Origin of the sequence: Brevibacillus choshinensis (genome assembly GCF_001420695.1) — a bacterium.
GTDB lineage: Bacteria > Bacillota > Bacilli > Brevibacillales > Brevibacillaceae > Brevibacillus > Brevibacillus choshinensis.
In genome coordinates this window covers 1,013,831-1,071,501 of record NZ_LJJB01000010.1, presented here as the reverse complement: position 1 = coordinate 1,071,501, position 57,671 = coordinate 1,013,831, and the positions used below count along the sequence as shown (strand labels likewise).

The window sequence follows — 57,671 nt, the reverse complement described above, 5'->3', positions numbered from 1 at the left end:
CGCATCGAGATGGGGAAGGAAAAAACGAAAGAGCTGCCGGAACTGTTGAACTCACTAGAAATGGGGACTTCGATCCTGCTGGTCAGTGACCCTGGCGTTATTCGTGCGGGATTGGTGACTCCCATTCAATCTGCGTTAGAAGAAGCGGGCTTTCGCGTGACGTTGTTTGATGGACTCAGCCAAAATCCCCGGGATACGGAATGTCTGGAGGGAGCTGCACTGTTTCGCGAGGTTGCCGCAGATGTCGTGGTAGCCATCGGGGGAGGGAGTGCGATGGATACAGGCAAAACGATCGCGCTGTGCGGACCGAATGGTGGGACACCTGCTGATTATGCAGACGGTCGCCTCTCGTATTCGAACATCGCTCCGATTGTATGCGTACCGACTACGGCGGGTACAGGCTCCGAAGTGACTCGATCAGCGGTTATCACAGAAGAGACCACCCATCGGAAAATGACGTTGAAGCACGCAGCCCTGCGCCCTACGCTGGCTGTGCTCGATCCGGTACTGACCTATAGCGTACCACCGGCTGTTACAGCGGCTACAGGGGTGGATGCTTTGGTGCACGCAATCGAAGGCTACACCTGCAAGGTGACCAACCCGATCTCCCAAGCACTCGGAGCAAAAGCGATGCAAACGATCGCGGCCGCACTTCCAGCCGTGTATGCCAATGGACAAGACGAAGAGGCGCGTCATGCCATGCTGGAGGGTAGTCTGATGGCAGGGCTATGCTTTGGTTCTGCCGACGTGGCAGCTGTTCATTGCCTGGCGGAAGCACTGGGAGGACTGTACGATACCCCGCATGGCGTAGCCAACTCGGTGTTCTTGCCCTATGTACTCAAGTTCAACGCGACAGAAAACAAGCCGATGCATGCCCGTTTAGCCCGTTATATGGGATTTGCCGTCGATGCAGATTCAGACGATCAGGCCATCGACAAGCTGATCGGAGGAATTGCCGCATTAACCGAGAGTCTGAATATTCCCAAGCTAAAAGACTTGCCTGGCATCAAGAAAGAGGATTTCCCACGGATTGTGGAGCTGTCAATGAAAAACGGCTCTACCCCGAGCAACGTCCGCACCATTACGGCTGAAGATTACTTGGCTATCTTGGAGGAAGCGTACCGTTCATAGGTTTACCTACAAAGAAAAACAGTCAGCAAAAATGGGTCGCGTGAAATTCCACGAGACCTGTGTCGTAAGCAACTCATTCCGGTTGAACGTGCGTCCCCTGCAGCAGCTATCTGTCCTGCAAGGGACTTTCACTTTTATGCTTTCATTTCATGAATGCAGGAAATTTTTTCGAATGTTCGCGTAAACGATTCCAATTCGCTCGTCTCCAAGGAACCGATGAATTGCTGCAATACCTTGCCGTAATTTTCTACATCTCTCTTGAGTACTTCTTTCCCGCGCTCAGTAATCGATACCAACACATTCCGGCGATCGTTATGGCCGTACTCTCGGGACACGTAGCCATCTTCGACCAGTCGATTAATCATGGTGGAAATCGTGCTCGGTCGCACTCCCAGTTTTTGAGCCAGACTCGTAATTTTGCACGGCTCTTCATTGGAGATGAGTGAGAGCAGGTAACATTGGGGCCTAGTCAGATCTACACCGTATTGTTTTTGCATTTCTATAGAAATATCTCGTTGCATTTTATTCATGGCAGTGCGAATCCGAAAAGCATATTTAAGCAAATCGTTCATAGCATATATCACCCTTTTTCATTATAACAAATGACTGTACAAAAAAGCATTCTGACCACGCCTTTGTGCGATCAGAATGCTTTTGTTTGTGAAGAACAATCAGTGACTGACTTTCTTCATTGAGCAGAGCCATAGCTCTCGCCGCTGCCGAAATCATTCCGGGTCTTCCCGAAACGTGGTTTATCTAGAATGAATGATTACGAAAGTGCATACTGGAAAAAAACAATTCATTTACATCGCGAACATCCATTCGTAAAATTGAATCAAAGAAGGTGACGTCGATGAAAATGAAAAAAAGCATGACCGAGATCCTCGAAAGCTTTAGACAGGACGAGCGATTCTTGTCCAATATTGCGCACTGGAGAACGATACCTGCGCGAGAAGCCAAAACAGTTTCGTTCCCGAGCCAGCTGGATGTACGAATCCGGGAAGCCCTCGAAAAGAGAGGAATTACTTCTTTATATACGCATCAAGAAACATCCTTTCGCCATGTGCGCGAAGGGAAAAACATCGTAGCCGTGACTCCGACGGCTTCGGGAAAAAGCATGTGCTACCACCTGCCGATCATCCAGACCTTGTCGGAAGATTCACAGGCGCGTGCGCTCTATTTGTTCCCGACCAAAGCACTGGCACAGGACCAAAAAAGCGAGCTCCACGAGCTGATTACGGAGATGGGGTTGTCCATCAAATCAGAGACGTACGATGGGGACACACCCGCCAACATCCGGCAAATGGTGCGTAAGGCAGGCAACATCGTCATTACCAACCCGGACATGCTGCACTCCGCCATTTTGCCTCACCACACCAAGTGGGTATCCTTTTTCGAGCATCTTAAATACGTCGTCATTGACGAGCTACATACATATCGCGGCGTGTTCGGCAGCCACGTCGCAAATGTCATTCGCAGGTTAAAACGGATTTGCGCTTTTTACGGAAGTCATCCGCAATTTATTTGCACGTCAGCTACGATCGCCAATCCAAAAGAACTCGCTGAGCTTTTGACAGAAGAACAGATGGAGCTTGTGGACAACAACGGCGCGCCTGCGGGGATCAAGCATTTTCTGTTCTACAATCCTCCGGTGGTCAACCTGCAGTTGAACATCAGACGAAGTGCTACCTTGGAGGCGCGCGACATCACGGAGCAATTTCTCGTCAATGGCATTCAGACCATTCTGTTTGCTCGCAGCCGTGTCCGCGTCGAAATTTTGCTCACGTACCTACAGGAGCTGATCAAGCGCAAGCTCGGACCCAAGACGATCCAAGGCTATCGTGGAGGTTATTTGCCCAGCCAGCGGAGGGAAATCGAGCGGGGCTTGCGCAACGGTGACATCATGGGTGTCGTCAGCACGAATGCGCTGGAGCTGGGAGTAGATATCGGACAACTGCAAGCGTGTGTCATTACTGGGTATCCAGGCTCGGTTGCCAGTACATGGCAGCAGGCGGGACGGGCAGGTAGACGTCAAGGAGAGTCAGTCGTCGTCATGGTCGGCAGCTCCACACCACTCGATCAGTACGTCATTTCGCACCCGGAGTACTTTTTTGACCGTAGTCCGGAGACAGCACGCATCAATCCGGACAATCTGATCATTCTCGTCGATCATCTGAAGTGTGCGGCCTACGAACTGCCGTTTCGCGAGGGGGATCTGTTTGGGCGTGCGGAGATCGTGGAGATTCTGGAGTTTTTGACGGAGGAGCAAGTGCTGCATCATTCCAAAGGCAAATGGTTTTGGATGAACGACTCGTTCCCGGCACACAACATCAGTCTGCGGTCAGCCTCACAGGAAAACGTAGTGATCATCGACATTAGCGAACGGGGAAATGAGCGAGTCATCGGGGAAATGGACCGATTCAGTTCGATGACGCTGTTGCACGACGAAGCCATCTACTTGCATCAAGGGACGCAGTATCAAGTCGAAAAGCTCGATTACGAGGAAAAGAAGGCGTACGTCCGGGAAGTCGCTGTCGACTACTACACCGATGCCAATCTGGCCGTTCAGCTGAAAGTATTGGAGCAGGACCAGTACCGCCGCGAAGGACAGAGCGCTTTTGCCTACGGGGAAGTGTCGGTCCATGCGATGGCGACCATTTTTAAGAAAATCAAATTTGAGACGCATGAAAATATCGGATCGGGCCCGATTCATTTGCCAGAGGAAGAGCTGCATACAAATGCCGCGTGGATTGGCTTTTCGGATACGCTGCTAGAGGAAATCGGCACGGAGGATGTGGAGCGTGGGCTGGTTGGTCTGGCTCATGTGCTCCAGCACGTGGCGCCGCTGTTCGTCATGTGCGACCCGATGGATTTGCACGTCATTCCGCAGCGCAAGGCCGTTCATTCCCAAGAACCTACGATTTTTTTGTACGACCGCTATCCAGGTGGTATCGGCCTTTCCGAGCAGGTGTACAAAGACATGGAGACAATTCTCACTCAGGCCGAGCGGATGATTACTTCATGTCCATGCGAATCAGGCTGTCCATCTTGTGTGGGAGCAACGGATGACGGTACCAAGGAGCTAGCTATGACGCTGCTTCGGGTCGCCCAAGGAGGAAGTGCGTATGTCTCTTAAATCCAAGCTGCAACGGATGAAGGGACATCTCGTCAAGGAAACGGACAAGAGCCAAGAACTGGCACAGGAATCAGCGGAGTTATCGGAAGCGACGACTGTAACGGCACATGTAGCGACCAGCGCAAATGGAGCCACCGATGAAGTCGTGCAGCCTGACATTCCTTTTGCAGACAGGTGGCAGAGCATGCAGGCCACTCCATTCATTTGGGAAGATGAGCACGTGATGATCCGCGAAGTCCGCTACCCGCTCCGTCAGCAGCATGGAGCGTACGCCTTTGCCCAGCTGCACGACACGATCGCTGCTTGGGAGGCGTCCGGCAGGCAGCATCCGTTGTCAGCTGCAGGGAGGCGGGCGGAAGACCTGCTGTTTTTTGACACGGAGACGACCGGCTTGTCTGGGGGAGCAGGCAACACCGTCTTTCTTTTGGGTTACAGTCGTGTCGAGGGAGAGGAAGTAGTGGTTCGCCAGCATTTTTTGCCGGCTCCTCACGCGGAAGTGACGCTGTACCATTCCTTTTTGGAGCAAGCGAAGCAGTCGTCCCACCTGGTTACTTTTAACGGCAAGTCGTTTGACTGGCCACAGGTGCGGACCCGGCATACGTTGATCCGGGATCAGGTGCAGGCGTTGCCGACGTTTGGTCATCTGGATTTGCTTCACGGCGCGAGAAGATTGTGGAAAGACGAGCTGGAGTCGTGCCGTCTGGCAATTATCGAGCAGGAAAAGCTGGATGTCTATCGGCAAGATGATTTGCCAGGGTATTTGGCTCCTGTCCGCTATTTCGATTTCCTCCATTCCAAGGACCCGGACGTGATCGAGGGTGTGCTGCGGCACAATGAAATCGACGTGCTGTCACTGATCACCCTTTACATTCATGTGTCCCGCCTGTTGCTTGCGTATGAGCGCGAAGAGGTGTCGCAGGCAGAACGCTATGAAATCGCACGGTGGTACGAAGCGCTCGGGGATGGAGAAACGGCGATGCAGGCGTATCAGACGGTTGCCCGCAGTGACCAACCGTGGAGCGCCCGGGCCAAGCTAGCGGTCGGACATCTGTACAAAAAGAAGAAAGACTGGCAGCGTGCTCTGCAGGTATGGGAATCGTGCATGAAGTCACCTGGTTACGTGCCGGAAGAAGTCTATATCGAGGCGGCAAAGCTATGTGAGCACCAACTCAAGGACTGGGAAAAGGCGTTGCACTACACTCGTCATGCTTATGAGCAGTGGAAGAAGCGGGGGAGCTTGCTGCGCAATCGCTCAAAGGCAGAAGCACTTGCCTATCAAAAACGGATAGAGCGCCTCGAAGCAAAGGAAGATAGGCGTGGAATGATCTGAAAAAAGGAGCTGAAATCGATCAGCTCCTTTTTGCTGTGGCAGAAAGCGTAAGTCTATATACCTTTCCATACTCGTCTGTGAAGGTAAGCTTGCGAATGCTTTGATCTGCTTGGAGGTGCACCTTGAAGGTTTCGTACACAATACCCGTGATCCATTCGATTGATTCCTCAGACTGAGCGACGAGATGCAACCGGAATTTGTAAGGGACTCCGTACATTTTGGGATGAGTAACAAAGATACCGTGGGGCTCTTCTGTGATTTCCACCTTCATCCTCTCATCTTTGCTGTCTACATAAGTACCGACGCTGCGATTGATCGCCTCAGGAGTTTCTTTCATGAAGCTGCTGATCAATGAAAGGGGTTGATGAAGCTCTTCCCCAGCTGTGATTTTGACCAAATCCCTCGTCAATTTCGTAACGGGCGTTAGGTTTACGTTGCTTAACGCGATGACGACCAGCTGATCATCCACTATGCGGTACATGTCACTATGAAATCCGTTTATGTCTCCAAAATGGCTGATAACCTTTTTTCCAGCCTGTTGGTCGACGGCCCATCCGTAGCCGTAACCGAACTGGTAAGGCTCAAACATTTTGGCTAACCACTCCGCATCGATGAGCTTTTCTGTGTATAACGCTTGATCCCATTTCCACAAGTCCTCTACCGTAGAATACATTCCGTAGGCACCGCGGGGGATGGTCATATCCATGTACTCTGAATGGATGATCTCTTCCCAGGCGGTGTATCCAGTCGCCAGTCCTTTGATCACGGAGCGATGCTCCTCGCATCCCGTGTCTACCATTCCTAAAGGAGCCCAGATATTTTCCCGCAGATAGTTTGCGTAGGAAGTGCATGAAGCTTTCTCGATGATGGCTGTCAGCAGGATGTAACCGGAATTCGAGTAGTGATAGCGAGTGCCAGGTGTAAAGTCTAAGGGAAGTTGAGCAAAGGATCGGATGATCTCGGGCAGCGTCGACGGCATTCTCATGGTGGTCGACCAATAATCCGGAAAACTCGTAAAGTTCGGGATTCCTGAAGTATGGGTGAGCAGGTGATGAATGGTCACTTTATCCCCAGAGGCCAGACCATCCAAGTGGAGGTTGATCGGATCTTCCAGATGCAGGACACCTTTTTGGCAGAGTAGTAGAATGGCCATAGCTGTAAAGCTCTTTGTGATGGAGCCGATTCGAAATTTCGTTTTGGTTGTGTTTGGTGCATTGTGTTCGAGGTTAGCGTAGCCTATTGCTTTTTGTAGGAGGATTTCCTTGTTTCGGGCAATGAGCAGGGAACCGCTAAAATATCCACGTTCCTCGTAGCATTTCAAGTATTCTTCCAGTGCTGATTTGATTGTCATCTGCACGCTGCCTCTTTCGTCTATCGAGTCAGCAATCCTGACCCTTTTTTCTTTTACCCGAGGTACTTCGCTCGATATTCTTCTGCCAGCATCGACATGAGAATAGAGTCGTGATAGGTGTGATTGTAGAAGAGGGCTTGGCGCTGCACACCTTCCCGCTGAAATCCGAGCTTTTCATACGTATGGATCGCACGCTCGTTGTAGGCAAAGACATTTAGCTCAATCCGATGTAGATTAAGAATGCCAAATCCGTAGCCCAGCATGAGGCGCATTGCTTCACTACCAAATCCTTTTCCTTGATGACCCTGCTGATCGATTGAAATGCGGATGAAGGCATTCCGGTTAAAGGTGTCGATGCCGCCGATCTGAATATCTCCGATCACTTGGTCGTTGTCCCGTTGCGCGATGAGCAGCAGCACACTGGAGGAATCCTGTGCCTTGCTCTCGATGTACTGCTGGATTTGCTCACGTGAGTAATGCTTTTGCGTACCTGTTAGTCTACGTCCCTCCCGGCTGTATAAAGAACGGAAATACCAATCCGTATCATCCAATCCAATAGGACGCAAATAGACGCGTTCCCCTTCGAGAAAACGTACTGGTTTTTGAGCTTGTTCTTGTGCGGACATATCAAGCCTCTCCCTGCTTGTTTTTTTCAATAATATAACGAAAACATGTAATTTTGGATATGCATAGTTTGGTCATAACGAAAATTGGCATAGGTAGCTACCTTATTTTGCTCTCTTGGATGGTTACTGGTCTATGCGGGTAAATGCTCCCCTGCATATACACATATAGTCATCCAAATTTTAAAAGGAAAGAGGGCGACAGCATGTATTATCCGAGTTCGAATTGGTCGTCATCCCAGTCTTCGTCTTACAACCAATCTGCCTATTATCCATCTTCTTATTCTCCATCGCAAAGGCCGGGATATCCTCCACCAGAATCAGGCCAAGGGCGTTATCGAATAAGAAGATTTAGGTGTCCTGACCACTGTAGGAACTGTCCGCCGGAATGCTGCCGACGCCGTAGATATTAGTGTAGTCTGGAATTCATAGAAGGTCCTTTTTTTGAAAGCCAATCACTCATGGGCGCAACGGCTCATGGGGGATTGGCTTTTTTCTATTTGATTCAAATCACGATGCTTCGAAACGAATGGAGAAACCAGTTCGTATACACGATATACGATGCAAAGAGGTAAAGGAGCGAAACACGCTGATGAAGAGAATGTCCATGCTAGTGGTAGCCGTTTGTTTTCTGGCTGCCTGCGGAACGGAAGAGCAGCCAGGAACGGATGAAATACAGTCGGCATTTCCAGAGCTGACGAAGCCCTATCGCTCTGAGCAGGCCATCAAAAATGGGGATGTCGTCAACCTGCACGGCAAGATTTCCAATTGGGAAAGATGGGAGCAGTTCATCAAAAACGTCGACCAACAAAATGCAGACCAAGTGCGCATCACGAGCTATACGACAGAAGGCGATCCTATTTTTGATGAATTGGTCTACGATGGAAAAGGAATCGAGTATACCTACGACGACTCGATGGATGCTTATGGCGGGAATAATAGAAGTCGCCAAGTCACCAAGTGTGAAGGGATCGAGGAAAAACAAGAGAAGAATGGTCAAATCGGGTATCAGTTAAAGGGATGCGACAAAGAATTTGGGCAGTATTTTGAACTAGCGAAAAAGAAGTAATAGAAGCGAGGGGATGTGTACACGTTCCCCATCGCTTTCAGAAAGACAGCACCGAGTAGAGCCTCTTGACGCCCTCCTCGATCTTCTCCTCAGAGACGTTTCCGTACCCGATAATCAGCTTGTCGGTGTGTCTGCCAGGACAAATCGCATGTTCCTCGACAGGATAGACCCGAACGCCAGCGTCACTCAGTTTCTCCAGCAGCTCGGGAGTAAAGTGGATTCCTGCAAACGACACTACGATGTGCAACCCGGCGGATGCCCCCAGAATACGAAAGCCTCTCGTCTCGGAAAAGGTTCGTTCCAGGGCATGGACGAGCGTCTGCCTACGTTTTCGGTACAGCTTTTTCACCCGATTGATGTATTTTTCCAAATGTCCTTCCTCGATGAAAGTAGCGAGGGAGAGTTGATCGAGGGTAGAGGTGTGCAGATCGGAAAACCATTTGGCGTTCTGGTAGCGCTCGACCAGTTCGGTTGGCAGGACGAGATAGCCGAGTCTCAACCCAGGGGAAAGGATTTTGCTAAACGAACCGATGTAAATGACTCGCTCCTCCGCCAGCCCTTGCAGAGAACTGATTGGTGCACTGTCGTAGCGGAATTCACTGTCGTAGTCGTCCTCGACGATGTAGCAGTCTGTTTCGCGAGCATAACGGATCAGCTGCAGACGACGCTGGATGGGTAAGGTTCCCCCTAATGGAAACTGATGCGAAGGCGTGACGAAGACAAAACTCGGAGGATGAGCCTCAGTACCAGGCAATTGCTCCGTCACAAGCCCCAAATCATCGGTAGGGACAGGCTGCAGTACGGCCCCGGTTGCCTTGAAGATGGTCTGAATGTCTTGGGTAATCGGATCCTCGATGACGACGCTGCTGCCCTTTGTCAAAAGCACCTTGGCAATCAGCGTGAGCGCTTGCGTGGCTCCAGAAGTGATCACGATTTGCTCCGGTCTGCACTGGACACCGCGTGTTCGATAAAGATAGCGGCAGATTACCTGACGCAGCTCGAGGCGACCTTCGGGGCGTCCGTATCCAAATGCGGAGAGAGGGGCATCCTGACAGACCCGCTGTACGATTTTCCCCCAGGTCGTACGGGGAAAAAGCTCCAATGCAGGTACACCTGAACGAAAATCGATCGTTGAAGTCGTAGAATCTGTGGAAGCCTCGCTGATAGAGAGGATCGCATCTGTTCCGTGGCGTGCATGTTGCTCCAGATAAATTCCAGCGGAAACGTAGTACCCCGAACCTTGCCTGCTTTCAATATAACCCTCCGCGTACAACTGCTCATACGCATCTACCGCGACATTGCGGGAAATCTTCAGTTCTTCCGCCAATTTGCGAGTTGAGGGTAGTTTTTGTCCCGCCTGCCAATCCCCGCGCAAAATATTCGCACGCAATTCTGTAAATAGTTGCCGGATCAAAGGAATCGGCTTTTCTCGATCAATCGTGAGCCATGCCAAAACGTGTGAGACCTCCTCGAAAAACTGGATCTGTAAAAGTCGCCGCAAACTGGATCTAATCGACTTCAGCTTACCATGGTAGGGTGGACAGGAGAAGAACACACGGCGTGAAGGGAGAGAAAAAAATGACGATCGATGAGCAAATAACGGCGGAGGTCTTGCGAACGATAGCGCGAGACGAACAGATCAAGGAAAGTGTCCTGCGATCCAGCTCGTTGTACCCATTGCTGCTGGCGGCAGCGAAGCGCTATGTAACAGGAGAAACTCGTCAGGAAGTACAGTCGCGTGCCAAAGAACTGGAGGAAAAAGGGTATCGTCTTTCCGTGGAGTACATCGGAGAAAATACGCTGGATGCAAAAGCATGTGAGCAAGTGAAAAACGAGTTTTTGGCTGTGATCGACGATTGCTCCGTCCTGCAACGACCGGTAGGGGTATCCTTTGATCTGTCACACGTAGGCCTGTTGGTGAGTCAGGAGCAGGCTTTTGCCCATGTGGAGGAAATGGCAGTCGCTGCTGCTCGGAACCAACACGATGTCATGATCAGCATGGAAGAGTCCACAAAGACAGAAGCCATCATGGCGATGTATGAACGGTTGGCACAGCGTCATGAGAATGTCGGCATCACGATACAGGCCCATCTGCATCGCTCGGTGGAGGATGTCCAACGTGTCTTGGCGTTACCGGGAAAAATCCGTCTAGTAAAGGGCGCGTTCAAGGAGCCGCGAGACATCGCCTTGGCGCGTTCCGCAGAGCTGAACGAACGTTATCTGCAGCTCGCCGAGATGTGTGTGAATGCGGGACATACCTGTGCATTTGCTACTCATGATCAGCTGATCGTCGACGAGCTTCAAAAGCGAGACTACTTTTCGCGCCCTGAGGTGGAGCTGGAACTGCTGTACGGCGTTCGTCCCGAGCTGGCGCAGAGCATGCAGCAAAATGGCATTCCCGTTCGCCTCTATCTCACCTACGGGAAAGAATGGTACTTGTATTTGTGTCATCGCATCGCAGAGTACCCGCCAAATATTCATAAGGCGATAGCAGATATGTTTGACCCAACGAGGACGGCACACGTGGGGTATGGAGAGAAATAACGGGTGAAAGGACGATAGCCTTGGCTCAGCACAAATGACTGAAACCAAGGCTTTTTTCATTTTTACGAGGGCAGACAAGTGATAGAGAGCTCCATCTACTCGGTTATACCTGATGTGCTTTGCCCGCCCTTACGCTAGTAGAGCTTGAGGGACGGTAAACAGGAAAGATGATAGTAAGCGCGATCGCTACTACGAAGCCTCCTATCCATGTAACTGAATCCAGAGATATCCCGTCGATTATGATGCCGCCGATCCCGGCACCAGCGGCCATGGAGAGCTGCATGACCGAGCTATTGAGGCTGAGCATGATGCCGGAGGATTCCGGAGCCATTGTGACTAAGTGATACTGCTGAGTAGGACCCGAAGACCAAGCGGCGAATGACCAGAGAATTAACAAAGGAAAAACGAAGACAGTAGAGTGGGCCGCCAAGCTTATCAGGAGCAGTGTTACGATATGCAAGATCATGCCTGACATCAGCGTACGATAAACGCCCCAGCGATCCGTACTGTAACCGCCCAGTTTTGACCCGATCAGGCTGGCGATACCAAACGCTAGCAATGCAGCATTCAACGTACTTTCATTCATTCCAGAGACCGTCAACAGGTAAGGAGCGATATAGGTATAAGCAAGGGAATAACCACCCAACCAAAAAAAGCTGACGAGCAGGGACAGGACAATCTTGGGCCGTTTAAGCAGGGCTACTTGTTCGCGAAATGGAATCGGTGCGTCGCCCTCTGTTTTTGGAATCGTGAGGGAAATGATCAGCATAGCCAATAACCCCAGAACGCCGATCCCCCCAAAGACTACTTTCCAATCGTAGGCAGCGGCAATCATCCTTCCGACAGGAACCCCTACAATGAGAGAGGCAGTAAGGCCCATCACGACGGTAGCAATGGCACTGGCCTGCTTGCCTTGTGGGGCAATTTTAGCAGCAACCGTCAGAGCCGTGACCACGACGACACCAGCACCGAGAGCCATCAGAATACGAGCGGCAATAAACAATCCGTAACCGGGAAGGGCATAGGCAAAGACGTTTGCAATAACAAAGAGCCCAAGTGCGAAAAGGAGCAGCTTTCGGCGTTCCCACCGGGCTGTGAGCGCAATCAGGACAGGGGTACCGAGTGCGTACACGAGAGAGAAGACGGTGATCAACTGACCTGCGGCGACTACAGAAATAGCCAAACTGGCCGAAATCTTGTCCAGAATCCCCGCGATAATATATTCGGATGTTCCAACCAAAAAACTGATCAGGGCAAGAATATAAATCTTCCATCCTTTTGACATGGATGTCTACCTCTTTTCTTGTACTTAATTTTTATGTTTCTAGAAATATAGAAATAAAAACAAAACGAAGACGGAATGATCAGGATGAGTGAAATGAGTATGTTTTTATATTTCTAGATATATAGAAATATAAGTGAAAAAATTAATCTAGCAAATAAGGAGCGAATCTTTTAACCGTTTCCACATGCAGGCTGTAGTAGATGTAGGTTCCTTTTTTCTGGGAGACGAGCAGGCCACTATCCGCCAATTGTTTTAAGTGATGAGATAGCGTAGACAGAGCAACGGATTCCAACCGACTCTCCAGATCTGCTGGACACAGATTGCTTTCCTTCGTCAAAATCTGGACAATTCTGTAGCGAGTTTGCTCTCCCAGGGCCCTATGTACTTTTATCGCTTGATTCGTTTCCATGCTGACATCACCCATCGTTAGCATCCCTTCGTCGGAGTCATTTCTTATTTCTAATATTTTCGAAATAACAGTAGCACGATGAGAAACAAAAGTAAATAGGCTGGTGCAAGTAAAGGCAATTCTGACGTTTTGAAAATTCATGTAGCTTTTTCTCCCATATAATCGTCTCTATATGTATGAAATTGACGGATCTGCTGCAAGAAGAATCGTCTATGGAGGTATGGAACGAATGAAAACGGCAAACGTGTACAAGCGGTGGCTGATGACCATCTGTGCCTGCTTGCTGCTGATGGCGGCAATGCCAGGAGGATGGGCGACCATAGCCCGAGCGGAGGTGGCCATTCAGTTAGGTGTCACTGCGGGAGTGGGTGGCGAATACAAGGAAACGGGCATGGTCCCCGTCCAAGTATCGGTGACAAACAGTGGGCCTGATGTCGAAGGAGACATCGCGGTCATGACAGGAGACAGGGGAAACAATACGTTTTCTGCCGCGTATTATCAGCCCATTTCTATCGCCAAAGGGGCGACCAAGCAGATTACCATCACTGTGCCTGGATCTGAGGTCCGTCCAGACTCCTATGTGGCGCTGATGAAGAATGACGAGGTCCTGGTCAAAACACCTGTTGGTGGTAGACGCTACAATAGCGATACGCTGATGGTAGGGGTACTGGCAGAGGATCCGGATACGGCAAACTTTCTGGGAGTGCTGCCAAAGGCGTCCTTCTCGAATGAGGTCAAAGTCCTTCCGATGAAGCCGGATCAGGTACCGACGGCAGGTGCTCAGCTGCGCATGATCGATCTGCTTGTGCTGAACAACTTTGCTCTGGATACGTTGAATGACCAACAAATCCAGGCGATTCGCGATTGGACAAAATCTGGCGGGCTACTGATCACGGCAGGTGGAGCTCAGTATAAAAAAACGGTAGGTGTACTAGCCGATCTCTCGCCAGTCGACGTCAACGGTGTGACCCAAGTGCAATCTCTGGCAAGCTTGGCGATCGACAAAAACAAAGCGGTAGAGTTGAATGCACCTTTTACGATTAGCACCGGTAAAGTGAAGTCCGGGAAAGTATGGTACACAGAAGGCAACGAGCCGTTGTTCGCATCTCGGGCAGTCGGAGAAGGGAAAGTCTTGTATGTCGCCTATGACCTGGCCGCAGAACCACTCGCCAGCTGGACGGGAAACGGCAAGCTATGGTCAGATACCTTAATCAAATCATTTGGTTTCTCGCTGGATCACAACCGCGAATCGCTCACGGATAGCATTTGGCCGCTCAGTGAAGCGGCGGATCGGATTCCGGCCTTGAAGATCCCGGAGGTTGGCTGGTTTGCTCTCTTTTTTGGGATCTATGCGTTGATTGCAGGACCCATCCTGTTTTACATACTGCGTTACAAGCGCAAGCAGAGCTACATGTGGGCCATCGTTCCCGTTTTAGCAGTTGTGACGGGTGTTGGAATCTTCTCATTTGGTGCCATGCAACGCGGAATAGGCGTCTTGGTCCATCAGACAGGTTATGTGGAAATGACGGGAGACGGTCAAGCCAAAGCGAAAGGGGTAACGGCTTTATTCGTGCCGAGAAGCGGTGATTACAAAGTGACGATCGCAGGTCAGGGCTTGGCCCAGCCGATCATGGAGAGTCGCCGGTCCGATGAGATCCCGAGAATTTGGGCATCCTTGCAGCCGGAGCATACGGATATTTCGTTCCGCGACGTAGAATTTTGGTCCATGCGCAAGGTGGCTACGGAACAGACGGTTACCGATGCGGGGACGTTTGTCTCTGACCTGTCATACGCCGATGGGGCTTTAACAGGGACGGTGACGAACAAAAGCAAGTACGCGCTCAAAAATGTAAAGGTCGTATCAGGGATGCAGGTGCAGGAGTTCCCTGAAATGGCACCAGAGGGTACCGTGCAAGTAAAGCTGTCTTTCCAGCCAGACGCTCAGATGCAGTCGAGAAGAGGGCAAAATCAGCGTCTTTCTGGCTTGCTCGTACCCAAGCAGGCAGCGGCAAATCCCTATGAAAATACACGTGAGCAAGTCATGGCGCAAATAGTCGAGTACAGACGAGGTGGATCATCCCAACCAGCACAAGTGATGATCGCAGGCTGGACGAACGAGCAGATCGTAGACGCATCCATCAAAGGGGAAACGATCCACCCGGACAGCCTCGCGCTGGTTACCTCTCCCTTGGAGATCAAGCCTGCCAAGGACGGTCGCGTGTATTACCCGGCAGGGACCTTTGACGTCACCATGGCTGGAAGCTCAGTTTCGGTGGATGACATGGGCGATGGTTTCATGATGCCTGCTGGAGACATTAGCTTTGACGTCAACCTGAACCAGGATGGGCAAAAGCTGCAAATATCCAATCTGTATCTCTACACCTGGTCGGATGACAACACCTCATTTGACAAACAGGTCTACAACTGGAAGACAAAAGCGTTTGAACCTTATGACAGAGCCTTTGTAAACAACACTATGACGGGAGACAAGGCAGCAGCGTACATTTCTGAGGATAGCGTATTGCGGCTGAAATTTTCTCACCAGTTTCCAGATCAACGCCACATCGGCATTCCTAGCGTCAGTGTGGAAGGGAAGGTGACCAATCCGTGATCCAAATACAAAACCTGCGAAAACGATACGGAAAGATGGAGGCGCTCAAAGGGCTGACCCTCGAAATTGACAAAGGGACGGTATTTGGCTTCGTTGGACCAAATGGAGCAGGCAAATCAACGACCATGTCCATCTTGGCGACTTTGCTGGAACCGACGAGCGGAAAAGCGTACGTGGGTGGCTTTGAGGTTACGAAGAATCCAAAGGAAGTGCGCAAGCTGATCGGATACATGCCTGACTTTTTCGGTGTGTACGACAATCTGACGGCGGAAGAATATCTCGATTTTTACGGGGCCAACTACGATATCCCCCTTGCCGAACGCAAGCAGATTATCCCGCAGCTGCTTGAGCTGGTGAATCTGAGCCACAAGCGTGATGCTTATGTCGATTCACTCTCACGTGGAATGAAGCAGCGACTGGGTCTCGCCCGTTCCCTGGTGCACAACCCGGAGGTACTGATCTTGGATGAACCGGCATCCGGTTTGGACCCGCGAGCGCGGATCGAACTGCGGGAGATTTTGAAAGAGCTGCGTGACATGGGCAAGACGATCATCATCAGCTCGCACATCCTGCCAGAGCTGGCGGAAATGTGTGATGTCATCGGCATTATTGAAGAAGGCGATCTCGTCGCTTTTGGCCGAGTCGATGAAATCTACGCGAAAATGCAGGAAAAGCGCGTGCTGCGCATCCGCCTGACGGATCGGGTGGAGGAAGCGATGACGCGCTTGCGGGAAATGCCTGTGGTCTCTGGTGTAACCCGCGAAGGGAACTGGGTAGTGGTAGGCTTTGCCGGAAACGACGAACAGCAGGTGCACCTGCTCCACGATCTGACCACGGCAGGCTATCCAGTGGCAGCATTCAATGAGGCAGAAGGCAATCTGGAAGAAATCTTTTTGGAAATTACCAAGGGGGTGGGCTCATGAACGTCTTGAGACGATTGCGCAACCCGGTCTTGTTCAACGAATGGAAGATGCGCATGCGGACGCAGCGTTCGCCGTGGATTATCTTCCTCTATCTGTTGGTGCTAGGCGGTATCACGCTTCTCTATATCTTTTTGATGACGAACGGCGGGAGCTACTACAATCCGAATGAGACACGAGAGCTGTTCATGATGCTCTCGATTTTACAGCTCGGGATGATTTGCTTTGTTGTACCCGGACTCACTGCTGGCGTCATTTCAGGAGAGCGGGAACGACAGACGCTCAGTATTTTGCTCACCACCAACGTCAGTGCAACCCGATTGATTGTGGGCAAATGGCTGTCGTCTCTGAGCTTCATGATCTTTCTCGTATTTGCGACGGTGCCTTTGTACGCCATCGTCTTTTTGTACGGTGGGATTTCTCCTACACAGCTGATTCAGGTCTTCGGCTTTTACGTGATTACGATGTTTGGGATTGGTAGCATTGGTGTCCTGCTCTCTACGCTGATCAAACGGACGGGGATCGCGACAGTCGTCAGTTATGCGGTCGTCTTTGGCTTTTCGATCGGGTCCAGTGTGTTGGCGGAGATCATTCGCGAATTGATTCGTTATCAGCGGCGAAATTTGAACTATCCGTCTGGTCCGATGCCCGTCTGGCCAGATCTCTTGCACAGCATCAATCCTCTGTTTGCGATGCTGAACATTTTTGATGAAGGACCCGTACAGGACTTGCGTCGCACGAGCAATCCTACGAGCTTCCTGTTGAACGTCGATCCTTTCTGGTACTACGTCCTCTTCTTTGCTTTGGTGACCGTGGTCTGCTTGCTGCTGGCGATCTATTTTATTCAGCCCGTACGGCCGCGTCTGCGCAGAGCAGCTGAGGAGCAATAAGCCATGTTTACCCCAAAATCAAACGACGAGCTGCAAATGCTGTTGGAGCCGATCCGCAAAAAGCTGGGGTGGCGTACCTGGGTGCAGCAACTGTCTGCGTACAGCTTGGGGGGAGTGGGGGGAAGCGTGCTGCTTCTCCTCGTCGCCCGTTTTTGGCCGATTCCGTACTACTCGTGGATCGCCATGGTGATGATCCTGATGGCTGCTCTCGCTGGGGCTCTGAGTGTTCTCGGCAAAAAACCTACCCCGTTGGACAGTGCACGGGTAGCAGATGCAAATGGCTTGGCACAACGTGTGGTCACGGCTTGGGAGAATCGGGGCAACAACTCGATGATTGCCGGGATGCAGCGAGAGGATGCGCTGCGGCACCTGCGTCGCACCCTGCCACAAGCCGTAGAAAGCGTCCATGTGTGGAAGGACGCACAAAAGCAATTGGTTGCAACAGGCGGATTGCTCGCACTGGTCGTCATGCTCATGCTCTGGCCAAATCCTCAAGACCTACGCCTCGCGCAGATGGCAGAGGAAAAGAAGGCTCTTGCTGAAGTGGCCAAAGAGCTCGAAACGGCCAAGGAAGAAGCAAAAACGAATGCGGCAATGAGTGATGCCCAGAAAAAACAGCTAGAACAAATGCTGGAGCAGGCGAAAAAGGCGCTGGCCAATGCGAAGGATCCGGCAGAACGTCTCAATGCTTTGCGCGCAGCGGAAAAGCAACTGTATAAGTGGAAAGAAATCGAGCAGAAAAAACAAGCGGCCCTTCAGCAGCTCCAGAAAAACCTCGGGAGTCAACAAGCCACACGAGCATTGGCTGATGCGATGAAATCAGGGCAGCAAAAGGAGCTGGAGGCAGCGCTGCGCGAGGCTGCCAAACAGCTCGAGAAGATGTCCCAAAGCGAGCGGGACGCTATTGCAAAAGAGCTGGAAAAAGCCGCCGAACAGCTGCGCAAGGAAGCGCAGAACGCTTCGTCAAAAGAACTGGAGCAAATCGCCAGCCAAATGGCGCAAGCGGCACAGCAGCTGGCACAAGGCCAGGTGCCACAAGCGATGACGGCGTTGGATGCTAGTCTCATGCAAGCGTTGGCAGGTGCCCAGCAGTCCGGTCAAGCCATGCTGGCAGCAGCCAGTGCAGCCGCTTCTTTGCAGCAGTCCCAGATGACGCTGGCAAGTGCGGGAAGTGCCAGTGCAGGGGCAACGGGCACAGCCACAGGCACAGCAGGAATGGGTCAGGCAGTACCGGCGTCGGGTAATCCTGCTGGGACACCTGGCGGGAATGGCACGGGAACAACTGCGAACGGAAATCCCGGCTCGGGTACGGCTAATCAGCCAGGAAACGGCAATGGTGGATCGGGGCAAGGCAATGGCTCCGGATCAGGATCAGGATCAGGAAATGGCTCAGGCTCCGGTTCAGGCAGTGGCTCAGGTTCTGGCAGCGGAAAAGGGAGTGGTGCCGGTCTGGGGACAGGGTCACACGAGCTCGTCACCGTCCCGTCAGCGAGAATTGGCGGAGAAAACGGTCCTACAGATACCGTAGGTGGGCCGCTCGGGGCAGGTCCATCTGAATCGAGACAGAGTGGAAATACACAGGTGTCTACAGGCGGTACGCTGCCTTACGAGGAAGTCTACGGGCAATATGAACAATTTGCCCGCGAAAGTATGGAAAAAGGGAACATTCCCGGTGACTATCAGGAAGTCGTCAAACAGTATTTCAGCAATATTGAACCATAAAGAAGAGAGTTACGAGAAAAGGGGGAGCGAGCGATGGCACAACAAACGTTGGAAGAATGTCTGCATCGGGTAGAACTCGTCAGACAGGAAATCGGAAAAGTACTGGTAGGGCAAAAAGACGTCGTAGAGCAGCTGCTCTGGGCAGTCTTTGCCGGGGGACATGCGCTCCTGGAAGGTGTGCCCGGTCTGGGGAAAACGCTGTTGGTACGGACCTTGTCTCAAGCATTCGAGCTGTCCTTTCAACGCATCCAGTTTACACCTGACCTGATGCCGACAGATATCACGGGGACGAACATCCTACGTGTAGACGAAAAGGGGCAGCAAGCGTTTAGCTTTCAACCGGGACCGATTTTTGCCCATGTGGTCTTGGCTGACGAGATCAACCGGGCGACGCCGAAGACACAGAGTGCATTGCTAGAAGCCATGCAGGAGCGCACTGTTTCGGCTGGTGGCGTGACCCGTTCGCTGCCAGACCCGTTCTTCGTCCTAGCTACACAAAATCCCTTGGAGCAGGAAGGCACATATCCGTTGCCAGAGGCGCAAATGGACCGCTTCTTGCTTAAAATTGATGTTCCGTATCCGACTGAAGAAGAGCTAAAGGCCATCGTGCGTCAGACGACCACAGGGCACTCAGCCCGTGTCGAGAAGGTGGCGGCAGCGGATCAGATCGCGGAAATCCAACAGGCAGCACGGGAGGTCCTGGTCGCAGATCCAGTGCTGGACTATGCGGTCAAGCTGCTGCTCGCCACCCATCCGGGGGAACATTCAGTGGCCTCCGTCAATCAATATGTGCGCAACGGGGCAGGCCCTCGGGGTGTTCAGGCCATGATCTCGCTGGCAAAAGTGCGCGCTCTGCTGTCTGGTCGCTACAATTTGGCGTATGAGGATGTTGCAGCTGTCGCTTTGCCAGCGCTTCGCCATCGGGTTTTTCTCAATTTCGAAGGAGAGGCAAACGGCATCCGTCCCGATCAAATCGTCCGCGATATTTTGGATGGAATGGGGATGCAGCAGGCATGAGTGGTCACTTGTTGGACCCGAGCTGGCTCGCGAGGCTGGAACGCTTGCAGATGGCTAGCAAGCGGGCCGCGAGCGGGAGTCAGGCAGGGCTGCGGCGAGCCAAGCAGCTGGGTAGCTCGATGGAGTTTGCCGATTATCGCTCGTACGTGCCAGGGGACGATTTGCGGCAGCTGGACTGGAACGCCTATGCACGCTCGGGCAAGCTCTTTCTGAAAAAGTATTTAGACGAGACGCAGTTGCATGTGAATCTGTACATCGACTGTAGTCGCTCGATGAGTCATGGACATTCGGGGAAAATGGAGCGCGCTGTCCAATTGGCAGCAGCGTTCGGTTACCTTTCCCTTTGTCATTTGGATCACGTTTCGGTGTACGCCTTTGATCGGCAGATGGTGTCGTCGGTACGGGGACTGCAAGGGAAGAGCCAAGCTCCCCGACTATTGGGGTATTTGGCAGGACTTTCGCCGGGTGAGGTAGGCGATCTGAATCAGGCGCTGCGATCACCGGGTGCTGTCAGTGGCAAGGCAGGTATTTCCATCGTCTTGTCTGACTTTTTGTTTGAGAGCGGCTACGACAAAGGTATCGCCTTTTTGCAAGCAGCCAGACAAGACGTCATTATGGTGCAGGTGCTAGCGCGAGAAGAGCTCGATCCCACTTATCAAGGGGAGCTGCGTCTCATCGACTCGGAGACGCAGCAGGCCAAAGAAGTCTCATTGACCGGGCAACTGCTGGAGGAGTATCGCAAAAGTGTACGGCAATATCAGCAGGAGCTGACCTCCTTTGCTTACGGGAGGGGAATCTCCTTTCTGGGGATCGAGGCCGAGCAGTCCGTTGAATCGATTGTCTTTCAAGTATTTCGCCAAGCCGGCATCATTCGCTAGAGAGGAGAGGATACACCATGCAGTGGATGGCACTTGGCAACATGTGGTTCGCACTCATCATCCCGGCGATCATCGTCCTCTATCTACTCAAGCGAAAGGTCGAGGATCGAGTCGTTCCCAGCACATTGTTGTGGCAACGCACGCTGCAAAACTGGGAAGCGGTAAGACCGTGGGAAAAGCTGCGGCGCAATCTGCTCTTGTTTTTGCAGGTACTGGCAGCCGTATTGCTGGTGCTAGCCTTGCTTAGACCGGCTGTTTCCACGGACGGCGTTACGACGGATCATACCGTACTAGTCATCGAAAATGCAGGCAGTATGCAGACACGAGAAGGGGAGCAGACGAGACTGGAGAAAGCCATGACCGCAGCGTCTGGATTGGTTGAGAAGCTGGGCAACGGACAGACCATCACCTTGATCGAAGCTGGAAGGGAGCCGAAGGTCTTGCTTTCCAAAAGCTCGGATCAGCAACAGCTCTTGGAAGCTATCAAACATCTTTCCCCTTCGTACGGAAGTGCAGATACGGGGGCAGCCCTTTCCTTGGCGGGTGCGATCGCGGCGAACGAGACGGGCAGTGGCGTCATCTGGATGGGTGATGGAGCAGCTGACCGCACCGTCGAGCTCAATGCCGCTGCGTATCCCGACCACTTTCGCTTCATGCAAATGGGAATGACGCGAGAAAATACAGCGATTGGCGCGTTTGTGACACAGACCGGGACAAATGGTGTCAACGGACTCGTTCGCATCGACAATCATGGCAGCCGAGTGGCAAAAGGGAATGTGACGATCTACGACCAGGATGAGAAGCTTCTCGATACGGATTCCTTTTCAGTGGATCCGGGTGCATCCCGTACGATTACGTGGGATCAATTGACGGCCGCTCCAGTCTATCAGGCCGTTATCGAGTCACAGCAGGATGGACTTTCCAGTGACAACGAGGCGTGGAGCGTTCCATTTACGACAGGGGTGGGTAAAGCAGCGCTCGTTTCGCCCACAGGCAATCGTTTTCTGCACCAAGCCCTGCAGACGGTTGGCAGCATGGAAGTGGAGAACATGCAGCAACTGCCTGAGAAAAAAGGAGAAGCGCGGGATGTATGGGTGTTTGATGGCGTTGTTCCAGATCGCCTGCCCGATGGAAATGTGCTGCTGATCGCGCCAGAACGTGCCGTGGACTGGCTCCCGTACGAAGGAAAACGAGAGTTGGATGAGCAACCGAAAGCCTTAACCACAGACGATTCCTTGCTCCGTTATGTGGACTGGCGGGATGTGCATGTAGCGAAGTCAGCAGTCTTAGGAGATATGCCGGGGATGAAAACGTTGGTCCAAGCAGGATCTACAGATCTCGTCCAAGCGGGGACTATCAATGGAAGACGCGTGGTAATCGTCGTGTTTGACCTGCACGATTCCGATTTGCCATTGCGTCCAGCCTTTCCCATCTTCATGCAAAATGTGATTACATGGCTCGCGCCTACACAAGCAGCTCCGATCGGCCCTGCCTATCCTGGAGAGGTGCTTTCCGTTCCATTGTCTCCCGGCGCGACCAAGCGGATGCTGACGAATCCTGATGGGCAGCAGCAGTCCATCCAGGCAACAGGGACGAGCTGGATGCTGACGGTACCTGATCGTACAGGACTGTACCGAGTAGATGAGACACTGGATTCGGGTCAGAAGAGCAGGTATTTTGCCGTGCAGATGAAGGAAACTGAGTCCGATATAACTCCAAAGACGATTCGGCTGGGGACAAATGGGGAGGCGCAGCAGGGCGAAGGGAATCAGCAGACAGCAAATGCTGCTGGTAGCCGGGAGCTGATGACATGGCTGGCGGCACTCGCTTTGCTCGCCATGTTTGTGGAATGGAGGGTGTATCAGCGTGGGTATTAATTTTGTGCAGCCACTGTTCCTGTTGCTCCTCCTCCCTGTCGGGTATGTCATGTATCGCTGGTGGCGAAAAGAGCAGCAAATGCCTATCGGCAGAAAAACGGTCATTGCTACGCTTCGTGCACTCGTTTTTCTGCTACTAGTCATGGCGCTAGCAGGAATTCAATGGTTGACGCCCGTCCAGGCAAAGACCATCGTGTTTGTAGTGGATCGTTCGGCATCGATGAAAGATGACCTGCGAATAGCCACATTTTTGCGAGAAGCGATCGAGGAGAAGAAGCCAGAGGACCAATATGCAGTTGTAGCTGTTGGAGAAAAGGCAGCAGTGGACCAACCGTTGACGACGCGTAATGAAGTACAGCCGTTAGGCGTAGAGGTGAACCGCAACGCGACGAATCTAGCAGAGGGAATCCGCCTTGCTGCTGCGATGATTCCCAGCCACGCACGGGGAAAAGTCGTCCTGCTGACGGATGGAGTGGCGACAAGCGGGGATACCGCCCGGCAGACCCAGCTTGCGGTGAATCGGGGAATCGCGGTAGATGCCGTTTCCTTGCAGCAGCCGCAGGGTGAGGAAGTGCTCTTATCTGCCGTGCAGATGCCACAGCGCTTGTACGCAGGAGAAGAGTATACGATCAGCGTAGATGTGGAGAGCACGTTGGCTACAGAGGCAACCTTGCGTCTGTATGAGGGGAACCAGGAAGCCGGTAGTCAGACAGTTTCCATCGAGAAGGGGAAAAATCGCTTCGTCTTCTCGCAAAAGGCCATGCATGAGGGCTTTCACCGCTACCGGGTAGAAATCGAGCCTCGTAACGATACCGTGCAGGCCAACAATCAGGCAACGGCATACACACAAGTAGCAGGAGCGCCTGTGGTCCTTGTAGTAGAGGGCCACCCGGGAGCGGCGAGCAATCTGGTCAATGCGCTGAAAGCGGGCCATATGCGCGTAGACGTAAAGGACTTGAAGCTGCTGCCAAAACAATTGGAAGGCTACAAGCAATACGCGACGGCCGTGCTGGCTGACGTATCTGCTACGCAAATGAATGATGCAGATATGGAGCGCATGCGGACCGCTGTACGCGATTTGGGCATGGGGCTCATCATGACAGGTGGAGCGGACAGCTTCGGTATGGGTGGCTGGTTTCAGACTCCGATTGAAGAAGCCTTACCTGTTCATATGGATCTCAGAGGGAAAGAAGAGCTTCCTTCGCTGGGGCTACAGCTGGTGATCGACAAGTCAGGCAGTATGACTGGCGACGCGCGTGGTGTAGACAAAATGGAGCTGGCCAAGGAAGCGGCCATCCGCGCTACCACGATGATGAACGGTCAGGACCAGATTGGGGTCATCGCTTTCGACGGGACTCCCTGGGAAGTGGTAGCTCCACAGTCCGTCACCAAGCTGGAAACGATTCAACAGCAGATCGGCAGTATTTATGCGGATGGCGGGACGGATATTTTTCCTGCACTTCAGATGGCGTATGAACGAGTAAAGACCATGAACACCAAGCGCAAGCACGTCATCCTGCTGACAGATGGGCAATCTGGGCTGGATGACGATTACGCCGGCCTACTTCAGCAGATGACGGCAGAGAACATCACGGTGTCGACCGTCGCTGTCGGGGATGATGCGGATACCCAGCTGCTGCAGATGATTGCCGATGGAGGCAAAGGCAGATACTACTTTGCCGCCGATGCTGAATCCATCCCCAAAATCTTTAGCAAGGAAACGGCATTGGCGAGCCGTACCTTTATCGTGGAAAAGCCGCAAGAGCCGACCCGTACCGGAGCAGGTGGCTGGTCATCCTTGCGACAGGCCTTGCCGCCACTGCGAGCCTATATCGCGACAACGCTGAAACAGACGGCGGAAATGCCATTGGTCAGCATAGACGAAGATCCGATCCTCGCCCGATGGCAGTATGGTCTGGGGAGGGCTGTTGCGTGGACGAGTGATATCGAAGGAAAATGGGCACCAGATTGGGTGAGCTGGGGAGGAAACAGCCGGCTCTGGAACGAAGTGGTTGCCTGGACATTGCCACAGGTTACGGAAGGAGCATGGAAAACGGAGACGCGCCTGGTTGGATCTACTGGACAAGTGACCGTATCACTACCTGCTGGTACTTCGATGCCACAGGAGCTGGAAGCTGTCGTGCTCAATCAGGAGATGCAGCGTGAGGTCATACGACTGAAACCGACCGCGCCAGGGATGCTGGCTGGTGAATTTGCGACAGCCGATCCGGGTTCTTATATGATTCAAATTGTGGAGAAAGCAAGCGGGCAAGTAGTCGCGAGTCAGACGACAGGTTTGACGGTAGCTTATTCGCCAGAGTACGGAATGCCACGAAATGGCGAGAAAGAATTGCTAGGCTGGCTGACGACGGGTGGTGGCACCCTGATTGCAAAGCCAGCAGAAGCATTTGCGGGTAGCCTGCCTGACAAATGGGATACACAATCGATCAGCGAATGGTTACTTATGCTGGCGGCCCTCCTCTGGCCGTTTGATGTGGCAGCACGTCGACTGCAGCTTCCGGATCACTGGTGGGTGAAGGTGTCCAGCCTACGGCGCCGAAAGCCCCAGGCCACATCTGCTTCTGAAAGACATTCGGTGTTGTCACAACTAGGGGAGAAGCGCACAAGCTCGCAGCAAGATCGTCAACGTGCATCCTCTGCAGTCGATGTGAAAGGAATAACATCGCGTACAGTAAGTGTCCAAGAAGCGACGACCTCCCGAAAACAGGAGCCTGCAAAAGAAGCCGCCGCTGCAGATAAAACATTCAACCGCTTGCTGGAAGCGAAAAAACGAAGGACCAAGTGAGAACCATACACAACGAAGAAAAGCAGCCTGTGCTAGATGCAACTGGCTGCTTTTCTGTCTTTATTCGAAGGGGTTTATTCTGGTTGGTTGCGGGTCTGATGCCCGACTTGAAAAGGCGAAGTCACACCCTCGTACAAAAGGTGCATCGTCATTCCAGAAGCAGCATGGTTGAGGTTGTGGCAATGATCCATCCATAGCCCGGGGTTATCGGCACGGAATGCTACCTCGTAGGTTTCGCCGGGAGCAACATTGAGGGTATCTGTCCACCACGGGCTGCCTGTTGTAGGGATACCATTCCGGCTGAGCACCAGCATGTGATGACCGTGCAAATGCATCGGGTGATCCATGTAGCTACGGTTGATGAAGGTCATCTTGACGAGTTCGCCTTCTTTCACCATCATCATCGGAGTATTCGGGAAAACCTTGCCGTTGATCGTCCAAAGTCCATCTAGCTGTCCGTTGTAAAAACCGAGCTGGACGTCGAAGACAAGGCGAAAATCCCGGTCGTACCGGGTCAGCAAATCAAAGGGCAACGTCTGAGGGCTGCCGTAGCTGGCAGGATCAAATACCGGCAGATCCGGATGGAGTACAGGGGCTTCTCCCGTACCATCTGGGCTAAGCAGAAGGCCATGTTCATTACTTGCTTTTGATTGGGAAATGAAGACACTCTGCTTTGGCATAGAGAAGGTGACATCATATCGTCCACCCGCTGCGAGCAATAACGTTTGGTTGGCAATCAGATTCGGTTCATGGATCTCGTTGCCGTCGATGGCTGCGACTTGAAAAGAAGTCCCCTGCAATTGGAGTGTCGCAGGGAAGCTGTCTGCATTGATGAGGCGCAACCGGACCTGCGTGCCGGGTACGACCCTTTCTTTCAAAAGGCCGTCCATGCCATTTAGCGTGATTCCAGCACCGCCTCCGAGCTTGTGGTGTACAAGAGAGAGATCGAGCTTGGGGGCAGCAGGTGATCCTGTCGGCGTTGCAGGTTCAATGACGAACGCTCCCAGTAGTCCTTTTTTGACCTGTTCAGCAGATTGCTGGTGCGAATGGTACCAGTACGTTCCCGATTGCTGCGCGACAAATCGGTACCGATGCTTTTCGCCAGGCAGTACAGCATCCTGGGTCGCTCCTGCTACTCCGTCCTCGGCATTTGGGACATTCAGGCCATGCCAATGGATGGTGACGCCCTCGGGGATGTCTTTGTTTTCCAGTACGACCTCGATCAGCTCACCTTGTTTTATCCGTAGCTCTGGACCAGGATATTGCCCGTTGTAAGTCAAGGCCTCTACGACTTTACCAGAGGGAAGATGGATCTTTGCTTTTTGAGCGATGAGGCGAAACTGGCGATCGGGGACTCCTGTTTGTGGTCCGCTCAGATCTGTCACGCGGATAGTCTGAATCGGAGTTGCAGCAGAAGCGTGCTGCGCGTGATCAACGGCAGACGCTTGCATCTTTCCGGTATCGATCGTTGTATGATTCGTCATACTCATCTGATCAGGAAGTAGACTTGATTGTCTTTCGAGTTTCAACCATGTAACGGAGCAAGCTGTGAGCAACAACAAAACGAAGGTACCTTGCAAGAATCGAACGATCAGATTAGAGCGATGCAGGATACCCGATTGACCGTAGCGCTGCTGCCGCCACGAGTGCCAGATCCAGAGGGCAGAAGAGCCTGCGAGTAGTACACCCCAGGCAATCATGAGCATCTCTTTCTGTAAAGTGACGGAAGGGAGGATAAATTGCAGTGTGGCAGCGAGAAATGCACCTAGGGACAGGGCTTGAATTGGCACGATCATTTCTGGCGCAGCGGCTTCCTGTCGCCATGCTGTCTCTTCATCAGCGCTAGCCCTAGCCATCCCTTGGACTGCGACGAAAGGAACGACGATAGGATGGCGGGTAGACAATCGCCACAGACGCGGAATCGAGACCATCGCCGTCACGATAGCAGGAAGCAGGATGAGCGGGAGAAAGCCGAGCAATTTGTCTTTTATGTACAGCCAGCCAAAGGATTCGTACAAAAGCCAGGTCGATCCCCATTGACCGAGGGAAACGAGTAAAGCCAGGCCGGTCAGGCAAAAGGTCCAGCGAGCGCTGCTTGCCATGGCTCCACCTATGGGACGAAAGACGAGCGATTTGACCCCTAAGGCTGGGAGCAAGGTGAGAAGCAACAGAATCAAGTACAGCCCTTGATCGACCCCCGCGAGCGCTTCAAAATCCGGCATGAGTATTTCCTCCTGAGAAATGAGTTCGCTTTCTATGATAGAGAGGAAAGTCACGGACCCAAACGTACCCAAGCATGATTTTGCCTCCGTCTTAGGTCTGACTCGTGATTATGAATCATAGGATATATGCCGGAACGGTTTGATCCTACTCTACCTAGCAGGACCATCCTATCCTTGTTTGTTGTTACAGCCGTCACGGTAGTCTATCCTCTCATTCTGAAATACACGATCGACGTAGTCTTTACCCAGCAGCAGTTCGGGCTCGTCCCGTACCTGGCGATGTCGTTTGTTGGTCAGCTCCCAGTTCAGAGCGTTGGGAACGTAGAGTGTACATAAAGAGGAGAAGTGAACATGGAAAAACAAGAGTGGTTGACGTATTTTCAAAAAGAAGCGGAAATTCCCTTTACTGGCTGGGACTTTTCCTATTTGACGAGGACGGGGAGGATGAAAGAATCCCCGCTGTCCTGGAACTATACAAGCATCGTACTCAAACAGATGAAGGGCAGCACATCCATGCTGGACATGGGGACAGGAGGGGGCGAAGTACTTTCCTTGCTTCAGCCATTCCCGGAGAGGACATTCGCTACAGAAGGCTATCCGCCAAATGTTACAGTAGCGCGTAACCGCCTTGAGCCTTTGGGTGTGACCGTGGTCGAAGCGGATGGAGAAGACCCCCTCCCTTTCCCTGATCACTCATTAGACCTGGTGATCAATCGGCATGAATCGTACGTACCGAGTGAATTACATCGAATGATCGCTTCAGATGGCTTGTTTATCACTCAACAGGTAGGGGGACAGGACAATCTCGAGCTGAATCGTTTGCTCGACGCTCCCATCTCTGACCTATATGCGCACTGGAACCTCAACTATGCGGTGGATGAGCTGAAGCAGGCTGGTTTTACCATTCTCGATCAAAAGGAAGAAATGGGATTCACACGTTACTACGACATCGGTGCAATAATTTATTATGTAAAGGCGATTGAATGGCAGATCCTCGATTTCACAGTGGAGCGCTACGCGGAAGAGTTACTAGCCTTACATAAGCGGATCGAGTCGGAAGGCTATGTAGATATCCCGATACACAGGTTTTTCTTGATCGCTCAGCCATGAAATATAGCAAACAGCTGTCGTGACTTCCTCTGAACAAAGACGGAACCATGTACCATCATGGTTCCGTCTTTGTTTCTTTACTATTGTCCAGTAATAAATGGTAAAGGGGATAGAGTGATCTGTTCACCTATCAGCAAAATGGGCCGTCTTGATATGCTGAAGGTTCCAGTAAAACTGTTTTTGATTGGCGGTCACGACCTCAGCAGTGTGATATCTGACATTTTGCAGTAATCCAACCATTTCAGGATTGCTTCCTAGGTCAAAGGCAACGATGGAACCTATCATTCGTTTCAACTGTTCTTCAAAAGTACGTGCGAACTTGACAGGGGAGGGGTGAGTGTTATGGGAAGAATGGGAATGCGTGTGCGCTGTGGAAATCTCAGGGTAAGGAATTAACCATTTGAGATGGAAGTTAGGAATGAACAGAGTGTGATGCACTGGCGAGGAAAAGACAAAGTAGTCTTGGTAAACGTGCGTGACGTAACCGGAAATAGAGAGTGTCTTGGAAAGGAAGATTTGACAGAGCATGCTCTGTGATTCCAACAAGATTTTATGGTAGGATAGGTCGTTTTCGGTCTGGACACGATCTTGTTCAGACTCAATGAAAGCAGTTATTGAAGTGGCAGACTGCCTCACGTTTCGGATATGACCAAATGGAACGTACAGGTAATTACTCCCATCATAGATAACTACCACATCGATTCCATAATCAATCAAAACTCCGGTGCGTCTGATTGAGCCGGAAATGTCCAGATCAACGGTTTTTCCAACCATTGATTCTAGGTATTTCATTGGATGCCGAAGCTCCTCTCTCGCAAAATGATACAAGAACGGTTCTTAACCTTCATTTTCAGATGTTGTAGATACGCATTCTTGCCTAATCTTGTAAATGAAGATACCCCAGATCTTCTGGCTTGACAGCAGGATGGTATGAGGTGCTTTCGTCAGTATTTACTGGAATCTCCTTTGAATGAGGAACTGCTGGAGGTCGTACGAGCCAAAATAACAGCATTCCACTAACCATCATAGTGAAAAGGGATATGAACATCTGATGGCACTCCTTTCTTCGTGCTCTTTCTCCTTAGAAAAAGGCTGATAGAAAATGTGGCTCTACCAATCAATGGCAGAGCCCATTATTTTCTTTACCGCCGGGAATTTCTGTTGTTTTTATTGCTCTTGTTGTTGCTGTTGTTGCTGTTGTTGTTTTGATCGTTGTTCTGTTTTCCGCTGTAGCTGATGTTGCGAATGTGGAAGGGGAGAATTTTGACTACTTCATTACCGACAATCAGAGTAACTTCACTTTCATTGGCATCCACGATAACCCCTTCGATTTTTTCAGGGCCACCACGATTGATCTGAACAGAATAAAGATGCATGCTTTGAAGAACGGAAATAAAGCTGTCTGCTTCGAAGTATTGCAGGACAGGTTGTTGTTCCGCTTCGTTACTTTCAATAACAACGTCGGAGACTTCGCGTGAATCCAAAGTCAAGCTTTTGACATGGTCTTTCTTGTAGTAAACGATTCTTCCGTCATTTTCGCTGTAGATCACAAAGTAATCGTTTTGAGCTGACAGCAGTTTGCCAGTTCTAGATTCCGGTCCGCCCCTGTCCACGCGGACGGATCTGCCTACGAGCAAATCCATACTAGCTTTATCCATCGTGTTTATCCCTTCCTTTTTCGAATTTTGCAGAGGTTAAATTACTCACCTGCTAATCCAATGTATGATTTTTAGCCAGACAAGGTATGAGCAGATGACGTACGATATTTGTCCCTTTTTTAAAAAAAGCATTGAATTTATAGGCAAAAAGACTGGGTGAACAGCGGAATAAAAGAGTAAACCACAGCCTTTTTTCATAGGTAGGGAAGTAAAGCGGGTAAGCGTACAAGCAATGATTTTCGCGCGTTCATATACAAAATATTACGAAGGACGGAGGAGGTGGACCCATGACACCAGAGCAAGCTGATTCGGTAAAAGAAGATTTCGATCAGCATCATTTACAACGCATCTACGAGCGACTAGATAAATTCGAGGAACGGATCGACAAGCTAGAGGGTAAAGTAACAGTAGCCACAAAATGGCTGGAACGCATTGAACATCGTCTGGAACGTATGGAGGAAGTACGTGCAGAACTAGTGCAAGCTTTAGCGAAATTGCAAACAGAAATTTCGTTGAAATCAGGGATGACAGATAAAGAGAAAGACATCATTATGCAGCTATTGAACAACGAGAAGACGTACAAAGACAACCTAGCAGAGATCATAGAAGGGGATAAAGGAAGAAAGCAAGAGCGCTTTTTGCAAATATGGGCTGTCTTGGGACCTGTGATCGCCTCCGTTCTTACCTCTTTTTTAACACGGCTTTTGATGTAGGGACGGAGTCGCTTGTTTAAAATAAGTGAAATGTGGAAAACCTGTGTAAACCTATTCCATTTTTCTACCGTAAATTCCGTCTATACTGGAAGACAAATAAGAAATCCTTTATCGAGGTCTCTTCACGGATGAGCGACCGCGGTCTAGAGGAAAGTTTCCATGCGCTCCTGCACGGTAAAGAAAGAGAGGATCTCTACGTGAAGAAGTTTGATGTTTCCATTCTTTCAACATCCATCCTGTTGCTTGGACTTGTTGTATTGGGAGTTTACCAGGCTGGGCAAAAGGATCTCGATCCTATACTGGTCAAGGCCGGTGATACGTCCATTACGCAGTACCAACTGTACGATGAAATGAAAAACTTGTACGGAAAACAGATGGTGAATGAACTTGTTGCCCAATCATTAATTAAGCAGGAAGCAAAACTGCAAAATATATCGGTAACCAAGGAAGATCTGGACAAAGAAATTAATGCAATGAAGCAGCAAATTGGCTCAGACCAAGCTTTTCATGATTATTTGAACAGCATGGGAATGAACGAGCAAAAGCTGCGCGAAAAGATGGAAGTACTGTTGACACGTGATAAATTGCTCGATAAAGCATTCCCGGTAACGGATGAGCAAATCCAGCAGTATTACGATGCGAACAAATCACAGATGGGCTCGCCTGCTCCAGAATTGGACAAGGTACGAGATCAAATCAAATCGGCACTTGCTGAGAACAATCGCGGCGAAAACTATGGAAAATGGATGGAGACCATAGAAAAGAATCACCAGGTAGAATGGTACGATCCGACATTTGCGGAGGCTGCAGAGGGTGACAGTGCCCAAGCACCGACAGAAACACAAGGAAAATAAATCGCTATGAAGAGAGGCCTGTGTCACGAGTGAGCTCGTGATACAGGTCTTTTTGTGCGGCAGTTACTCACCCGTTTATAACGCGGTTGGAAAGGAAAAACTGGATGTAATGATTTGGCAGCAAGTGAGAGGATGCCTTGCATGGAATACATCCAACCAACCCTAGATGATAACATCTCAAAAGTTCAGACCGTTTTAGGAGATAGCGACGACTTGGTCATTCGTCAGATTCAGTTCGGAACCGAATGGAAAATGCGAGCAGTCATTATGTATATCGATGGAATGGTTGATACCGTCTCCATTCAAAATTTTCTGCTCGAAACCCTCATGGTGGACCTTCCCAGAACAATGCTGGGCAGAGGGATAGACAGGTCGGATGACGTTCTGTTATTTCTCAAGGAGTCAGTATTGACCGTAGGCGATATTCAAGAACTTTGCGATTTCGACTCGCTCTTTACTTTTCTGCTGTCTGGATATACCGTTCTTCTTTTTGAAGGATACGACCAAGGATTTGCTATCGGGATGATCGGGTGGCAAGAGAGAAATGTCACTGAGCCTTCCGGTGAGACTGTCATACGGGGGCCACGAGAAGGCTTTACGGAAAACTTGCGCACGAATACAGCCCTGATCCGGCGCCGAATCAAAGATCCGCGACTTTGGATAGAGATTCGCAGAATCGGAAGCGTGACAAAGACAGATGTGGCTATCGCTTACATCAATGGGATTGTGAATGACAAGATCATCGAAGAGGTTCGTATACGTTTGGACCGAATCTGTATCGATGGCATTATGGAAACCGGATATATTGAAGAATTGATTCAGGACGAGACGTTCACACCGTTTCCTACGATGAACAACACCGAACGAGCGGATGTTGCGGTAGCGGAACTACTAGAAGGTCGCGTCATTATTTTGGTCGACGGGACACCCTTTGTCTTAGTCGTTCCTGCATTGTTTATTAGTTTTTTTCAGGCTGCAGAAGATTATTACCAGCGCGCGGATATTAGTACACTTATCCGCGGGCTACGGTTTGTCAGCTTCTTTATCGCGTTATTGGGGCCTTCCTTGTACATAGCCATTACGACCTTTCATCAGGAGATGCTTCCGACGCAGCTTTTGATCAGTTTGGCAGCACAGCGGGAGGGGGTACCTTTTCCCGCCTTCTTTGAAGCGTTGCTCATGGAAGTTACCTTTGAGATTTTGCGGGAAGCTGGGGTTCGCATGCCAAAGGCGATTGGTCAAGCAGTCTCCATCGTAGGTACGCTGGTCATCGGGACGGCAGCGGTAGATGCAGGAATTGTGTCTGCTGCAATGGTAATCGTGGTCTCGATTACGGCGATCGCCAGTTTTGTCATGCCTGCCTTCAACATGTCGATTGCTGTACGCATGCTCCGGTTTCCGTTGATGGTATTGGCTGCTTCCTTTGGTATTTTTGGGATCATTGTCGGTTTGCTCATTTTAGTCTTGCATTTATGCAGCTTGCGGACATTTGGTGTCCCGTACATGAGTCCATTTGCTCCGATGAATATACCGGACCAAAAAGATGCACTGTTTCGATTGCCGCTTTGGATGATGAAGAAGCGGCCCCATCTCATTAGCCAGAAAAACATTGTCCGAGCGCAAAACGGTCCTAGGAGGAAACCGAAGCGGGGAGAAAACCAATAGGCTTCGTAAAGATCTTAGTCAGCAAGGAGTTTTCTGATGAAGCATCGGCTCATTCTCATAGTTGTCCTCATGGCACTGGTTCTTACCGGATGCTGGAATCGTCGTGAATTGAACGATCTGGCGATTGCTGTTGGATTTGGCGTCGACAAGGCGGATGACCAGTACCGTATTTCCGTACAGATCGTCGATCCGGGAGAGGTAGCGGCAAATAAAGGGGTGAGTGGCCGCACACCGGTCACGATGTATCATGTGACGGCGCCTACATTGTTCGAAGCTTTGCGTAAAATGACGACGGTGTCCCCCCGGAAAATCTATGCCTCGCATTTGCGAATCTTTGTCATTGGGGAAGAAGTGGCCAAAGAAGGGATTGGGGAAGTTCTCGATCTTGTAACGCGCGATCAAGAAATGCGCACGGATTTTTATATCGTCGTGGCCAAGGGAAAGCATACAGCCGAGGAATCTTTAAAAATATTAACCCCAATCGAGAAAATTCCAGCGAACAGTCTGTTCCATTCTCTGGAATCGTCTGCACGTGCTTGGGCACCGAGCACCACGGTTACGCTGGATCAGCTAATAGTGGACCTCGTCAGTCAAGGAAAGCATCCTGTGCTGACTGGTTTGGAGATCAAAGGGGATTATGAGGTAGGGCAGACCTTAGTTAACGTCGAGAAAATCGATAATGCTGCCATTTTGCAATACACAGGTTTGGCCGTGTTCAAGAAAGATAAACTGGTTGGTTGGCTGAATGAGGAAGAGAGCAAAGGCTACAACTTTATTGAGGACAACGTAAAGAGCACCGTGGGCCATTTGGTCTGCCCAGGCGGTGGGAGATTAGCGGTGGAGATCATTCGATCGCATACCAAGTTAAAGGGCAAGGTCGAAAGGGGAAAACCCAAAGTGGAAGTACAGTCTCGGGTCGAGGTAAACGTAGGAGAAGTCGCATGTCAGATCGACCTGACCAAAATAGGCTCGGTCAATGAACTCGAAAAGATATCCGAAAAGAATGTTCGAAGCCTCATGGAACAGGCAGTGAACAAAGTACAGAAGCAATACAAGGTAGACATTTTCGGTTTTGGTGAAGTCATTCACCGGGCGGATCCTACTGCGTGGAAATCGTTGAAAAAGGATTGGGACACTCACTTTACCAAGCTGCCGGTGACGTATCAGGTAGACGTGAAAATACGCCGATTAGGAACGGTCAGCAATTCGTTCCTAAAGGAAATGAATAAGCGATAAGGGACGAGGAAATGTCATCGTGATGGCAGTGATTCGTAAAAAATAGTGCGGTAGGAAATGCAGGATAGGGAATACTGAAGGAACCTAAAAAAGGAGGCCGATGAGCGTGGACGGTTTACTGGTGAAGCTGCTCGTTAGTCCGGTTATAGTGGTGCTGGCTGATGCCCTGTTTCCGGAAGTGTATTATTCGTCCCTCTATTACTCGATCGGTGTAGGTTTTGTGCTGGCTCTAGCTGGATATTGGCTGGAAGGACAGATTCTTCGACCAGGTACACTATGGATGAATACGGCCGCTGATTTTATCTTAGGTTTTTTGATCGTGTACGCCAGCACCTTTATCCTGCCAAACGCGGCCCGGATTACCCCGATGGGTGCAGGTTTCGTAGCGATTTTCTTCGGTGTAGCCGAGTATTTGCAGCACGGCTGGCTGATTCGGACAGGCAGAGTAACGGAAACTGAATAAGAGGAACCAAACCCGCACACTCCCCCAGAGTGTGTGGTTTTTTTAAGCGTACTTTGACAGGCCATAAGGCTCGGGATATCCTACTGGAAGAAGATAAAAACAGCGATGGGCTGTTTAGGGATGTGGGGGATATTCATGCGGGCAATTATGCTGGGAGTAGTGGCATCACTCTTTTTCGCCACCACGTTTGTATTGAACAGGGCGATGGAGTTATCAGGTGGCAGCTGGCTGTACAGTGCTTCCTTGCGTTACTTGTTTATGATCCCGTTCCTGCTATTGATCGTTGGGCTCCGAGGGCGGTTACGTCCACTATGGGTGGAGATGCGTGCCCATCCGTGGCAATGGGTGGTGTGGAGCTTCATCGGCTTCGTCTTGTTCTATGCGCCACTCTGCTTTGCTGCCATCTACAGTCCTGGCTGGTTGATCGCAGGAACATGGCAGGTCACGATTATCGCCGGTTCGTTACTCGTTCCCCTGTTCGGTCAGAAAATTCCGTACAAAGGTCTGCTGATGTCCTTGCTGATCTTGGCGGGGGTTGCATTGATGCAGATGCACGAGGCAAGCTCGGTCGGGGTCAAAGAGCTAATGTTTGGTATCGTTCCGATCGTAGTAGCTGCCTTTGCTTATCCATTGGGGAACCGGAAAATGATGGCGCTTACCCAAGGGAGGATTGATGCCTACCAACGGGTGCTCGGAATGACCATTGCTAGCCTGCCATTTTGGCTACTGCTCGGCATCTGGGCGATGGTGACGGAAGGGCCGCCCAGCAGCAGCCAGACAGTCCAGTCGCTGCTCGTCGCACTCGCATCCGGAATTGTAGCGACTGTTCTCTTCTTTCAAGCGACTGACATGGCAAAAGGAAATGCCCAACAGCTGGCTGTGGTGGAGGCCACACAGGCAGGGGAGGTTGTCTTTGCCGTCATTCTCGAAGTGCTATTCCTGAGCGTGGCCCTGCCAGGAGTTTGGTCCAGCGTGGGGATGCTGCTGGTTATCGTGGGTATGGTCTTGCATAGCTATGTATCAGGCACGCCTGTCTCCAAGAAGCGATCTGTGTAGTTCGGACTAGTTCATCTTTTTGACGACGATCGCTTCGATCCATTTCCATGGGAGAAGATTCTTCATTGCAATCGTTAGCTTAACGCCTCGTCCTATGGGATAGCGAAGGCGAGGCTTGGGAGTGGTCGCTGCATGCACGATGGTCGCGATCACTTCATCAGGCTCCGGGGCATGCTCGATGATTTGCTCGACCGATGCCAGCAGTTTCTGCATCTGCACGGCGTAAGGAGAAGAGGAGGAACGAGAGGTATGCTCCAATCCCTTTTGCCATATGGATGTACGGTACGAGCCTGGCTCAATCAGTGAGACGTAAATTCCAAATGGCCGCAGCTCCAAGCGAAGTGATTCGCTAAAACCTTCTACGGCATGCTTGGAGGCAGCGTAGGGGGCGAGGCCCGGAAAGCCGAAGCGTCCACTGATACTGCTGATGTTGATAATCCTGCCGCAGCGCTGTTCCCTCATATGTGGCAGTACTGCTCGGGTGACATCGATGAGACCGAATACATTGACATCGAATTGCTTTCGCCAGTCTTCTGCGGAGAGTTCTTCGGTAAAACCGCCGCAGGCGTAACCCGCGTTGTTGACCAACAGATCGATCCGTCCATGGCGTTCTATAATCGACCGGATACTCTCTTCTATTTGCTGCTGAGAAGTAACATCTAGAGAAATTACTTCCATATGTTCTGCTGGTATATTCATTTTCGCGATTTTGTCAAGGGGGCCTCTCTTTTTTACGTCTCGCATGGATGCAATTACCGTAAAGCCAGCCTTGACTAAAGCATAAGAAGAGTGCTTACCGAACCCGCTAGAGGCTCCTGTGACTAGTGCAACAGGCCTTTTTTGCATGTTTTTCTCCTTTTTTCTACCAAATCAGGGCTGGATTAACTCGAAAGTTCACAAATTTGTTCATAAATTTGTTAACAAAATGATAACAAACAGCCTTTAGATTAAGGAAAATTTATGTATACTTAAATGGTTACCACGCGCGGGTAGAAGTCTGCAATCCTTTACTCTATTTGTTTGTTTTTGGAATGGTTGCTAATACTTTTCGTAGTTGGGTATCATATTTGTGGAAAGTAAAGAGAGCCATCCTTGCAAGTAAAAGAGTACAAAAAACTTCTAGTTGCAAGCGTGGCTAGAACGTTACCAACACGAAGAAAGAGGGGTTCATGGGTATGAAGGGTTGGCAACAGTTTTGGCGTCAGCTTTCGCTGTTTGGTCTTCTGGCGCTGGCATTAACCGGTTGTGGCAAAGATGAGCTCTCCACGCTCAAGCCTTCCGGTCCGGTTGCAGCGATGCAGTTTGACTTGATGAAGCTGTCCTCCGCTATCATGATCGGCGTTTTTATTGTCGTTATGCTGATCTTCACGTACGTCCTTATCCGATACCGTAAGCGTCCGGGACAGCAGGGAATTCCGAAACAGGTGGAAGGCAATCATGCACTTGAAATTCTTTGGACAGTAATTCCATTCCTGCTTCTGATTGTAATGGCGGTCCCTACCGTTACGACCGGTTTCGAGCTTCACAAGGAGTATCCAAAAGAGGAAGCGCTTCAAGTGAATGTAACAGCGCATCAGTTCTGGTGGGAATTTGACTATCCAGATCTCGGTGTAGCAACCTCGCAGGACTTGGTTCTGCCAGTAGGGAAAAAAGTGCAATTTACTGTGACATCAGCAGACGTTATGCACGCATTCTGGATTCCTGCTTTGGGCGGTAAGATCGATACCAACCCAGGTCAGGAGAACAAAATCTGGTTGCAAGCTGATAAAACAGGCATTTTCTATGGGAAATGTGCGGAGCTCTGTGGAGCGTCCCATGCCTTGATGGACTTCAAGGTAGAAGTAATGGATCAAGCTGCTTTTGACAAATGGTCAAATGGCATGAAGGGCATTCAGTCCGCAGAGCCAGCAACAGCTACCAGCGCAAGCGCAGCACAAGGGCAAGAAATCTTCAACAAGAGCTGCTTGGGATGCCATGCTGTAGCCGGTAAAGGTGGCAAAATGGGTCCTAACTTGACTAACTTTGCAGATCGTGAGCGTGTAGCGGGTATTCTCGCACATACACCTGAAAACGTAGCAGAGTGGCTGAAAGATCCGCAAAAGGTGAAGCCAGGCAACAACATGCCTAACCTGAACCTGGATGATGCGCAAACAAAAGCGCTCGTTGATTACTTGGACACACTCAGCGTGAAGTAAGATTCGTAAAGATATTACCCGTCATAGGCAGTGACGCTTAAAAGGAGGTAAACCTGTGTCTGCACATGCTTCTCACGCACCAAATCGCTCAGGGCTGTGGGATTGGCTCACGACAGTGGACCATAAGAAAATCGCGATCCTGTATTTGATTGCTGGTGGGATTTTCTTCCTGGCTGGCGGTTTTGAAGCTCTGTTGATTCGTTTGCAGTTGATGTATCCGGAGTCTTCTATGGTTGGTGCCAAGACGTTTAACGAACTGATCACCATGCACGGAACTACGATGATCTTCTTGGCAGCGATGCCGATCATCTTTGCTCTGATGAATGCGGTCGTTCCACTTCAGATCGGTGCTCGCGACGTAGCGTTCCCGTTTGTGAACTCACTCGGTTTCTGGCTCTTCTTCTTCGGGGGAGTGCTGCTGAATACGAGCTGGTTCTTGGGTGGAGCTCCTGATGCTGGTTGGACATCGTATACAACTTTGGCTTTGAACCAATTTAGCGGCCACGGTGTAGACTTCTACGTATTGGGTCTGCAGATCGCCGGTATCGGTACACTGATTGGTGGTATTAACTTCCTGGTTACCATCATCAACATGCGTGCTCCGGGTATGACGTTCATGCGTATGCCGATGTTTACCTGGTCCGCTTTTGTTACATCTGGTTTGATCCTCTTCGCATTCCCAGCCATCACGGTTGGTCTGGTTCTGTTGATGTTTGACCGTCTGTTCGGCGGTAACTTCTTCAACCCGGATGCGGGTGGTAACGTTGTCATCTGGGAGCATCTCTTCTGGATCTTCGGTCACCCCGAAGTATATATCCTGATTCTCCCTGCATTTGGTGTTATTTCTGAAGTCGTTTCTACCTTTGCTAGAAAGCGCCTGTTCGGTTACAGCTCCATGGTATTCGCAACAGCGCTGATCGGTTTCCTCGGATTCATGGTGTGGGCTCACCACATGTTTACAACAGGTCTGGGTGCGATCGCCAATACACTGTTCGGTCTGGCAACGATGTTGATTGCGGTACCTACGGGTATTAAAATCTTCAACTGGCTGTTGACCATGTGGGGCGGACAAATTCGCTTCACGACAGCAAACCTCTGGGCAGTAGGCTTCATTCCAACATTTACAATCGGTGGTATGACCGGGGTTATGCTCGCGATTCCGCCGGCTGACTATCAATACCATGACAGCTACTTCGTAGTTGCTCACTTCCACTACGTTATCGTAGGGGGTCTGGTGTTCGGACTCTTCTCGGGTCTGTACTACTGGTGGCCAAAAATGTTCGGAAAAATGCTCAATGAAACACTGGGGAAATGGAACTTCTGGACCTTCTTCATTGGTTTCCATTTGACATTCTTCCCGCAACACTTCTTGGGTCTGATGGGGATGCCGCGTCGTGTCTTCACCTACCTCAAAGATCAAAACCTCGACATGGGTAACATGATCAGTACAATCGGGGCGTTCGGTATGACAATAGGTACGATCCTGTTCGTCGTAAACGTTTTCGTTGCTGCGAGCAGCTCCAAACGCGCTCCTGCTGACCCATGGGATGGACGTACGCTGGAATGGTCGATTCCGTCGCCACCGCCAGAGTACAACTTTGCACAAACTCCGCTGGTTCGTGGTTTGGATGCTTTCTGGATCGAGAAAGTGGCTGGCAACAAAGGAATGACGCCTGCAGAACCATTGGGCGATATCCATATGCCATCACCATCGTTCTTGCCATTCTTGATGTCTCTTGGTCTGTTCATCGCGGGTTACGGTTTCATGTACCACAACTACGTGGTAGTCGTGATCGGTATGCTGGTGACATTCGCCTGCATGTTTACCCGTTCGGTTAAAGACGATCCTGGTTATCATATTCATGAGGACGAAATCGAGGACAAGGGGGTTAAGGCTTAATGGCTACACATCATGCAAATGCAGTTTTGCCTGACGAACCGGAAAAAGCCACCCTTGAGGGCAAGAATAAACTTCTTGGCTTCTGGCTCTTCCTCGGTGGGGAGACTGTACTCTTCGGTTCCTTGTTTGCAACATTCATTGCGCTTCGCGACCAAGCAAATGGCGGTCCTACCTCGCAAGAGCTGTTCGACATGCCACTGGTTGCTGCGGCTACACTGCTTCTGTTGACAAGTTCCATGACAGCCGTAATGGCTACGCTGGCTCTGCACAAGAAAAATCTGAAGCAGATTCAAGTATGGCTGGCCATTACTGTATTGCTCGGTCTTGGATTCTTGGGCTTGGAGATTTACGAGTTCATGCATTATGTGCACGAAGGACATAAAGTCTCGACAAGTGCGTTTGGTTCTGCTTTCTACACCCTTGTCGGATTCCACGGTGGTCACGTAGCGTTCGGGATCCTCTGGATTATCCTTCTGCAAGTATCTGCGACGAAAAAAGGCCTGACTGTGGTAACGGCTCCGAAGTTCTACTTGGCCTCCTTGTACTGGCACTTTATCGACGTGGTATGGGTGTTCATCTTTACCGTGGTATATCTCATGGGTATGATCGGTGGAAAGGTGGGATAAACAATGGCAGCACATACAGAAGAAGTGCGTAAGCCTAAAGTGAAGCACGATAGTCCAAAACGACATCTCGTTGCTTTCATCGGTTCTCTCGTATTGACAGCACTGGCGTTTATCGCAGTTGCTTTCGAAGTGATTCCGACAAGCTTTACCGTACCATTCATTGTGGTTCTGGCTTTTGTTCAAGCCTTCTTCCAGCTCTTTGTCTGGATGCATATGGACCAAAAGGGTCATGAATTTGCCCGGATTAGCATCTTTGCAGGACTGTTTGTTATCCTGCTGGCGATCATCGTGTTCGTATTCTGGGTTTGGATCTAGTGAAATGAGGGTGGACATTCGTGTCCGCCCTTTTTCTTTTATTTTGGGAAAAGAATTGTCGAGCTACATAACTGAGGTAGGAGAAGCAGGCTTCCGATCTCCGCTCCGGTCTACACCCTGCGAGGAAGGTTAGACTGTCCGCTCCACAACGATTCACAGGGAAGCGGTAAAGTAGTAGCCGCTTCGCAGCGAAGACAGAGGTACCGCTTCTTGATCCCGTGAATTCGTTGTTCCGGCTATGTAGGGTTCCGAAGTCGCTCCGCCTGGAAACCTGCTTCTCCTGCGAGCTTTTGTGGTTTCTAGTAACTTGTTTTCTACTGAGGTTCAAGGGGGAACAACCTCATTGATCCAACCGTTTGGGCTTCAAAGGTTGTTCTAACAGAAATTCCGTGGAAAGCTTCCGAGAAAGACAGGTTGGACAGTCAATGCTGGCCGAGGAAAAAGGAGAAATAAGCGGAAGATCTTTGGGGCACCATCCGAAGCGTTTTCTCCTTTTTCCTTTCCTCGACTACAGTCTGTCCAAATGAATGAGCAGAGGCTTTTCTCCATATAGTGGGAGAGAAGCCTTTTTGTTGTTGTCGAACGATGTAATTTGGCAAAAGGAAAATACTTGCGCCATTTCTGAAGTGTTTATATAATAAAAACTATAACGTGCGTTAAAATAACGTTATACTTTATATACGTCACATGATTAGACAATTTCTATAAGAAAGCAGGGATCATGATGGTGAAATTGGTGGCTATTTATCGCAAACCAGAGGATATCGAGGCATTTGACAAGCATTACAATGAAGTTCATGCCCCGTTAGCAGAGAAAATGCCAGGCTTGATCAAAATGGAAGTTAGCAGAATATACGGAACTCCTATGGGAGAAAGTGATCTGCATCTGATTGCCGAAATGTACTTCGAGTCTAAAGAAGCATTATTGGAAGCGTTGTCATCACCAGAAGGACGTGCGGCAGGAAAAGATCTCCGTGGCTTTGCAGGTCCAGTGGTCTCCATGCACTTTGCAGAAGTGGTTTAAGTATGAGCGCGAAACCGTTTATCGATGAGCGTAGGCTCCACCAAGAACATTACGACGAGATTTGTGAAAAGCTGGCAAATGATCAGTACGCACAATTTCTCGGGATAAAGCTGATAGAATTAGGTGAGGGGACAGCAACAGCAGAGTTGACGGTCGCCGACCATATGTTGAATGCACATGGAACGGCGCATGGAGCCGTGATCTTTTCACTGGCAGACTTCGTATTCGCCGCCGCCTGCAACTCCTATGGCAAAACCTCTGTGGCCTTGTCGATGAACATCGGCTTTCTGGCAGCAGGGTTCAAAGGAAATCGCCTCGTTGCGACAGCAACAGAGGAGAAGAAAAATAATCGTACGGCCTGGTACCGCATTCGCGTAGAGAGTGAGAATGAGCTGATCGCTACACTGGATGCACTGGCGTATCGCAAAAATGAGTACTTCGTATCGATTGAGGATCAGGAAGCGAACTAATTGTAGAGAAAAAGCAGGAGAAAGGATGCCGAATGCAAATGCCAAGGCTCCTTTCACTGTTTTACGTGAGATGATTAGAAAACTTGGCTACGCCAAGCCTTTGGTGGAGCCTTAGTTGCACTTATACTGGATAAGAATCTTATAAATTCTTATCTGTACGAAAAAGGGGACGCAGCGATGACTGAGAATATCCGAAATCGGTTCAACGACTACCTGGGGATTGAGGTCATCCACCGAGATGAGCAGGGATGCAAGGTCGCTCTGAAGATACGTCCAGAATTGTTCAACAGCATCGAAGGAGTCGTGCACGGCGGAGTTACGTCCACGCTCGCCGATGTGGCAATGGGGCATGGGGCGGCACCTCACGTAGACGGTGTACAGCAATGTGTCACAGTAGAGAGCAAGATCCAGTACTTGTACCCGGCTAAGGGTGAGCTGCTCGAGGCACAGTCCACTGTGCTGAAATCAGGCAAGACGCTGATCATCATGGAAGCTCGCGTTACCTGTGATGGCAAGCTTGTCGCGGTTGCAACTGGCACCTATGCACGGACCCGTCAGGCGTAATTTCTTTGCAGATGCACAAGGAGGACAAAGATGAATCAGGAAACTGTGCGTTTCGTGATTGACGGACACATCGGGCTTATCACACTCAATCGACCGGATGAGCTGAACGCATTAAACTACAATACATTGGATCGCCTGGGTGAAAACATCGAGGAGATTCGCCTGAATGCCAAGGAGATTCGCGTGGTGTTGGTAAAAGCAGAAGGACGAGCGTTCTGTGCAGGTGCAGACCTAAAAGAACGCCGTACGTTGACGGAGCAGCAAGTACGCCGAAACGTGCGCAAGATCAGAGATGTCTTTACCGCTCTAGAGAGACTTCCTCAACCGACCATAGCCTTGATCAATGGGTTTGCTTTTGGTGGAGGCTTCGAGCTTGCTCTGGCCTGTGATTTCCGCTATGCGGTGGCTGAAGCCAAAATGGGTCTGACAGAAGTGAGCTTGGGCATCATACCAGGAGCAGGTGGTACACAACGGTTGTCTCGATTGATCGGTCCTTCCAAAGCCAAGGAACTGATTCTGACGGCACGTCGGATCTCAGCAGCAGATGCGTATGAGCTAGGTTTCGTGAACGGCGTGGCCAAAGATCTTGCTGAGCTGAACGAGCAGGCAGTCGGACTTGCGCGGGAGATTCTCGCCAACGCACCACTTGCCGTTTATCAGGCAAAATCAGCCATTGATCGCGGTTCCAGCGTAGATCTGCAAACAGGCCTTGATCTGGAATCGATGTGCTATGAAGTGATTATTCCGACCAAAGACCGGCTGGAAGCACTCGAAGCATTTCGAGAAAAGCGCAAACCGGAGTTTAAAGGTGAATAACAGCTAGAAAAGTAAAACAACGAGAACGTAGAAATGAGGGAGCGGTATGATTTTTAACGTGGAAATGGAAACGCTGTCAAGAGAGAAAATGGCAGAATTGCAACTGAAACGTCTGCAAGAAACCGTAAAGCGTGTCTATGAGCGAGTCCCCTTTCATAAACAAGCGTTTGATGAAGCAAACGTCAAGCCGGAGGATATCCAGTCTATTGAGGATATCCAAAAACTTCCTTTCATGAAGAAAACGCATTTGCGTGAGAACTATCCTTTCAATCTTTTCGCTGTAGATATCAAAGAAGTATCGCGTATCCATGGTTCTTCAGGTACAAAAGGAAAACCTACAGTTGTAGGCTACACCAAAAATGACTTGGACAACTGGGCAGAAATCGTAGCTCGTGCCCTTTGCTGTGCGGGCGGTGAGCCGGGCGACATCTTCCACAACGCCTATGGGTACGGTCTCTTTACTGGTGGATTGGGCCTGCACAATGGGATTGAGCGCATGGGTGCTGTGGCTGTGCCTGTATCGGGTGGAAACACCCCTCGCCAAATCACGTTGATTGAGGATTTCAAGCCGCGTGGTCTGTCCGCAACTCCTTCTTATGTTCTCAACATCGTCGAAGAAATGAAAAAGCAAGGCATCAATCCACGAGAAACAAGCGTTAAATACGGTATTTTCGGAGCTGAGCCGTGGTCCGAGGAAATGCGTGATCAATTGGAAGAAGCACTGGATATCAAAGCCGTGGACATTTACGGGCTGAGCGAAGTCATGGGACCAGGCGTATCGATTGAGTGCCATGAAGCACAAGATGGATTGCACATCGCAGAAGACCATTTCTACGCGGAAATTATCGATCCCAAAACAGGTGAAGTTCTCCCGTATGGCCAAGAAGGCGAGCTAGTGTTCACGTCTTTGACGAAGGAAGCGTTCCCGGTCGTTCGGTATCGCACAGGGGATATTGCCTCCCTCAATCCAGAGCCTTGTAAGTGCGGTCGTACCACAATGCGTATGTCCCGTATCAAAGGTCGCGTAGACGACATGCTGATTATTCGCGGGGTCAATGTATTCCCGACGGAAATTGAAGCAGTCCTGCTCACTTTCAAACAATTAGCGCCCCATTATCAAGTCGTCATTGAACGTGATGGAGCGTTAGATCGTTTTGAGGTTCACTGCGAATTGACACCTGAATATATGAATGAAATTGGTTCTATCGATAGCTCTGCGTTGTCCTCGTTGGTCAAAGAAATCGGTCATATGATCAAATGCTCGCTGGGCGTATCGGTGGTTGTGCGCTTCTTGCCGCCAAACTCCCTCGTGAGAAGTGAGAGCAAAGCGATCCGTGTCGTGGACAATCGTAACAAAGCGCAAGCTGCCATTTAATCTGTCTGGTTGGAGAAAGGGGGAGATGAGCCCGTGTCTTATGAATTCATCACCACTGGTCGCGAAGATGGGGTCGGTATTGTCACGCTGAATCGACCGAAAATTCTCAATGCCTTGAATTTACAGCTGATCGATGAGCTCGTCACAGAGCTGGAGCGTCTGGACAAAGACCCGGACATCCGGACGATACTCGTCACAGGAAATGAAAGGGCGTTTGCCGCTGGGGCCGATATCAATGAAATGGCAGAAGCATCGGCGATCGACATCATGAAGCGAGATCAGTTTGCCGTATGGGATCGCATCTCGCTGATCTCCAAACCGATTATCGGGGCAGTCAGTGGTTTCGCGCTCGGCGGTGGTTGTGAACTAATGATGAACTGCGATATCGTCATCGCGTCGGAAACGGCTGTCTTCGGTCAACCGGAAATCAAGCTGGGTGTGATGCCTGGAGCAGGTGGTACTCAGCGTTTGGTTCGCGCAGTCGGTTTGCGAAAAGCGATGGAGATGCTCTTGACGGGAGATCCAATCTCTGCGAAGGAAGCGCTACAGTACGGGTTGGTCAATCGCGTCGTACCCGTCGAAGCCTACTACCAGGAAGCGCTCAAGCTGGCAAAGCAAATCGCCAAGCAGCCGCCACTCGCTGTACAGGTCATTAAAAAGGCAGCGCATAAGGCGGACGATCTTCCCCTGCAAGAAGGCATGGATTACGAACGGAACGGTTTCTACCTGCTCCTCGCCAGTGAAGATCGAAAAGAAGGCATGCAAGCTTTTTTGGAGAAGCGCAGACCCCGGTTTACGGGAAACTAGGAGGCGGCCATGTACGAAACGATTTTGTACGAGGTATCGGAAGGCGTTGCAGTCGTAACTCTCAATCGACCAGATAAATTCAATGCGTTCACAGAAAAAATGAATAAGGAAATCACGGATGCCCTCAAACAGGCGCAAAAAGATGCAGATGTCCGTTGTATCGTCCTGACGGGTGCAGGTCGCGCTTTTAATGCGGGGCAGGATCTCGGAGATGTTGCTGGGGGCGAAGTAGACTTCGGCGGATTTTTACGGGAACGCTACAATCCGATGATTCTCCAGTTTCAAAAAACGGAGAAGCCGATTATCGCAGCGGTCAACGGCGTGGCAGCAGGTGCAGGTATGAGCGTCGCGCTTGCTTGTGATATTCGTCTTGCATCGGAAAAGGCTTCGTTCGTCAACGCCTTCGTCAATATCGGACTGGTGCCAGACTCGGGTGGTTGCTATTTCCTCCCGCGAATTGTTGGAATGGGAAAAGCGTTGGAGCTGGCTATGACGGGGGAAAAGGTGTCGGCAGCAGAAGCGCTTCGGATCGGGCTTGTCAATCAGGTGTATCCAGCAGAGAGCTTTCAGGAAGAAGCAGTGGCGTATGCTCGTAAGCTTGCAGCCTTGCCTACCCGAGCAATCGGCTTGATCAAGCGGACGATGTACAAAGGTCTCGAGATGAATTTGGAAGAGACACTCAAATACGAAGCGTTTGCACAGGAGGCGGCAGGCAGCACGGAGGATCACAAAGAGGGAGTAACCGCCTTCATGGAAAAGCGTGCTCCTCGATTTACAGGCCGATAAGGCAAAGGGGAGGTTGAGAAAAGTGGAGAGAAAAACAGTAGGAGTGATTGGCGCAGGAACGATGGGAGCAGGGATCGCTCTCGTCTGTGCCCGCCGTGAACATCAAGTGTTGTTACTGGATGCAAACCAGGCTGTATTGGACAAAGCGATGAGCTACCTGCAATCGATTTTGTCCAAGGACGTGGAAAAAGGGAAAATCAGCGAGCAGAAAAAAACAGAGACGCTGGATCAGGTTCATTTTGTATCCGACATGGAAAAGCTCGCAGTTGCTGATATTGTCATTGAAGCAGTGCCGGAGCGACTAGAGCTGAAGAAAACCATTTTTGGGGACCTTTCACGCATCTGCAGAAGTGATGCGTTGCTTTTAACCAATACATCCTCCATTTCCATTACGGAAATCGCGGGAGGATTGCCACATCCTGAGCGCATTCTCGGATTTCACTTTTTCAATCCTGCGCCGGTCATGCCTCTGATTGAGGTGATCCGCGGGAAGAAGTCTAGCGAAGAAAATGTACAGGCCGCCTATCGCTTTGCAGAGGATTTGGGCAAAGTGCCTGTACTCGTGACGGATACACCAGGCTTTATCGTGAATCGAATTGCCCGACCTTACTATAATGAGGCATTGCGAATTCTCGGAGATAACGTAGCAAGTGTGGAGCAGATTGACCGGATCATGAAGCAAGCAGGCGGGTTCAAGATGGGGCCGTTTGAGCTACAAGATATGATCGGGATTGATATCAACTTCGCCACGACCCAATCGGTCTACACCGATTTCTTCCACGAAGGACGATTCAAGCCCAGCCGAATCCAGCAACGAATGGTACAGGCAGGAAGTCTGGGCAGAAAGACGGGGGATGGCTTCTATGACTACAGCAAATAAGACGGTTTTGCTCACGGGGGACAGCCCTCTTCATGCGGAACTGCATCAAATAATAGAAATGAACGGTTATCGGGTGGTTTCGCTCACGGAAGCAGCAGCCGAGCCGGAAGCGATTTTTTTGGCACTGGAAGTAAACAGCCTCGATCTGGAGGCAAAAAAGGAGCAGCTGAGCGATATCGATCGCTTGCTAGCGCCATCTGTACCGATCGTAACGACTTCCCTCGCGATCACAGCGACGGAGGCAGCTTCGTGGACGCAGAATCCAGAGCGCGTATGCGGTTTTGGCACGTTGGTACCACTGGCAGAGCGCGCCCTGTTTGAAGTGGCTCCTGCCCTGCAGACGGAGGAAGCTGCTTTGGCGGCGACACTGGACTTTTTCCAGTCTCTCGGTAAAGAAACAGAAGTGGTAGAGGATGAAGTCGGCTTGGTCTTTCCGCGCATTCTCTCTCTGATTATTAATGAAGCGGCGTTTACGCTGATGGAAAAGGCAGCGACGCCACAGGATATCGACACCGCGATGAAAAAAGGAACGAACTATCCGTACGGTCCACTGGAATGGGCAGACCGGATCGGCTTGGACGAGATCTATGCCATTTCCCGCGGATTGCAGCGTGATCTGGCAGAAGAGCGCTATCGGACAGCACCGTTATTGCGAAAGCTGGTGTTGGCAAAGCGTTACGGTGTACGGAGCGGTCAAGGCTTTTACAGCTATCAGCCAAAAGACGGGAGTGAAGTCTGATGCCAGTACGGGAAGATGTCTACGTAGCTGCGGCGGTACGTACACCGATCGGCAAGCTGGGTGGCAGTCTGAAAAACACGCCTATCGATGATTTGACAGCCATTGTTTTAAACGGTGCTCTCAATCAGGCAGGACAGACTGGGGATGCAGTCGATGGTGTCATCATGGGGAACGTGATCTCAGCGGGCCCCTTCATTAATATAGCCCGTGTCGGATTGCTAAAAGCTGGTTTGCCTGAAACGGTACCAGGGCTGACCGTGAACCGGGTATGTGCTTCCGGGCTGGAGGCAATCAATCTGGCTGCGCAATCGATCCAGGCTGGGCACAGTAGTGTCATGCTGGCTGGTGGCGTGGAAAACCTGACTCGTTCGCCGTACATCATGGAGAAGTTTGAACAACCGTACCAGCGAGGCGGTCAGACCTTGATCGAGTCGTTCGGTGGCCCACGTTCGGCCCCGATTTCGCTCTACGGAGAGCTGACGATGGGTGACACGGCTGAAAACGTGGCAGAGCAATTCGGAATCAGTCGCGAGGATCAGGACCTGTTTGCAGCGGAAAGTCAGCGTCGGGCTGTGGCCGCTATCGATGCAGGGCTGTTTCGTGAAGAAATCGTGCCAGTGACCTTGCGTGGGAAAAAAGGGGAAGAAACGATTTTTGACACGGATGAGTTCCCTCGCCGCGATTCCAGTGTGGAGTCTCTCGCCAAGCTGCGCCCTGCTTTCCGCAAAAATGGCAGTGTAACTGCAGGCAATTCTTCCGGAATTAATGATGGTGCTGCCGCTTTGCTGCTCATGAACAAGGAAAAGCTGGACGAGTCCGGTTTGAAGCCGCTGGGGCGCATCGTTCACTTCGTCAGTGCTGGGGTGGACCCACGTATCATGGGCATTGGGCCTGTTGCGGCTATCCGCAAACTGTTGGCCGAAGTAGATATGACGGTCGACCAAATTGACCTGTTTGAGCTAAACGAAGCATTCGCTTCTCAATCTCTCGCGTGCATGCGTGAGCTGGGCTTGTCTCCGGATAAGACCAACGTGAATGGAGGAGCAATTGCTCTGGGTCATCCGCTCGGCGCAAGCGGCGCCAGATTGGCAGGAGCCATCCTGTATGAGCTTCGTCGTCGCAAAGCGCGCTACGGTGTTGTTTCTTTGTGCATTGGTGGCGGGCAAGGATTGGCTACATTGGTCGAAGCGTTCGAGTAAGAGAAGGAAAAATGTGGTCAGGATGGAGGAGCAAACGATGAATACACCTGTAATTATAGATGCTTTGCGGACACCGATTGGTCGTATTGGAGGTGCCCTCAAAGACGTACGTCCCGATGATCTGGGTGCGCTGGTCATTCGCAAGCTGCTGGAACGCAATGCGATTGATCCTGCAACTATCGACGATGTGATCTTTGGCTGCGCGAACCAAGCAGGTGAGGATAACCGCAACGTAGCCCGCATGTCCTTGTTGTTGGCTGGGGTACCTGTAGAGGTGCCAGGTGTCACGGTAAACCGCCTGTGCGGCTCTGGTCTCGAAGCCGTTAATCAGAGTGCCTATGCGATCAAAGCGGGAGCGGGCCAGGTCTACGTTGCGGGAGGAACCGAGAGCATGACTCGTTCCCCGTTGGTCATGATGAAGCCTGGTACGGCTTTTCAGCGAGGCAACCAGCAGCTGGTGGACACCACGTTGGGCTGGCGTTTGGTCAATGACAAGATGAAAGAGATGTATCCGCCAATCAGCCTGGGCGAGACAGCGGAAAAAGTAGCGGAGCAGTACGGTATCAGCCGCGAAGCACAGGATGAGTTTGCCCTGCGCAGTCAGCAAAATTATGCGAGGGCATTGGAAAAAGGATATTGGGAAGCAGAGATCGTTCCCGTAGAACTGCGTGGTCGCAAGGGAGAGGTCACACTGTTTGAGCGAGACGAACACGCGCGTCCGGAGACAACCATCGAGCAGCTGCAAAAGCTCAAGCCAGCCTTCCAGACAGATGGCTCGGTAACAGCAGGTAATTCCAGCGGCCTCAACGATGGTGCAAGCGCCTTGCTGATTATGGAGCAGGAAGCTGCTTTGGCTGCAGGCTTGAAACCGCGTGCCCGTATCGTTGCCTCCGCCGTTGCAGGTGTGGATCCGTCTGTGATGGGGATCGGACCGGTTCCGGCTACTCGCAAGGCTTTGAAGCAAGCCGGGCTGACGATCGATCAGATCGATCTGTTTGAATTCAATGAGGCCTTTGCGGCACAGGCAGTGGCGAGCGTGCGCGAGTTGGGTGTGAACCCAGATCTGGTAAACGTAAACGGCGGAGCGATCGCTTTGGGGCATCCACTCGGCTGTAGCGGCGCACGCATCCTCACCACTCTCTTGTATGAAATGGAGCGTCGTGATGCCCGTTACGGGTTGGCTGCTATGTGTATTGGTGTCGGACAGGGGATTGCAACGATCATCGAGCGCGTTTAGAACCGCACCGCAATAGGAGGTGACTATCTTGAAAAATGGACTCCAACCCGGCACAACAGCGGAATTCTCCGTTACGGTAACGGCAGAAATGGTTCCTGTTTTTGACGGTGAAGTCATTCATCCTGTCATGTCGACAGTCAGCATGATCTATCACATGGAAAAGGCAGGGCGCTACGTCCTTTTGCCTCACTTGGAAGAACACGAGGAAGGCTCTGGCTTTGCTATTGATATCAAGCACGTCGGTCCTGCAGTCATTGGACAGGAGGTCACCTTCCGCGCGGTTTGCGTGGAAGTGACCCAAAAGCGGGTGGTCTGCGAGGTAACGGCAGACACTGCCCGAAATCGTGTCGGGGTAGGGTTTTTCACGCAAGCCATTTTCAACAAGGATGAAATACAACGTCGATTTCAGCAATTACAGGCAGAAATCGACAAAAAATATGACAGAATAAATTGACTCTTCATAAACGTTTTAATATAATGACGTAAGAATAACGTTATACAATAATAACGTCATATGTTCTGGGTCGATTCACGCATACGCAAATAATATGATACAATTTCACAGCGAATAGGTATGAATCGATCTGGAGGTAGAAAAACGTGAAGCCACAATCCATGCTGTTTACAATTTATGGTGAATATGTCCGTCATTACGGTAGTGAAATCTGGATTGGCAGCTTGACCAAACTCATGGGAGAGTTCGGATTGTCAGAGCCAGCTGTCCGCGCCGCTATATCCCGGATGCTTCGCCAAGGCTGGTTGGAGTCACGAAAAGTAGGAAATCGCAGCTTTTACTCGGTTTCCGAGCGTGGCAAAAAACGGCTGGAGGAGGCGGCAGCGAGGATCTACAAGGTGGAAACAGGTGTCTGGGATGGCAAGTGGTGCATGGTGAGCTACAACATCCCGGAGGAACGCAGAGCATTGCGTGACCAGCTGCGCAAAGAGCTTGGCTGGATGGGCTTTGGCATGCTGACGACGAGCACATGGATCAGCCCTAACAATCTGAGTGAACCGATCAAGGAATTGACGGAGTCACAGGAGATCACCGAGTACGTGGAAGTTTTTTCAGCTGATCATGTAGGCTGGAGCGATCCGAAGCAGTTGGTACAGAAATGCTGGAATATCGACGAGATTAATGCGAAGTATAGGGAATTCATCGATACATACCGCGCGGAGTACGAAGAGCTGGAAGAGAGCATTCGCCAAAACAAGGAAGTTCCTGATAGTCTGTGCTTTGTGAACAAAACGAAGCTGGTGCATCAGTATCGAAAGTTTTTGTTTATCGACCCTGATTTGCCACAGGAATTATTGCCGGAGCTATGGTTAGGGAAAGAAGCGGATCAACTCTTCCAAAATTATTATCAATTATTGAATCCAGGGGCTGTTCGATTCTTTGAGACAGTGTATGAGGCAGCGCCAGAAAAATAGGTGCGAAAGCCACGCACCAAACAAAAACGCCCTAGCTTCAGCTAGGGCATTCATATTAATTAATTCTTCCATTAATTAAAATGTAAGCGTTTTAAATGGAAGGTGATAGTAGTTATGTAAAGGGGGTACAGCACGAGCATGACAGAATTGCTGCAATACGTTGCAAACGGCTTGGTTAGTGGCGGCATTTATGCCATCGTCGCAGTTGGATTCATCACGATCTACAACGTCAGCAAAGTGATCAACCTGGCACAAGGCGAGTTTTTGATGCTGGGCGGGATGGTCACCGTTGCGATGATAGGCATGAATGTCCCGTACGCCTTGGCCGCTTTATTGGCGATCCTGATCGTCACACTGGTAGGAGTACTGATGCAGAAGTATGTAATCGCTTATGTTAAAAAGGCGAGCCCGATCAGCCTGATTATTTTGACCATCGGGATATCCACTTTGATACGCGGTCTGGCGAGCTTGATCTGGGGTAAGGACGCTTACGCACTCGACCCGATTACGAGTAATCAGCCGATATCGCTGGGAGGCGTAAATATCGCCCAGCAAAGCGTATGGATTTTAGTCGCCGTCCTCATCATTCTGTTCCTTCTTTGGTACTTGATGGACAAGACCATGCTCGGCAAAAAGATCAATGCCTGTTCGATCAATCCGATGGCTGCTCGACTGATGGGAATTAGCCCGGCAAAAATGAGTATGCTGGCTTTTGGAATCAGCGGTGCGACAGGGGCGATTGCCGGCATAGTGATAGCCCCTTTGAGCGTGACCTCCTACGACATCGGGGTACTGCTCGGAATCAAAGGTTTTTCGGCAGCCATTCTGGGTGGGCTGGGTAATCCGTTGGGGGCAGCGGTTGCCGCCTTTTTCCTCGGAATTGTTGAGTCACTCGGTGCAGGTTATATCAGTTCAGGAATGAAAGACGCGATTGCCTTTCTGGTGTTGATCGCCATGCTGTTGATCAAGCCATCCGGCATCTTTGGAGAACGCAGCGTAGGGAAAGGAGGTCTATGATGAAGCAGCTGGTTGGTAAGTGGGGGAAAGGCTTAGGCATCTATTTGGCACTTATGATTCTCTTTCCGTTTGTGATGCCGGACGAATACTATCGCTCCGTTGGGATTGTCATCGGCCTCCATGCCATCGTTTCTATCGGTTTGTGCTTGGTCATGGGCCTTGCAGGACAAATCTCGTTAGGACAAGCATCGTTTTGGGGCATCGGCGCCTATACGTCAGCGGTTTTGACCACAAAGCTCGGTTTGACGCCGTTATTAGGTCTTGTTGCTTCCGCGATAGTGCCTGGACTGTTCGCGTTTATCCTGGGGAGAGCCATTGCGGGATTACAGGGCTACTACCTGGCGATGGCAACACTTGCTTTTGGATACATCGTCCAGATTGGAATATCTGAGTGGGAGCCTGTTACAGGTGGTGCCAGCGGTATGATCAGCATTCCGAAGATTGCGTTCTTCGGAGACAGTGAGCTGTCGATGTACTACCTGATTTGGGGAGTCGTCACGTGTGTGCTGCTCTTCTCGCTGAATCTGATGCACTCTCGGATCGGACGCGCCTTCCGAGCGATTCACAAGAGCGAGATTGCCGCGACGTCCATGGGAATTGATGTTCGAAAATTCAAGCTGAATGCTTTTGTTGTCAGCGGGATGTTTGCCGGGGTTTCCGGTGGGTTGTACGCACACTACATGGGCATTCTCGATCCGCAGCCGTTCGGGATGCATGAGTCGATCAAGTTTTTGACGATGGTGGTCATCGGCGGGATGACGAGCATCTGGGGAGCCTTGATTGGGACCTTGCTCATCGGATTCATCAGTGAAGGGCTGGTCCTGATGAGCGAAGTAGTGCCAGGGCTGCAGGGGGATGTAGATACGATCGTATTTGGTGGCATCCTGGTTCTGATCGTGATGTTCATGCCGGAGGGGCTGGTACCGCGGATCCGTTCCATGTATGAAAAAGCGCAAGCGAAAAAAGCACCGGCACCAACAGAGCAACGGGTGGAAAGGAAGGCGGCGACATGACAACTCTGCTAGCAGTACAAGACCTTTCTCGCGATTTCGGTGGAGTGCGCGCAGTCAATCACGTTGATTTTCACGTACAACAGGGAGAGATCCTGGCGCTGATCGGTCCGAACGGTGCAGGAAAAAGCACGGTGCTCAACATGGTATCGGGCGTCATCCCGCCTTCTGAGGGAGAAATCCGTTTTGACAACCAGCCGATGACCCGAGTTCCCGGCTATGAATACGCAAAATTGGGGATCACCCGAACGTTTCAAAATCTCCAAACCTTTGATGATATGACGGTCTTGGAGAACGTCATGGTGGGCATGCATACGAAGACGCATTCGAGTCTGTTTTCGTGCGGAATGAGCCTGACGAAATCGCGACGGGAAGAGCGAATGATGCAGGAGCGTGCCAAGACGTGGCTGGAAAAGGTAGGGCTCTCGTCTCTGACTGCTTCACAGGCAGGGAGTCTTCCATACGGAAAGCTGCGCTTGATGGAGATTGCCCGCGCGATGGTTGCCGAACCGAGACTGCTACTTCTCGATGAGCCGGCCGCTGGCTTGAATCATACCGAGACAGCAGAGATGAGCCGGATGTTTCAGGAGATTCGCCAAAACGGCACGGCGATCCTACTGGTCGAGCACGATATGGACATGATTATGACCATTGCCGATCGCATCGTTGTTCTCGATCAAGGCAGTAAAATTGCGGAAGGAACCCCGCGTGAAATTCAGGAGAATCCGCGAGTCATTTCGGCCTATCTGGGAACGGAAGAACAGGAAGACAGTCGGGGGTGAAGAGATGGAAAAAGCGATCTTACGCGTAGAAAACATGAAAGCTCGTTACGGTCCTGTCGAAGTGCTGCACGGTATTGACTTGCATGTAAATGAAGGAGAGATCGTATCCTTGCTCGGCTCAAATGGAGCGGGCAAAACGACACTGCTCAACTGTATTTGCGGATTGCACGGCGCCAAAGACGGTAGCGTTTGGTTCCGTGATCAGGACATTACTCGCATCCCGGCTGAACTGGTGGTGGCGAGAGGAATGGCGCATGTGCCTGAGCGCAGACAAATTTTCTCCACGCTGACAGTGGAAGACAACCTATGGCTGGGAGCTTCTCACCGCATGCCCAAGACGAGCAAGAGAGAGATCGCCAAAGAGATGGAGACGGTGTACGAGCGCTTCCCGATCCTGGCTGAGCGGAAGTGGCAGCTCGGCGGTACGCTGTCCGGCGGCCAACAACAAATGCTGGCGATCGGTAGGGCCTTGCTCTCCCGACCACAGCTGCTCTTGTTGGACGAGCCGTCATTGGGGCTGGCACCGTTGATCGCCAAGGAAATCTTGACGATCGTGCAAGAAATTCGCTCACAGTGGGGGACAACTGTTTTGCTGGTTGAGCAAAATGCTCGCGCTGCGCTGGCCATTTCAGACCGAGCGTATGTGCTTTCCACCGGAACCGTCATGCTGGAAGGCACAGCAGAGATGATTAGCAACGATCCAAGAGTGCAATCTGCCTATCTGGGACATTCCCATGAAGCGGTTTGACAATAAGAAAACCTCTATCGAGGCCTGTTCATGGAGGAGCGACCGCGTTTTAGCTGAAAGTTTTCATGCGCTCCAGAATTCATAAGCGTTTCGCTTATAAATTCCTACGCGTTAAAAAATAACAAAGAGACAACTATTCTAGGGGGTATTTCCGTGAAAAAACGTCAAAAGACCAAGTGGCTCTTCCCGATTGCTCTGGCATCCATGGTGTTGCTCAGCGCTTGTGGAGGCGGTGCCAAGCCAGCAGCTGAAGCTGGAGGAGGACAACCGGCAGCGGCAGAAGCAGGCAGCAAGGAACCGATCAAGCTAGGTGCGGTATTTTCCATGACGGGTCCAAACAGCCCACTCGGCGTACCGGAGAAGCAAGCCGTAGAATTGCTGGTGAAAGAAATCAATGGCGCAGGTGGCGTAGATGGTCGCCCGGTCGAAGTCGTATTTGAAGATGACAAATCCGACAATACGGAAGCGGTCAAAGCGATCAAAAAGCTGGTCTCCAAGGAAAAGGTTGTGGCAGTACTCGGATCTTCCGGTAGCGGTCCTTCCCTCGGAATGGCTGAATTCTCCCAGTCCGAAAAGATTCCGCTGATCTCCATGGCAGCGGCTGACCAAATCACGAATCCGGTACGTGCAGGTATCTTCAAGACTCCACATACCGATGTTCACGGAACCAAGCGCATCTTTAAATATTTGAAAGAAAAAGGCATCACAAAAGTGGCGATGCTCAACGACAGCAACCCATACGGCAGCGGCTGGACTCAGCAATTGAAGAAATACGCGCCGGAATACGGTATCACGATCGTAGCCGAAGAAAAATACGGAACCAAAGATCCGTCCATGAGCTCCCAGTTGACTAAGATCAAAGGAACAGACGCACAGGTGTTAATCGTAGCTGGAACCAATCCAGGACCAGCGACGATTGTAAAAGAAGCGAAACAGCTGAACCTGAGCATTCCGATCATCAGCAGCCACGGTTCCGCCAATAGCAAATTCCTCGAGCTCGTCGGTGATGCTGGCAACGGAGTCCTGATGGTAGCGGGTAAATTACTGGTACCTGATCAGATCGATGCAAACGATCCACAAGCAGCGGTCGTCAAGAAATTCGTAGATGGCTACAAGGCTGCTTACAATGTAGAGCCGGATGGCTTTGCAGGCTACGGCTACGACGGCTTGAACCTGA

53 protein-coding genes (2 of these 53 running past the window's edge) are annotated in these 57,671 nt (G+C 50.9%); 43 read left to right on the top strand and 10 right to left on the bottom strand.

Annotated elements, in window-relative coordinates; all coding sequences use genetic code 11:
• Positions 1–1,131 carry the 3' portion of an iron-containing alcohol dehydrogenase gene (locus AN963_RS15325; protein ID WP_055745420.1) on the top strand. The gene continues 30 nt to the left of window position 1, outside the view, so 1,131 of the gene's 1,161 nt are visible here — the last part of the coding sequence; its start codon lies off the left edge, out of view; it ends in the stop codon at positions 1,129–1,131.
• Between the two features lie 134 nt (positions 1,132–1,265).
• Here the strand turns inward: AN963_RS15325 and AN963_RS15320 are convergent, their stop codons facing one another.
• A complete protein-coding gene (locus AN963_RS15320; RefSeq protein ID WP_055745419.1) occupies positions 1,266–1,703 on the bottom strand; it encodes a MarR family winged helix-turn-helix transcriptional regulator in 438 nt (145 codons plus the stop codon).
• A 281-nt stretch (positions 1,704–1,984) separates the two neighbouring features.
• Here AN963_RS15320 and AN963_RS15315 point away from each other — a divergent pair, with 281 nt between their 5' ends.
• Positions 1,985–4,267 (top strand): DEAD/DEAH box helicase, encoded by a 2,283-nt coding sequence (locus tag AN963_RS15315; RefSeq protein ID WP_055745418.1) that lies wholly within the window; start codon positions 1,985–1,987, stop codon positions 4,265–4,267.
• Positions 4,257–5,597: a ribonuclease H-like domain-containing protein gene (locus tag AN963_RS15310; protein WP_055745417.1), complete on the top strand. Its 1,341-nt coding sequence runs from the start codon at positions 4,257–4,259 to the stop codon at positions 5,595–5,597. Before AN963_RS15315 ends, AN963_RS15310 begins: the two co-directional genes overlap by 11 nt.
• A gap of 19 nt (positions 5,598–5,616) precedes the next feature.
• On the opposite strand, the gene AN963_RS15305 is transcribed toward AN963_RS15310, so the two are convergent.
• Together AN963_RS15305 and AN963_RS15300 are read right to left on the bottom strand one after the other, a co-directional pair.
• Complete coding sequence (locus tag AN963_RS15305) at positions 5,617–6,948, bottom strand: serine hydrolase domain-containing protein (protein WP_055745416.1); 1,332 nt, start codon at positions 6,946–6,948, stop codon at positions 5,617–5,619.
• 53 nt (positions 6,949–7,001) lie between these two features.
• Positions 7,002–7,574: a GNAT family N-acetyltransferase gene (locus AN963_RS15300; protein WP_055745415.1), complete on the bottom strand. Its 573-nt coding sequence runs from the start codon at positions 7,572–7,574 to the stop codon at positions 7,002–7,004.
• Between the two features lie 589 nt (positions 7,575–8,163).
• Here AN963_RS15300 and AN963_RS15295 point away from each other — a divergent pair.
• The gene (locus tag AN963_RS15295; RefSeq protein WP_055745414.1) at positions 8,164–8,640 is read left to right on the top strand and encodes a DUF4362 domain-containing protein; all 477 of its coding nucleotides are present in this window, start codon (positions 8,164–8,166) and stop codon (positions 8,638–8,640) included.
• Between the two features lie 37 nt (positions 8,641–8,677).
• On the opposite strand, the gene pdxR is transcribed toward AN963_RS15295, so the two are convergent.
• Positions 8,678–10,093: a MocR-like pyridoxine biosynthesis transcription factor PdxR gene (gene pdxR, locus AN963_RS15290; RefSeq protein ID WP_055745413.1), complete on the bottom strand. Its 1,416-nt coding sequence runs from the start codon at positions 10,091–10,093 to the stop codon at positions 8,678–8,680.
• 107 nt (positions 10,094–10,200) lie between these two features.
• On the opposite strand from pdxR, the gene AN963_RS15285 reads away from it, so the two are divergent.
• Positions 10,201–11,184 carry a proline dehydrogenase family protein gene (locus AN963_RS15285; RefSeq protein WP_407922547.1) on the top strand — a complete coding sequence of 328 codons (984 nt, stop codon included), beginning with the start codon at positions 10,201–10,203 and terminating at the stop codon, positions 11,182–11,184.
• A 103-nt stretch (positions 11,185–11,287) separates the two neighbouring features.
• On the opposite strand, the gene AN963_RS15280 is transcribed toward AN963_RS15285, so the two are convergent.
• The gene (locus tag AN963_RS15280; RefSeq protein WP_055745412.1) at positions 11,288–12,469 is read right to left on the bottom strand and encodes an MFS transporter; all 1,182 of its coding nucleotides are present in this window, start codon (positions 12,467–12,469) and stop codon (positions 11,288–11,290) included.
• A 142-nt stretch (positions 12,470–12,611) separates the two neighbouring features.
• On the bottom strand, positions 12,612–12,878 hold the full coding sequence (locus tag AN963_RS15275) for an ArsR/SmtB family transcription factor (RefSeq protein ID WP_083496994.1): 267 nt from the start codon (positions 12,876–12,878) through the stop codon (positions 12,612–12,614).
• Between the two features lie 229 nt (positions 12,879–13,107).
• Here AN963_RS15275 and AN963_RS15270 point away from each other — a divergent pair, with 229 nt between their 5' ends.
• Genes AN963_RS15270 through AN963_RS15235 form a run of 8 tightly spaced genes read left to right on the top strand, consistent with a single transcriptional unit; the run spans position 13,108 to position 25,599 of the window.
• Positions 13,108–15,489: a DUF7408 domain-containing protein gene (locus tag AN963_RS15270; RefSeq protein ID WP_055745411.1), complete on the top strand. Its 2,382-nt coding sequence runs from the start codon at positions 13,108–13,110 to the stop codon at positions 15,487–15,489.
• Complete coding sequence (locus AN963_RS15265) at positions 15,486–16,412, top strand: ABC transporter ATP-binding protein (RefSeq protein ID WP_055745410.1); 927 nt, start codon at positions 15,486–15,488, stop codon at positions 16,410–16,412. Before AN963_RS15270 ends, AN963_RS15265 begins: the two co-directional genes overlap by 4 nt.
• Complete coding sequence (locus tag AN963_RS15260; protein WP_055745409.1) at positions 16,409–17,299, top strand: ABC transporter permease; 891 nt, start codon at positions 16,409–16,411, stop codon at positions 17,297–17,299. Before AN963_RS15265 ends, AN963_RS15260 begins: the two co-directional genes overlap by 4 nt.
• A 3-nt stretch (positions 17,300–17,302) precedes the next feature.
• The gene (locus AN963_RS15255) at positions 17,303–19,021 is read left to right on the top strand and encodes a hypothetical protein (protein ID WP_055745408.1); all 1,719 of its coding nucleotides are present in this window, start codon (positions 17,303–17,305) and stop codon (positions 19,019–19,021) included.
• 33 nt (positions 19,022–19,054) lie between these two features.
• Positions 19,055–20,038 carry an AAA family ATPase gene (locus AN963_RS15250; protein ID WP_055745407.1) on the top strand — a complete coding sequence of 328 codons (984 nt, stop codon included), beginning with the start codon at positions 19,055–19,057 and terminating at the stop codon, positions 20,036–20,038.
• Positions 20,035–20,916, top strand: coding sequence for a DUF58 domain-containing protein (locus AN963_RS15245; RefSeq protein ID WP_055745406.1), 882 nt, complete (start codon positions 20,035–20,037; stop codon positions 20,914–20,916). The genes AN963_RS15250 and AN963_RS15245 overlap by 4 nt, the downstream gene beginning before the upstream one ends.
• Positions 20,917–20,933: 17 nt before the next feature.
• Positions 20,934–22,793, top strand: coding sequence for a vWA domain-containing protein (locus tag AN963_RS15240; protein ID WP_055745405.1), 1,860 nt, complete (start codon positions 20,934–20,936; stop codon positions 22,791–22,793).
• On the top strand, positions 22,783–25,599 hold the full coding sequence (locus tag AN963_RS15235; protein ID WP_055745404.1) for a VWA domain-containing protein: 2,817 nt from the start codon (positions 22,783–22,785) through the stop codon (positions 25,597–25,599). The genes AN963_RS15240 and AN963_RS15235 overlap by 11 nt, the downstream gene beginning before the upstream one ends.
• A gap of 74 nt (positions 25,600–25,673) precedes the next feature.
• On the opposite strand, the gene AN963_RS15230 is transcribed toward AN963_RS15235, so the two are convergent.
• A complete protein-coding gene (locus AN963_RS15230; protein WP_055745403.1) occupies positions 25,674–27,821 on the bottom strand; it encodes a multicopper oxidase family protein in 2,148 nt (715 codons plus the stop codon).
• Between the two features lie 174 nt (positions 27,822–27,995).
• Here AN963_RS15230 and AN963_RS31195 point away from each other — a divergent pair, with 174 nt between their 5' ends.
• Positions 27,996–28,157, top strand: coding sequence for an ABC transporter ATP-binding protein (locus AN963_RS31195; RefSeq protein ID WP_161827285.1), 162 nt, complete (start codon positions 27,996–27,998; stop codon positions 28,155–28,157).
• A 15-nt stretch (positions 28,158–28,172) separates the two neighbouring features.
• The gene (locus AN963_RS15225; protein ID WP_055745402.1) at positions 28,173–28,931 is read left to right on the top strand and encodes a class I SAM-dependent methyltransferase; all 759 of its coding nucleotides are present in this window, start codon (positions 28,173–28,175) and stop codon (positions 28,929–28,931) included.
• A gap of 123 nt (positions 28,932–29,054) precedes the next feature.
• Here AN963_RS15225 and AN963_RS15220 read toward each other — a convergent pair whose 3' ends face one another.
• Together AN963_RS15220 and AN963_RS15215 are read right to left on the bottom strand one after the other, a co-directional pair.
• A complete protein-coding gene (locus AN963_RS15220) occupies positions 29,055–29,723 on the bottom strand; it encodes a hypothetical protein (protein WP_055745401.1) in 669 nt (222 codons plus the stop codon).
• A gap of 350 nt (positions 29,724–30,073) precedes the next feature.
• Complete coding sequence (locus AN963_RS15215) at positions 30,074–30,589, bottom strand: hypothetical protein (RefSeq protein ID WP_055745400.1); 516 nt, start codon at positions 30,587–30,589, stop codon at positions 30,074–30,076.
• 287 nt (positions 30,590–30,876) lie between these two features.
• On the opposite strand from AN963_RS15215, the gene AN963_RS15210 reads away from it, so the two are divergent.
• The 6 genes from AN963_RS15210 to AN963_RS15185 all read left to right on the top strand — a co-directional run bounded on the left by AN963_RS15210 (position 30,877) and on the right by AN963_RS15185 (position 36,576).
• Complete coding sequence (locus AN963_RS15210) at positions 30,877–31,302, top strand: coiled-coil domain-containing protein (protein ID WP_055745399.1); 426 nt, start codon at positions 30,877–30,879, stop codon at positions 31,300–31,302.
• A 197-nt stretch (positions 31,303–31,499) separates the two neighbouring features.
• Positions 31,500–32,156, top strand: coding sequence for a SurA N-terminal domain-containing protein (locus AN963_RS15205; protein WP_055746326.1), 657 nt, complete (start codon positions 31,500–31,502; stop codon positions 32,154–32,156).
• Positions 32,157–32,297: 141 nt separating this feature from the next.
• Positions 32,298–33,821, top strand: coding sequence for a spore germination protein (locus AN963_RS15200; protein ID WP_055745398.1), 1,524 nt, complete (start codon positions 32,298–32,300; stop codon positions 33,819–33,821).
• 36 nt (positions 33,822–33,857) lie between these two features.
• The gene (locus tag AN963_RS15195; protein WP_055745397.1) at positions 33,858–35,057 is read left to right on the top strand and encodes a Ger(x)C family spore germination protein; all 1,200 of its coding nucleotides are present in this window, start codon (positions 33,858–33,860) and stop codon (positions 35,055–35,057) included.
• A gap of 106 nt (positions 35,058–35,163) precedes the next feature.
• Positions 35,164–35,520, top strand: a complete 357-nt coding sequence (locus AN963_RS15190) for a hypothetical protein (RefSeq protein WP_055745396.1) — start codon at positions 35,164–35,166, stop codon at positions 35,518–35,520.
• 135 nt (positions 35,521–35,655) lie between these two features.
• The gene (locus tag AN963_RS15185) at positions 35,656–36,576 is read left to right on the top strand and encodes a DMT family transporter (protein ID WP_055745395.1); all 921 of its coding nucleotides are present in this window, start codon (positions 35,656–35,658) and stop codon (positions 36,574–36,576) included.
• 6 nt (positions 36,577–36,582) lie between these two features.
• Here AN963_RS15185 and AN963_RS15180 read toward each other — a convergent pair whose 3' ends face one another.
• The gene (locus AN963_RS15180) at positions 36,583–37,422 is read right to left on the bottom strand and encodes an oxidoreductase (protein ID WP_055745394.1); all 840 of its coding nucleotides are present in this window, start codon (positions 37,420–37,422) and stop codon (positions 36,583–36,585) included.
• Between the two features lie 329 nt (positions 37,423–37,751).
• Between AN963_RS15180 and coxB the strand changes: the two genes are divergently transcribed.
• The 22 genes from coxB to AN963_RS15070 form a co-directional block, all read left to right on the top strand.
• Complete coding sequence (coxB, locus tag AN963_RS15175) at positions 37,752–38,771, top strand: cytochrome c oxidase subunit II (RefSeq protein WP_055746325.1); 1,020 nt, start codon at positions 37,752–37,754, stop codon at positions 38,769–38,771.
• Positions 38,772–38,826: 55 nt separating this feature from the next.
• Positions 38,827–40,671: a cytochrome c oxidase subunit I gene (ctaD, locus tag AN963_RS15170; protein ID WP_055745393.1), complete on the top strand. Its 1,845-nt coding sequence runs from the start codon at positions 38,827–38,829 to the stop codon at positions 40,669–40,671.
• Positions 40,671–41,297: a cytochrome c oxidase subunit 3 gene (locus AN963_RS15165; protein ID WP_055745392.1), complete on the top strand. Its 627-nt coding sequence runs from the start codon at positions 40,671–40,673 to the stop codon at positions 41,295–41,297. The genes ctaD and AN963_RS15165 overlap by 1 nt, the downstream gene beginning before the upstream one ends.
• A gap of 3 nt (positions 41,298–41,300) precedes the next feature.
• Positions 41,301–41,612: a cytochrome C oxidase subunit IV family protein gene (locus tag AN963_RS15160; protein ID WP_055745391.1), complete on the top strand. Its 312-nt coding sequence runs from the start codon at positions 41,301–41,303 to the stop codon at positions 41,610–41,612.
• Between the two features lie 724 nt (positions 41,613–42,336).
• Complete coding sequence (locus AN963_RS15155; protein ID WP_055746324.1) at positions 42,337–42,636, top strand: EthD family reductase; 300 nt, start codon at positions 42,337–42,339, stop codon at positions 42,634–42,636.
• A 2-nt stretch (positions 42,637–42,638) separates the two neighbouring features.
• Positions 42,639–43,106, top strand: coding sequence for a hydroxyphenylacetyl-CoA thioesterase PaaI (gene paaI / locus AN963_RS15150; RefSeq protein WP_055745390.1), 468 nt, complete (start codon positions 42,639–42,641; stop codon positions 43,104–43,106).
• A gap of 177 nt (positions 43,107–43,283) precedes the next feature.
• Positions 43,284–43,670, top strand: a complete 387-nt coding sequence (locus tag AN963_RS15145; RefSeq protein ID WP_055745389.1) for a PaaI family thioesterase — start codon at positions 43,284–43,286, stop codon at positions 43,668–43,670.
• Positions 43,671–43,700: 30 nt separating this feature from the next.
• The gene (locus AN963_RS15140) at positions 43,701–44,486 is read left to right on the top strand and encodes an enoyl-CoA hydratase-related protein (protein ID WP_055745388.1); all 786 of its coding nucleotides are present in this window, start codon (positions 43,701–43,703) and stop codon (positions 44,484–44,486) included.
• A 46-nt stretch (positions 44,487–44,532) separates the two neighbouring features.
• Entirely contained in the window at positions 44,533–45,861 is a 1,329-nt protein-coding gene (locus tag AN963_RS15135) for a phenylacetate--CoA ligase family protein (RefSeq protein ID WP_055745387.1), read from the top strand.
• Positions 45,862–45,894: 33 nt separating this feature from the next.
• Positions 45,895–46,668: an enoyl-CoA hydratase-related protein gene (locus AN963_RS15130; protein ID WP_055745386.1), complete on the top strand. Its 774-nt coding sequence runs from the start codon at positions 45,895–45,897 to the stop codon at positions 46,666–46,668.
• 9 nt (positions 46,669–46,677) lie between these two features.
• Positions 46,678–47,454 carry an enoyl-CoA hydratase-related protein gene (locus AN963_RS15125; protein WP_055745385.1) on the top strand — a complete coding sequence of 259 codons (777 nt, stop codon included), beginning with the start codon at positions 46,678–46,680 and terminating at the stop codon, positions 47,452–47,454.
• Positions 47,455–47,476: 22 nt separating this feature from the next.
• Entirely contained in the window at positions 47,477–48,334 is an 858-nt protein-coding gene (locus AN963_RS15120) for a 3-hydroxyacyl-CoA dehydrogenase family protein (protein ID WP_152985672.1), read from the top strand.
• Complete coding sequence (locus tag AN963_RS15115) at positions 48,318–49,073, top strand: 3-hydroxyacyl-CoA dehydrogenase family protein (RefSeq protein ID WP_055745384.1); 756 nt, start codon at positions 48,318–48,320, stop codon at positions 49,071–49,073. Before AN963_RS15120 ends, AN963_RS15115 begins: the two co-directional genes overlap by 17 nt.
• A complete protein-coding gene (locus AN963_RS15110) occupies positions 49,073–50,272 on the top strand; it encodes a thiolase family protein (RefSeq protein WP_055745383.1) in 1,200 nt (399 codons plus the stop codon). Before AN963_RS15115 ends, AN963_RS15110 begins: the two co-directional genes overlap by 1 nt.
• A 37-nt stretch (positions 50,273–50,309) precedes the next feature.
• Positions 50,310–51,509 (top strand): thiolase family protein, encoded by a 1,200-nt coding sequence (locus tag AN963_RS15105; RefSeq protein WP_055745382.1) that lies wholly within the window; start codon positions 50,310–50,312, stop codon positions 51,507–51,509.
• 28 nt (positions 51,510–51,537) lie between these two features.
• Positions 51,538–51,963 (top strand): thioesterase family protein, encoded by a 426-nt coding sequence (locus AN963_RS15100; RefSeq protein WP_055745381.1) that lies wholly within the window; start codon positions 51,538–51,540, stop codon positions 51,961–51,963.
• 146 nt (positions 51,964–52,109) lie between these two features.
• Positions 52,110–52,937: a phenylacetic acid degradation operon negative regulatory protein PaaX gene (gene paaX, locus AN963_RS15095; RefSeq protein ID WP_055745380.1), complete on the top strand. Its 828-nt coding sequence runs from the start codon at positions 52,110–52,112 to the stop codon at positions 52,935–52,937.
• Between the two features lie 138 nt (positions 52,938–53,075).
• On the top strand, positions 53,076–53,954 hold the full coding sequence (locus tag AN963_RS15090; RefSeq protein WP_055745379.1) for a branched-chain amino acid ABC transporter permease: 879 nt from the start codon (positions 53,076–53,078) through the stop codon (positions 53,952–53,954).
• Positions 53,954–54,967 carry a branched-chain amino acid ABC transporter permease gene (locus AN963_RS15085; RefSeq protein ID WP_055745378.1) on the top strand — a complete coding sequence of 338 codons (1,014 nt, stop codon included), beginning with the start codon at positions 53,954–53,956 and terminating at the stop codon, positions 54,965–54,967. The genes AN963_RS15090 and AN963_RS15085 overlap by 1 nt, the downstream gene beginning before the upstream one ends.
• The gene (locus AN963_RS15080) at positions 54,964–55,746 is read left to right on the top strand and encodes an ABC transporter ATP-binding protein (protein ID WP_055745377.1); all 783 of its coding nucleotides are present in this window, start codon (positions 54,964–54,966) and stop codon (positions 55,744–55,746) included. The genes AN963_RS15085 and AN963_RS15080 overlap by 4 nt, the downstream gene beginning before the upstream one ends.
• A 4-nt stretch (positions 55,747–55,750) precedes the next feature.
• Complete coding sequence (locus tag AN963_RS15075) at positions 55,751–56,494, top strand: ABC transporter ATP-binding protein (RefSeq protein WP_055745376.1); 744 nt, start codon at positions 55,751–55,753, stop codon at positions 56,492–56,494.
• 153 nt (positions 56,495–56,647) lie between these two features.
• Positions 56,648–57,671 carry the 5' portion of an ABC transporter substrate-binding protein gene (locus tag AN963_RS15070; RefSeq protein ID WP_055745375.1) on the top strand. The gene runs 182 nt beyond the window's last position, so only the first 1,024 of its 1,206 coding nucleotides appear in the window; its start codon is at positions 56,648–56,650; the stop codon falls past the right edge of the window.

What these genes read in the sequence shown, in the direction of transcription:
- AN963_RS15115 (WP_055745384.1), top strand. Translation starts at nt 48,318, where the DNA reads ATGACTACAGCAAATAAGACGGTTTTGCTCACGGGGGACAGCCCTCTT.
- AN963_RS15200 (WP_055745398.1), top strand. Translation starts at nt 32,298, where the DNA reads ATGGAATACATCCAACCAACCCTAGATGATAACATCTCAAAAGTTCAG.
- AN963_RS15255 (WP_055745408.1), top strand. Translation starts at nt 17,303, where the DNA reads ATGTTTACCCCAAAATCAAACGACGAGCTGCAAATGCTGTTGGAGCCG.
- AN963_RS15140 (WP_055745388.1), top strand. Translation starts at nt 43,701, where the DNA reads ATGAATCAGGAAACTGTGCGTTTCGTGATTGACGGACACATCGGGCTT.
- AN963_RS15165 (WP_055745392.1), top strand. Translation starts at nt 40,671, where the DNA reads ATGGCTACACATCATGCAAATGCAGTTTTGCCTGACGAACCGGAAAAA.
- AN963_RS15105 (WP_055745382.1), top strand. Translation starts at nt 50,310, where the DNA reads ATGAATACACCTGTAATTATAGATGCTTTGCGGACACCGATTGGTCGT.
- AN963_RS15295 (WP_055745414.1), top strand. Translation starts at nt 8,164, where the DNA reads ATGAAGAGAATGTCCATGCTAGTGGTAGCCGTTTGTTTTCTGGCTGCC.
- AN963_RS15085 (WP_055745378.1), top strand. Translation starts at nt 53,954, where the DNA reads ATGAAGCAGCTGGTTGGTAAGTGGGGGAAAGGCTTAGGCATCTATTTG.
- AN963_RS15195 (WP_055745397.1), top strand. Translation starts at nt 33,858, where the DNA reads ATGAAGCATCGGCTCATTCTCATAGTTGTCCTCATGGCACTGGTTCTT.
- AN963_RS15300 (WP_055745415.1), bottom strand. Translation starts at nt 7,574, where the DNA reads ATGTCCGCACAAGAACAAGCTCAAAAACCAGTACGTTTTCTCGAAGGG.
- AN963_RS15310 (WP_055745417.1), top strand. Translation starts at nt 4,257, where the DNA reads ATGTCTCTTAAATCCAAGCTGCAACGGATGAAGGGACATCTCGTCAAG.
- AN963_RS15275 (WP_083496994.1), bottom strand. Translation starts at nt 12,878, where the DNA reads ATGGAAACGAATCAAGCGATAAAAGTACATAGGGCCCTGGGAGAGCAA.
- AN963_RS15260 (WP_055745409.1), top strand. Translation starts at nt 16,409, where the DNA reads ATGAACGTCTTGAGACGATTGCGCAACCCGGTCTTGTTCAACGAATGG.
- AN963_RS15280 (WP_055745412.1), bottom strand. Translation starts at nt 12,469, where the DNA reads ATGTCAAAAGGATGGAAGATTTATATTCTTGCCCTGATCAGTTTTTTG.
- AN963_RS15135 (WP_055745387.1), top strand. Translation starts at nt 44,533, where the DNA reads ATGATTTTTAACGTGGAAATGGAAACGCTGTCAAGAGAGAAAATGGCA.
- AN963_RS15075 (WP_055745376.1), top strand. Translation starts at nt 55,751, where the DNA reads ATGGAAAAAGCGATCTTACGCGTAGAAAACATGAAAGCTCGTTACGGT.
- AN963_RS15240 (WP_055745405.1), top strand. Translation starts at nt 20,934, where the DNA reads ATGCAGTGGATGGCACTTGGCAACATGTGGTTCGCACTCATCATCCCG.
- AN963_RS15270 (WP_055745411.1), top strand. Translation starts at nt 13,108, where the DNA reads ATGAAAACGGCAAACGTGTACAAGCGGTGGCTGATGACCATCTGTGCC.
- AN963_RS15110 (WP_055745383.1), top strand. Translation starts at nt 49,073, where the DNA reads ATGCCAGTACGGGAAGATGTCTACGTAGCTGCGGCGGTACGTACACCG.
- AN963_RS15315 (WP_055745418.1), top strand. Translation starts at nt 1,985, where the DNA reads ATGAAAATGAAAAAAAGCATGACCGAGATCCTCGAAAGCTTTAGACAG.
- paaI (WP_055745390.1), top strand. Translation starts at nt 42,639, where the DNA reads ATGAGCGCGAAACCGTTTATCGATGAGCGTAGGCTCCACCAAGAACAT.
- AN963_RS15215 (WP_055745400.1), bottom strand. Translation starts at nt 30,589, where the DNA reads ATGGATAAAGCTAGTATGGATTTGCTCGTAGGCAGATCCGTCCGCGTG.
- AN963_RS15210 (WP_055745399.1), top strand. Translation starts at nt 30,877, where the DNA reads ATGACACCAGAGCAAGCTGATTCGGTAAAAGAAGATTTCGATCAGCAT.
- coxB (WP_055746325.1), top strand. Translation starts at nt 37,752, where the DNA reads ATGAAGGGTTGGCAACAGTTTTGGCGTCAGCTTTCGCTGTTTGGTCTT.
- AN963_RS15185 (WP_055745395.1), top strand. Translation starts at nt 35,656, where the DNA reads ATGCGGGCAATTATGCTGGGAGTAGTGGCATCACTCTTTTTCGCCACC.
- AN963_RS15155 (WP_055746324.1), top strand. Translation starts at nt 42,337, where the DNA reads ATGGTGAAATTGGTGGCTATTTATCGCAAACCAGAGGATATCGAGGCA.
- AN963_RS15245 (WP_055745406.1), top strand. Translation starts at nt 20,035, where the DNA reads ATGAGTGGTCACTTGTTGGACCCGAGCTGGCTCGCGAGGCTGGAACGC.
- AN963_RS15250 (WP_055745407.1), top strand. Translation starts at nt 19,055, where the DNA reads ATGGCACAACAAACGTTGGAAGAATGTCTGCATCGGGTAGAACTCGTC.
- AN963_RS15090 (WP_055745379.1), top strand. Translation starts at nt 53,076, where the DNA reads ATGACAGAATTGCTGCAATACGTTGCAAACGGCTTGGTTAGTGGCGGC.
- AN963_RS15225 (WP_055745402.1), top strand. Translation starts at nt 28,173, where the DNA reads ATGGAAAAACAAGAGTGGTTGACGTATTTTCAAAAAGAAGCGGAAATT.
- AN963_RS15145 (WP_055745389.1), top strand. Translation starts at nt 43,284, where the DNA reads ATGACTGAGAATATCCGAAATCGGTTCAACGACTACCTGGGGATTGAG.
- AN963_RS15305 (WP_055745416.1), bottom strand. Translation starts at nt 6,948, where the DNA reads ATGACAATCAAATCAGCACTGGAAGAATACTTGAAATGCTACGAGGAA.
- AN963_RS15320 (WP_055745419.1), bottom strand. Translation starts at nt 1,703, where the DNA reads ATGAACGATTTGCTTAAATATGCTTTTCGGATTCGCACTGCCATGAAT.
- AN963_RS15220 (WP_055745401.1), bottom strand. Translation starts at nt 29,723, where the DNA reads ATGAAATACCTAGAATCAATGGTTGGAAAAACCGTTGATCTGGACATT.
- AN963_RS15125 (WP_055745385.1), top strand. Translation starts at nt 46,678, where the DNA reads ATGTACGAAACGATTTTGTACGAGGTATCGGAAGGCGTTGCAGTCGTA.
- AN963_RS15080 (WP_055745377.1), top strand. Translation starts at nt 54,964, where the DNA reads ATGACAACTCTGCTAGCAGTACAAGACCTTTCTCGCGATTTCGGTGGA.
- AN963_RS15160 (WP_055745391.1), top strand. Translation starts at nt 41,301, where the DNA reads ATGGCAGCACATACAGAAGAAGTGCGTAAGCCTAAAGTGAAGCACGAT.
- AN963_RS15180 (WP_055745394.1), bottom strand. Translation starts at nt 37,422, where the DNA reads ATGCAAAAAAGGCCTGTTGCACTAGTCACAGGAGCCTCTAGCGGGTTC.
- AN963_RS15230 (WP_055745403.1), bottom strand. Translation starts at nt 27,821, where the DNA reads ATGCCGGATTTTGAAGCGCTCGCGGGGGTCGATCAAGGGCTGTACTTG.